Consider the following 54,856-nt stretch of genomic DNA (forward strand, 5'->3'; position numbering starts at 1 on the left):
CGGACAGGACGGCGCGGAGCGTAGGGCCGGGCAAGCATGCCGACGGCGACGGCCTCTATCTCGTCGTCTCGCCTGCCGGCGGCCGGAAATGGGTTCTGCGCTATCAGATGGACGGAAGGCGTCGGGATATGGGCCTCGGTCCCTATCCCGAAACATCGCTTGCCGCGGCGCGGATGGCGGCGCTCTCCGCCCGGACCAAAATCGCGCAGGGCGTTGACCCTCTGGCCGCGCGGGAAGAAGCCCGGAAGGCGTCGCGGCCGATCCCTACCTTTGCCGATATTGCTAAAGATGTGATCGCAGAGGCGCAGGCCAGGACGAGCAACGCCAAGGTCGCCTATCAGTGGGAACGCCACCTCGGGCCGGCCTATTGCGGGCCGCTGCTGGCAAGGCCGGTCAATGAGATTACGACGAGTGACGTGGCGGCGGTCCTCAAGCCGGTCTGGCGCAACAAGCCGGAGGTCGCCCGCAAGCTCTATCCCGCCATCCGGCGCGTTTTCGAAAGCGCCCGCATCGTGCTTCGTGACCAGCACGGCCTTTCGATCGACAATCCGGCCCGGTGGGACGATCTTAAAGCGCTCGGGTTCAGCGCTCCGACGCAGTTATCGCGCGGCCGTCATCCGTCCTTGCCTTATGAGCAAATGGCGGCCTTCACCGCGGCGCTTCGTCAACGAGACGCCATCGCCTCTCGGCTGCTCGAATTTCTGATCCTGACGAATGTGCGGACAGGGACGGCGCTCAGTGCCGAATGGCGCGAGTTCGATTTGGACGCGCGCGTCTGGACGATTCCGCCCTCGAAGCTGAAGGACAAGAAACACCGCAAAGAGCCGTTCCGCATTCCGCTTGCGCCTCGCGCAGTCGAGATACTGAAGGACCTTGAGGCCGTTCGGGTGTCGCGCTTCGTGTTCCCGAGCGCGACCGGCAAGCCGTTGAGCAATATGGCGATGCTGGTCCTGCTCAAGCGGATGAATAGCGGCGAGACAAAATGGATTGATCCCGCGAGCGACGGCAAGGCGATCGTTCCGCACGGTTTCCGGGCAGCCTTTCGGACGTGGTGCGAAGAGGTTGCGCGCTTTCCTCACGCCGTCGTTGAAGAGGCGATGGGCCATGTCGTCGGCACAAGCGTCGAGCGCGCCTATCGCCGGACGGACGTTCTGGAGCAACGGCGCCTATTAATGGAGCAATGGGCTGCGCATTGCGAGCCACGCTCCGCCGACAATGTTCTCAAGTTTCAGAAATCGGGCGGTCCCCCGCCTGATAAAGCGGCCGGGTGAGGTGCTGATCTCGCCTCCCCCGGCCTACCACAACGCGAAGGATAGAGGTTTCGCATCATGGCTAAACAATCTCTTATACCATCGCGGCGGGCCATGCTCGCCGGCCTTGCCGCTGCGCCCGTCGCCGGGCTTCCTGCCATTGCTGGCGTCGTCGCGGAAGCCGACCCGATCTTTGCGGCCTTCACCGAATACGAACGCGCGAAGGTGGCCAAAGACTTGATCATGGAAGCTGCTGATGATTTGCGGGGCGATACCGCGGCAGCGATTAAAGCGGCCGGCCTAGACCCGAGGGAAATTCTCACCGCTCGACGATTGGAAACTTGGCGTGAGATGGGGCTTTGCTCCGATGAGGACTATGAGGCGGGTCTGGCCGAGCTCGAAGGCCCACCAAGCGAATATCAAAAAATGTGGATGCGCCTCGAAGAGGCGGAAGACGCAGACATGGAAGCGAGCCAAGTAGCCGGCGCAACTGAGCGCGCATTCTACGAGACAGCCCCGACGACGCACGCGGGCGCCTTGCGGCTGCTCCGTCACCTCGCTGACTTTCTCGACGAAGATGACGTGGTCAATGACCTTTACCTCGGTGACGTAGTGGGCGACGCCATCCGCAATGCAATCGCGGTGCTGGACCAGGAGGCGCGGTCATGAGCAACATAATCAAGTTTTCGGACGCGCGCGATCGTCGGCGCGGCAAGGTCCCCCGCCATGCTGACGTGCTGTCCTTTATGAAGCGGCGGAAACCAAGGGGAACAGGCATAAACTATTGGGCCGTGAAGCCCTCGGGGAGCTACTCTCGAGACTGCGAAACCGGCCGCGCGCTCGCGGGCGAGTATCTATCCTTCATCGGTCGATATCCCACGAACGGCAACGCCACTCTCCTAAATAGCATCGTGCGCGACATGGCGGGGCGACGCCAAATTGGCGGGCTGGAAATTGGCTTCCTCCGTTGCGTTAACGAGCATGCGATGGTCGCGGCGACGACGCTGGCCTGTCTGGATGCGCGTCGATGACTGACCTCAGCAACGTCAAGGCGCGGCTTCACCGTCTGCCGCTTCGCACCATCATTGCGATAACGTGGCGGATCAAGCTCGCCCGGCTCTTCCTTAGGCTCGCGCGCGTCACGGACACATACGAGGGCGTGGCGACGCGAATGTCTCGCCGCATCGTCGAGAGCGCCGAGCGTTGCGCCTGCAAGTCGGACTATCTGCGGCGAAGGCTGAAACCGTGACCTTTGACCGCGCCGCGATCCTGAGGGACGCTCACAAGCGAGCCCGAGACGGCAAGCGCCTCGGGCTCGGCTGGACATTCGGGCAATGCCTGAAAACGGGCTGGGCTGCGGCGAAGGATCGGCGCAAGGATCATGCTCGAGGATTTGCGGCGTAAGGTGTGACGGATTAAGCTTTCTACACTTCGCCGGTTTTGATCTCCTCTTTGCCGGCGCCAGGACGCCCCGACCGTGGATGTAACGGCGGGGCGTTTTTTTGTTTCGTCGCCGTAGCAAGCAGGTCGCTCTCGGTTACGTTGGACTCCTGCGAGTGGCAATGCTAGCATCCGACTGCGTCTAAATGACGCACGTCCCGCAAAAGCGCATAGAAACAAAGTGCGGCTCCTGGGACGGAGCAGGAGGAACGCCCATGGCAAGAGAACTCGAAGTCACCTCTAGCACGTATTTATTCGCTGGAATCGGCGCCGTAATCATCGGCGGTCTGGCCTATGCAGCTCTCGGCGGTCTTTCGAACACAATCGCTGCTGCGGTGGTGGGCGGTTTGGCGGGCGGTTGCCTAGGGCTTTTCTTCTAATCAGCAATTAGGTCGACGCAGGGTAGGTTTGGCTCTGCGCCGGCCGATCTTTGCTCAGAACATTATCTGACAGCGTTCAGTCTGGATCGTCAGGCCTATGCCGCCAGCCTATGAACATGCACGTCGTGGCCTCCATTGTTCTGCATGGCAGACATGGCGGCGCGTTCGTGTTCTTCGGTCCGGGTTCGCGCCCACAGCAACAGACCGCCGCGCGCTAATTGCGCCTGCACCCAATTGCGCTGACGACGTCGAATGAATGCGCCGACGCCCAGGCCAATCACGCTGGCGGCCATGCCAGCGCCAATGCCCGCAAAGATCGCCTCGGCGAAACTGCCGTAGATGGTCCAAACGGCGATCGCGCCAGCAGTGGCGCCGACATAGAAGAGCAGGCCGATGAGCGCAGCTTTGCCTTCATTAAGCGACTCGGCTTCGATGTAGGAGATGCGAGGAGCTTCATCGCTGTCCTCGATTTCGACCGAGCGTTTCGATCCAATCTTTTCGCGCGTCCTCGCGTCTTCGGTGAGCAGGCTGATTTCGGATCTGTCGAACCCGTGAATCATCAAATAGTCAATGGCGGACTGCAGCTTATCAAGCGAATCGAACAGGCCTACGACTTCGGTAAATTCGCGGTGCTGTTCGAGCGCAGCCGTTTCATTCGATTCCATGGAGTTCCTCCCGAAGCTCGTACTCTTGAATCGAAGCCGGCCTCTGTGTGCGCCCTTGCCCCATCTAAGCGGGCATTCGCCGTGTGGCCGTTGTATCAAATATCAGCATGCCCCCGCTTGAAGCTTTCGACAAGGCCAAGCCGTAACGGAGCCGTGGCGTATTGGAAACTCCAAGCCCCAGCGACGTGCTCAGCGCGAAGATCGGCGATCGTTAGAGGGGCGGGTTGCCTGCATCCGGGGAAGATAGCGGCGGCCCGCGGCGCTCGTCGCTGCTACTATCAGAGCCCCAAGAACCCCAGAAAGCCCTTTTTCTTTTTGAGGCGTTGAACGTCTGCGGCTTCACGGCGAACCGACTCTCGGAGTTCGAGGATTTTTTCGTCGGGGATCGAGAAGTCGATTGCGGACAACGCCAGATTCCGGCGAGCGCCTGCAAGTTGTTCTTGCATGTAGTCGGCTAGGTGCTTTTTCGCCATGTCGTCCGCCTGATTATCCTGCTAATCGTAACGTATCGGGCGGCGACGATTATGACACAAGCGTAGCCACTGAGCCCGCGATAATTTGAGCTGGCGCCCGGCCGCCCTAAAGGCTAACTTTCTGCCGGCGGGGATTTCTGGAGACGCGCGCGATGAAGCGCCTTGTTCTCGTCGACCGAACGAGCAATCGAGTTTCCGGCGACACGTCGGCTCTCGGGCCGCATGCGCGAAATTGGGCCGCGATCGTCGACCAGTTTGACGATGATACCGCGGGCCTGGCCGCCTGCGCGGCGCGCTTTCTGGACCAGAGCTTGGGCAAGACGGCTCGCGACTACATCTTCACGCCATTCGCCGCAGATCGAGACTCAGACGGCTATCTGATTTTTGACTGCAGCGGTTGCGAGGATGGGTCGGCTTCGATCATGTCCGATCAGGTAGATACGGACGAAGCAATCTACGCCATTATGACGAGCTGCTTTTATGTCGGCTACGTTCGACGCGACCATTGACGATCAGGCCTCAGTCTAGCTGACTGCGTGAAGTCTTAGCTTCTAATTCGCCCAACAACAGCTGAAGCTCACCGGGCAACGGCTCGACCGTAATCTTGGCGAGCTTAAATTGAAGCTGCTTGCCGATCTGGAGCGTGGCGTTAGCGGATTGCTCCTGAAACTCACGCGCAAGCACGCCTCGCCATTCATCTGGCCGTAGTTCTTTCATCACGTCCCGCCCCTCGTGTTTTTCGCAGCCCGCCAAAAGCGCTAACCGATGCGCGGCGGTTTCGTTCCACAATTTCATTGAAAAATCGGTCTCGCGCTTTACCCCGGCGCAACCAACGCCGGATCGGCGTCGCAGACGCCAGAGCGGTTTACCTGCGGCGAGACAATCCATTCCTGCAAGGCGTCCTCGGGCGGCGCGCGCAGCAATGAAAAATGCGGATTGTTGCCCGCCATCCAAGCGCCAGCGTCGCGCCAATCTAGGATCACCGGCATTCGAGCGAAAGCGCGGCATCCAATCGCTGGCGCGACCGGCGATGGTCGTCCCCGAGTCGACTATCGCTATTTCCAGTGCACGCAGCGGCGCTGGCCCAAGCCGTGGGTCGAGCTAAAACGCCGAGTCCATTTTATGCACCGCTTGCCCTCAGGTGGGTGGACTGCTGCGCCTGGCCTAATTCTGCCGGCCTTCTGGACGAAAGACGTCGACCCAAAATCTTCCGGCGGGAGCGAGGGACGCATTGGTCCCGCCGAAACTGACGTAGTCGCTGCAACGAAAAACGCTCCGCAAAGAGCCACGAACAAAGCGGTCTTCAAACTCCTGCTCATTTTTTCCTCCCGTAATTTCAAGTCTACGCTGAAAAGGTAGATCGCCGCGGTGCTGCGTCTACTGCCCCCGGACCGAATGCGGGGCGTCCGGTCGACGTCGGGTTGACGCTTGCGGTGCGCCCGATACGGCGGCACAGATGCTGAGTGAAGCGACCGCACATGCCTTCGACTTTCACTCTCGCAGCGCATTGTAGCCGTCTTTGAAGCCATCAAGAGCGAATATGTGGCGAAGCCCCTCACCGGGGTTAAAGTAGATCGTTATTAGCAAGTTTTTGCCGCTGAGCATCTTGCTCATCAGGTCGTTGCCGATAGCGCCTTCAGTAGCACAGGTAATCTGAGTGCATCTGAAGAATGGTAGCTTCGGGAATTCAGTCTCGTCGACTTTGATTCCCACGCCTTCCAACAAGAAAGTTCCCAGCGGCGCGAAAACTTGAATCACTCCATTGGGCATGCCAGCCGCTTTTCGGACAGCAACCATCAATCCGACATTCGGCTGTTCCTCGGACACCGCTTTTTGGACCAACGCGCATACCTTGACGTTATTCGTCGACGGTGAGCACTGCGTTTCCCAAGCGCCGATTTTTGATGTTTCGAGCTGCTGCGCTAGCGCGGCGCCCGCTAAAAAATCAGCGAACAGCAGACAGGCGAGAACACTAAACAATGACCGTCTACTGCATTGCATTGGAGAGCCTTGTTATTCACATGCGCAGCCTGCGCACCCAAGCGTCGCGCTAACAATCGCTTGTCCGATACTACGGTCAATCCGGCAGGACCTGAACCTCCCTAGCGCCGCATTCCGGCAAACGAAACGCCGGGTCTTCGGCAGGTCGATAAAGACGAAGCCCGCGGGCGCTCCCCTGTGGACCGTGCGGTCAAATTCACGGGCTTCGCAACTTTTGCTGGGCGCTTCCCAAATTCTACTTTCGTTAAATGAGCAATGAACGGCGCCCTCAGCAACGGTTCAGCCGCTCTGGGTGACATTGCGGGCGTGGATCGAGACGAGGTCTCGACACGGGCCAAGCCCAGGAGTTCATCCATGACCCGCATTGCTCTTCTTGCCGCTGCTTTGATCGTTTCCGCGGCCGCTCTGGCCGAGACGACGTCCGCAATGAAGCCTGTCGCGCCGAGCGTTGCCCAGGCGCCTATCGCGAAAACGGCAACCGAGTCGCAGCGGCTCGACCTCAATTCCGCCACTCTCGACCAGCTTACGATGGTTAACGGTCTCAACAAGCACCTCGCCGAGGCGATCGTGAAGGGGCGTCCCTTCAAGAGCGTGGACGACCTCGCAACGAAGAAGATTCTTTCCGTGGATGTCTTCAGTGAGGTCAAGGACCATTTTATCGTTCGCTGATCAAATTGCGCAGCATAAGACGCCTCCGAGCCCGGTCAGCGATGGCCGGGCTTTTTCGTGAGATGGTCGATGTCTTCAGCACAAATCGCCGAGCGGTCCTCGCACCGGAGCTGGCCGCCATCCGCGCCGCGCTTGAGGCCGCCGGCGTCAAATTCACGAATGGCGATGCGCCTGGCGTGAGGCTGAAAAAAGCCCGCGGCTCTCACGGCCGTGCGCAAGGTGGCTAACGATGGTCTCTGTGAGAGGCGCCGTCCCGCCAATTATTGCTGCCCGCCGATTTCTTGCCAATAAGGCCGAGCGCTATAATGCTGATGCACGCGCGTCTCCCACTCACGATCCATCCAGCTTTCGTCCGTGTAGTCCGGCGCGCGCTCGACCAAGTCCTGGGTGACATCCGCGAAGTATCCACGACAGTCTCTGTCGTATTTCAGCGATGTCCAAGGCAATGGATGATGGCCGGGATGCAGGCACATGTAGCCGCAAAATTCGACGACCGCGTAAAGAACGCGGCCCGATTCCATATCAATCATGAAATGGTCGATCTTGCCGATTTCCTTGCCACTCTTATCGTAAACGGCCGCGCCATCGATGTGCTGGCTCGATATCAGGTTGATTTTCGGATTTGAGGCTGCAGTCGCCATTGCGCTCTCCTATGCGTAGGACGCCGCCCGCCACCTTCCAGCAACGCTCCTTCTCACGCTCTTTGAGACGGATCGGACGCCTCGCATCAAAGGCAAAGGCCAGCGGCGCCATTCACACCGTAAACGCATGACCCTGTGCAATGTTCCTGGACCGCCTTCGAACGGCCGAGAGCACGATGCTTGCAAAGATGTGCGTAAGAGACCGTTGCCTCGGCACTAAAGCTCCGCATCTTACTTCCTAAAAGGGTGAGCCAAGGAGGCGAAGATGTTCAAAAAGATTCTTGCTGCGATCGATCTCACCGAATCTCAGATGACCATGCAAGCAATCGACAAGGCTGGGGCGCTCGCCAAGGCTTTCAATAGCGAACTCAGGCTGGTCAATGTGCAGACGCTGATTCCCATCGCCTTCCTCGACTACGTCAAGGGAAATTTCGAAAAGGATATTCGGCAAGGCCTTGAGAAGGAGATCGCGGCCCTAGCGGCTAGCATCGATCATCCGACAGGCCGAATCTCGACCGTTGTGCTGTTCGGTCCCGTCTATCAAAAGGTTCTGGCGGAGGCCGAGGAGTGGGGCGCCGAAGTCGTCGTCGTAGGCTCCCACCGGCCAGGAATGGATCGGTTTCTCATTGGCTCCAACGCCGGCGCCATCGTACACCACGCAAAGTGCTCCGTGCTCGTCGTGCGGCAGTAGCAGCTACGGGGTGCAGGATAGCCCAACCGCAACAAAGGGCGAGCATGCCATGACCGATCGACGCCCATACAACGGCGCTAGGTAGCCATAACTGCCATGGATGCCGACAAGACAACAATTGAGCGAGCGTTCGAACTTGCTCGCTCCGGAGATTGCAGAAGGGTCGGCGATATCGTCGCACGCCTTGACCGCGAAGGATACGACGGGCGTCAGATCCAAGGTTCCGTCCTAAAGAAGCAGCTTGCGCGCCTGATCGAAGAGGCGCGGAAAGCTGACGACGGGCGAGGCTCGAAGCCAGCGGATGAACCATAAAAAGCCCGCGGCTCTGAACCGCGGACAAGTAGTTGACAGGAGTCGTTAGAGAGGCGACGCCGGCCAAGTAGCGCCGAGGCAAGCGTGGCAGGCCGAGCGCCGCACGGACCAATACGATGACCGAAGCTGAGAAGCTGATACGAGGAATAGAATCGCTGCGTGAGACTATCCGGCGCGAGTGGTTCAACATCAGGCTGGATACTCTGACGCATGATGACCGAGTCGTCATTCGAGAGCATATCGAACGCTGCCACGCCGATCTGAAAATCCTGCTGGATCGGCTATGGAATTTGGATGACGGAAATTCAAATTAGCCGCCCTATTGTCGGTTCAATTCGGCTCGTAGCGCCTTATTTGACTAAGGCGATCTGCAGTCAGGAAGGAGCCCGTATGCATCAGGATTTGATCGACGAGGCCTTCCGGGCCGCCAATAGAATGGCCGCCGATCGCGGGATAAGCCTCGACGGAACTGCGCTGATGCGGGCTGTGCTTGCTGTCGCCGGGGAAGGCGACGGGCAGAACGAGCCTGAAGAAATTGCCGAGGATGCCATGGAGCTATTGGGCAAGGGCAACGGGGTCTCATCCTCTCGGCGAGGCCGCAGACCATTCTGATTTCCAGCGCTGCGCGCATCGGGGTCAAGGCGTCATTGTTGAAGTAACAGCATCATGCTGTCCGTCGCATCGCCTCAAAGGGTGAAATCAGCTCAAGCGCCGTCGCAATGTAATACTCAGAGTGATACCGTCGCGGGGGTAAATTCAGATTAGCAATAAAATCCAGTAACTTATAGTTACAAGTTGGCGGAAGGGGTGTCCGACGTTCCGCCGTTTTTGCTGTCCATACTGTAGATAAGCTATTGATATTTACGGTATGGACGATATGGTGCGTTTCGCGGTTATGACAACAGGACGCGAAATTGGCCAGGCGGAAGCTGTCCGAAACGGCGATCAAACGCCTCGATAAGCCGGGTATCTATTCCGACGGCGACGGGCTTTTCCTGCGCGTGCGCGACGGCGGCTCCCGGCAATTCGTTTTTATCTATCGGCGCGGCAAGACGCGCACAGAACTTGGCTTGGGCGGCTATGGGCAGGGAACGGCGCCCGTATCGCTGGCGCTGGCGCGCGAAAAGGCCGACGCGATTCGTGACAAGCTGGCGCGCGGCTTCGATCCCACTGCGGAGCGTAAGCCGCCCCGCGTCATAACCTTCAAGCATTGCATGGACGAGCTTCTTGCCGCGAAGGCGGGCGAATGGACCAATGAGAAGCATCGGCAACAATGGGAAATGACCCTGCGCGAATATGCGAAGCCGCTGCATGACCTCGCGGTCGCCGATATCGCTTTGGGCGACGTCAAGGCTTGCATCCTCCCGCACTGGCAGGAACGGCCGGAGACGGCCGACAGGCTTCGCTCGCGCATTCAAGCCGTGATTGATTACGCGATCGCCCACGAATGGCGCGTGGCGGCCAATCCGGCCCGCTGGAAGGGGCTCCTCGACAAGGTGATGCCGGCCCGCCGCAAACTACAGCGCGGTCACCATCCCGCGCTCGCCTATGCCGCAGTCCCGGAAATGATGGCGGCGCTACGCCAGTCGGGCGGCGTTGCGGCGCGCTGCGTCGAATTTCTCGCGCTGACGTGCGCGCGCAGCGGAGAGGCGCGCGGGGCTACGTTCTCAGAAATCGACAGGGAAGCCCGCACGTGGACGGTTCCAGCCGAGAGGATGAAATCTGGCAAGACGCATGTCGTGCCGCTGTCCGACCGCGCGCTGGCAATTGTCGAGGCCATGCGCCAGCGCGCGACGTCCGACCTCATTTTCGGAGGCGGCGTCGACGGTCGACCGATTAGCGACACCGCGATGACGAAGGCGCTTCGCCTCGCGTCGCCCGACAAGGCGGCGACGCTTCACGGGATGCGCTCGGCGTTCCGAGATTGGGCCGGCGACAAGACGACGTTCCCGCGCGAGGTTGCCGAAGCAGCGCTCGCCCACAGCGTCGGCAACGCAGTGGAGCGCGCATACCGCCGGGGCGACGCGCTCGATAAGCGGCGGGCGCTGATGGCCGCATGGGGCGAATTCTGTGCGACGGCGGCATAGCGATGGCTGACATCACGCATAAGATGGTCTTCGAATGTCTGGACGAAGACTTGCGGAATACTGTCAGTCTTCGCGAGAGCAGCATCAATGCGCTGATTTCCGCGCTTCGCGTCGACAGCGCCCCGAAATGGTCGCCCAACAGAGTGCGAGCGCAGCGCGCAATAGACGAGTTGCGGCGCACGCTTCCGAAGATCGCGGACGCTTATCGCAATCCGCCCGAAGGTTACGATCCAGAGGATTTCAGGCCCTGGGCCGATTCGCTCACACAATGGATCGAAGCCGCGCCGACGCTCGTTGATAGACGCGGCTGGTCGCGGGGCAAGCATCCGAAGTGGCATAGACCGGCGTTGGCGGCTTGGAAATTCTATCGGCAAATTGATCTAAACGCCGGCCATTCCAAAGACGGGCCTGTCACACGGTTCATCTCCCGACTTCTTGAAAAGGGGGGCTTCGGAAAAGTCGAGCAAGCCGCTATCGCGAAATTCCTTGGACGCATGAGACGGCGCACCGCGACAAATTCGTGAGGATGGATTTGTCGCGAGACGCGGCGCGCGCCATGAATATCATGCCGAGCCATTCCGTAACGAGGAGTGGCGATGACCGACACCGAAACCCCCATCCTGATTAGCGTGGCCGGAGCCGCGAAGCTCACGAGCCTTAGCCGCACGGCGATTCACAGATACCGCCGCGAAGGGCGTTTCCCCGAACCAGTCCCGCTCGGCGAGCGCCGCATAGCGTTCCGCCGCGCCGATGTTATCGCGTGGATCGAGGCGCGCATCGCCGATGGACGGGCGCGGAGGGTGGCGGAATGAGCGACAGACGCAAAAACGCCGCCCCGACTGGCATCGGAAGCGGCGTTGAAACGGAAATGCTAGACAGCGAACGCGTTTTTAGCATTTCGGCGCAGCGGACCGCAAGCGAATCCGCCATCAAAGAGCCCCTCTTGCCGCGGGTCGAAGCCGCCCGGCTGCGCGACGCAGAGGCGCGCGCACGAATCGCGCGCGGCGAAGATTACCGGCCAACGAGCGACGATTTGCTCGAAGAGCGCGCCTGGCGCGGCAGGGGGCGCCGATGACAGACCTGAAAGGCTTCGTCGACCGGCTTTCGGATGCCGTCGACGCGCTGCTCGAACTGATCGACGCTCTCGACGGCGACGCGGAGGTGGAAGACGACGCCCCGCTGGAAGACGACGATCCCGCCGAGGAAAGCGACCCGCTGGAAGACGACAGCGAAGACGCCGAGCATGACGGCCGAGAGCCGGATGACGGCCATGAAGCATGAGCGCAGGCGCCGCAACTACGAGGGGCGCTTCGTCGCGGTGCCTCTCGCCCTCATAGAGACGGACGCCTGGCGGGGGCTGTCGGGAACGGCCGCCAAAGCCTGGGTGAGCGTCTGCGCTCTTTACGCCGGCTCGAACAACGGTTTCATCGCCGTGTCATCACGGGCACTCGGCGAGAGGATTGGCTGCCATTATACGACTGCCGCCGCCGCTCTTCTCGAACTTGAGAACGCCGGATTCCTTCGTCGCGTGAAGGCGTCATCGTTCTCGCAGCGACGGCTCGCCGCCGAATATCGGCTGACGCATCGTCCCAATGACGTGACCGGCGAGGGGCCGACGCATGAATACAAACGGCCGAAACTGGCGGCCGATAACGTCGTCAGTCTTCCCGCGAAGGGCGCTTGAAGGGCGGCTTCCATAGTAGGGCCTGCCCTACGCATAGGAGGGCCTGCCCTACTATCCAGTAGGGTATACGCTACTATGGATTTTCCATAGTAGGGCCTGCCCTACTGTATTGGGCCATTTCGCCAACCCCATAGTAGGGCACACGCTACACATATAGTATACCAGGTAGGGCGCGAGCTTCGTTTGAGGCCATTCTGAAGGCAAAAATAGCGGGCGGCTCGAAATCGGGTGCGATCGGCCATCCTTGCGGGCAGGCACGCACGGTATTATAATACCACAATGGGATTGCTCGACGGCGGCCTTGCATCGGACATCGCGGCGGCGCTTGGCGACGTGGCGATCGACGTGACGCTGACGCGCGAGGAAGAGATCGGACCCGGCCCGAACCCGTGGGACCCGCCCATAACCGCGCCCGTCGATTACCAGTGTCTCGGCTGGCTCGACGCCTTCGACGCCTCGTGGATCGCGCAAGGGCTCGTGCAAGAGAGTGACGTGCGCGTCATCATCATCGCCACTTCGCTCGCCACGACGCCCGTGCTCGGGGACGCGCTGACCGTTGGCGGCCAAACCTTTCTCATTGCCGGCGTCCGCCACGATCCCGCGCTCGCCACCTGGGATTTGGTGGGGCGCGCATGACGCCAAAGCCAAACCGGAGCCCCCGTAGCGACTTTGGTGGGGGAGTAAACGAGGGGGCGGGGTCTTCCTTCGGCGGCGCGCGTAAGAAGGGCGCTGCAGCTTCGGCGATCGCCTTCATTGAAAAGCTTTTGATCCCGGAAGGGCCCCGGGCTGGCCAGCGGCTGAAGCTGGCGGGCTTCCAGAAGGATTTCATTCGCGGGGCCTTGGCGCCGGGGGTTCAAGTCGGGGTCCTCTCAGTCGGGCGCGGCAATGCGAAGTCGGCACTTTCGGCTTCGATAGCTTTGGCCTCGTTGCTTGGCGAAGCGGGCGATAGACAGCCCCGGCGAGAAATCGTCCTGGCGGCGCGGACACAGGCGCAGGCGGGCATCCTGCATCAATTCGCTATCGGGTTTTGTCGCAGCCTTCCCGAAGAGGTGCAGTCGGAATTGATCTTTCGGCGCTCGCCGCGGATGGAAATCGAATACACAGGCGACGGCGGCGGCCACAAGATCATGGCGATCGCGGCCGAGGGCAGGAACGCGCTGGGTCTGGCGCCGACGCTTTGCGTGATGGATGAGCGCGGCCATTGGCCGGTCCCGCAAGGCGACGATTTGGAACATGCGCTGACTTCGGCTCTCGGCAAGCGCAATGGCCGGGCGCTGATAATCAGCACGTCGGCGGCGAATGACGTGCATCCCTTTTCGAAATGGCTGGACGAAGATCAGTCCGGCGTTTTTAGGCTTGAGTTTCGCGCGCCGGATGGCTGCGCGCTGGACGATATAGAAGCCATCAAAGCGGCTAATCCGGGCGCGCTCGCTGGTATTGGTTCCTCGCTCGAATGGTTGCTTGCACAAGGTAGAAGAGCGCAGGAACGCGGTGGGAGCGAGGCGACGGCCTTCCGCCTCTACAATCTTAATCAGCGTGTTTCAGACGAAAACCGCGACGTTGTTTTGACGGTCGACGAATGGCTTTCATGCGAGGTGACGGACCTCCCCGCGCGCGAGGGTCCGTGCGTCATCGGCGTCGATCTGGGGGGCTCGGCGTCCATGAGCGCCGCGTCCTATTACTGGCCGCAGACGCATCGCCTCGAATGTTGGGCGGCTCTTCCCTCAAAGCCTTCATTGCTCGCGCGTGGCGAAAGCGACGGCGTGAAAGATCGCTATGTCGAGATGCAGAAGCGTGGCGAGCTTGTGACGATGGGCGCGCAAACTGTGCCAGTGAAGCAATGGCTGGCGGAAGTCGCGCGCCATGTCGACGGCGAGAAAGTCGCCTGCATCGTCGCGGACAGGTTCAAGCGTGCGGAACTGGCGGACGCTATCGACGCATCCGGGCTTCGTTGTCCTGTTATCTGGCGAGGTTTTGGATTCCTCGACGGAAACACTGATCTCAGTTTGTTCAAGCGGAAAGTCCTCGACGGCGAGGTGAAAGCGGAACCGTCTTTGCTCTTGCGCAGCGGTTTTAGCGATGCAGTTGTTTTGCGCGATCCGGCCGCGAACATGAAGCTAGCCAAGGGGCGCAGCCTTGGGCGCATTGACGCGGTTGCAGCGACTATTATCGCGGTTGGCGAAGGCGCACGCATGACCTCGCGGCCGGTGAAGCAAGCGAGGCAAGCCTTATGGGTGTAGCTCGCAAGGAGTATCAGCGCCACGGCGCGCGGGTGTTTCGCGATAAGCGCTGGCCTGCGTTGCGCATGGCGGCGAAGCGCCGCGACAGCTTCAAATGCGTCGAATGCAGCGCGCGCGGTGATCTTGAAGTGGATCATGTGAAGCCGGTGCGGACGCATCCCGAATTGGCGTTCGAGTTGAGCAATCTTCAGTGTCTATGCGTCGCCTGCCACGCGAGAAAAACGCGCATCGAGGTAGGTTGGGAAGAAAACATTTCTCCCGCGCGACGTGCTTGGAAAGACTTGGTGCGCGATCTTCAGAAAGGAACGGGTGATGTTGGAATCGGTTAAAATCTCTCGGCGTCAGTCGGAAATTCGACAGGCGCTTGCGGGCCTTGTCGGCAAGAGCGATGCGAGCGAAGACGAAATTCGTTCAATGGAAACGATGGACGCGGAATACCGCACCAACGAGACGCGCTACCGCGCCTCTTTGATCGCCGAAGACAACGAGCGTCGCGAGGCCGGCAAAGACTTGGAGACGCGCGGCGATCGTGAATGCGCCGACTTGGTGAGCAAGTTCGAACTGCGCCAGGTTGCTCTTGCGCTTGACGAAGGCCGCGCGCTTAACGGCCAGACGGCGGAAATCGTGACCGAGATGCGCGCCAAGGGCGGCTATCGAGGAATCCCGGTTCCGTGGGGCGCGCTCGAACGTCGCGCAGGCGAAACTGTCGCCTCGGGCATTTTCGATCCGAAACAGGTTCGCCCTGTAATTGACAGGCTGTTCCCGGATAGCGTCGCCGCTCGCATGGGCGGACAGATGATTGCGATCGACTCCGGCCTTGTCGAAATTCCGCTCACGACTTCAAGTGTGACGGCCGGCTGGGCGGCGAACGAAACCAGCAACGTCGCCGGGCCAACGGTTTTCGCGACGACTGAGCGCACGCTTTCGCCCGAACAAAATCTCGGCATCCAGGTCAAACTGACGCGCCAGTCCATGAAGCAGAGCGGCGACGCGCTTGAACAAGCCGTGCGACGCGATATCAGCGGCACGATGCAGACGGTGCTCGATAGCGCCGTGTTCAATGGCGCGGGCGCTGCCGGCGTTCCGTTGGGCGTCATCGCCGGGCAGGCGACTTACGCATATGGCACAACGGCGGTTAGCGCCGCTGCGAGCGCCGCCGCATTTCGAGCCGTTGCGGCGACGTTCATCGGCGCCAATGCCGCGAATGGTCCGGGCGACGTGCGGGTGTTAATGCATCCTCAAACCTGGTCCTACATGGATGGCCAGTTGGTGACGAATACCGCCGTCAGCCAGTGGGACTTGCACGTCAAGAATTTCTCGGCCGGCAACAATGTCCTGTCGACGCTCGCGACGCTCACGGTGGGAGCTCCTGACACTTCCGTTGCCTTGCTCACGACGAATGCGGGCGGCGTCGCGCCGTTTGTGATCGGCGCTTGGGGCGGCATCGACATGATCCGCGATCCGTATTCGGACGCGCAGGCGGGCATGTTGCGATTGACCGCTTTGGCGACTTTCGACGTGAATATTCTTCGCTCCGCGCAGCTTCACCTGTTGACCGCGCTGACGGTTGAATAAATGCTGTTCGGCGCTTTCGAAGTCGCTGATCTTGAGGTGCGCGCGTCACGCAATGGCGCGCGCACGATCAAGGGGCGCTTCCCGTATAAGCGGAAGGCAACGCTTTCCGCTGGCGGGAAGAACGGCCGGCCGCGCAAAGAACAATTCATGCCTGGCGCGTTCGACTATTCGTTGAACGATCCAAGCGCGCCGGACATTCATTTGCTAAGTGGCCACGACTTCGCGAAGCCGCTGGCGCGCAAAAGCGATGGCTCGCTCGCGTTCAATGACACGCGCGAGGCGCTGACTTTCCGCGCCAACATTCGGCCGGAGATTGCGTCGACAAGTTTTGCACTGGACCTGTTCGCGCTGATCTTGTCCGGCATGGCGACGGGCGTAAGCCCCGGCTTTCGCGTTCCGCCGCCAGACGTTGTTCCGAATGCGGAAGTTGTCGAGGAAGAAGCCCCTTCACTCGGCAATGCGCTAATACGCTCGCTTTTCGCTGTGATCTTGTTCGAGTTGAGCATCGTTGTTCGCCCGGCTTACCCGGAAAGCGAAGCGACAGTAGAAGAGCGCAATTGGTCGCTGACCGAAAGCAATCTTGTTGTTCCCGCGAAGCCGCGCCAATTCAGCGCAACAAGGTGGCGATAATGGCAGAGACGTTGCGAGAAATCGAAGGCGCGCCGGCTTCATATCCAGCGAGCGGCATTTCGCCGGAGCCTTCAAACGCCGCTGTCGTGTGGCAGCGATGCGAAAGCTATATCGCGTATCGCTGGACGCCGCGCACGATTGAATGGGTCGCCGAAGGTCCGGGCCATTGGGTTCCGCCTTTGGCGCCGGCGACAATCTCGACCACGGAATGGTGGAACGGCTCTGCATGGGAGGCAGCCACCATCCCGCCGTCGCCGCTCGGCGGATACGACCTGCCAGGATGCGCGCTGTATCGGTTCACGGGAACTGTCGGCGGCGGGACTGCGCCGGCCATCGTGCTGGAAGCCTTCAAGCGCCTTTCCGCTTACATGCTCGCATCTTCGCCCAAGCCGGGCGTCGCATCTGTGACGGCTGGATCAGTTTCCATCGCCTATCGCGGCGACGCATGGACGGCGAAGGCGATGCAGGATTCGGGCGCGAGTGATCTATTGCGGAAATTTCGGAGGGCTGCTTGATGGCGTGGCGCTGGCCCTGGCAGAAACAGACGATCGAAAAGCGCTCCGCCATGTCGGGTTTCACGGCTGAATTGATGGCCGCGCGCGAGGCATATATCAGCGGGCGAAGCGGCCTCGCTGAACTGACGAGCGCGGCGCAATCCTGCATCAGTCTATGGGAAAACGGATTCGTGCTCGCGAAGGTCGAGGGGACCGATTTGCTCACGCGCTCCAGCATGGGCGTGATCGCGCGCGCTCTTGCGCTTCGTGGCGAGTATGTCGGCTTGCTGCGCGACGATGGCCTTGTGCACGCGAGCGACTGGGACGTTAGGACGGTCGACGGCAAGCCCCGCGCCTATCGCATCAGCATATCGGAAGCCGGCGGCGGGATGCAGGTCACGGCGCTCGCGGCCGAAGTCATTCACGTCCGCATCGGAAGCGACGTGAGCGCGCCATGGGCCGGGCAGGCGCCATTGCGCAGAGCTTCGATAAGCGCTGGATTGCTTCAAGCCGTCGAAAGCGCCATTGCAGAAATCTATGAAACCGCGCCCCTGGGCTCCCAAGTCTGTCCCATGCCGGAGCAAGCCGAAGTCGATTTGACGGCGCTCGGCCGATCCTTCAGCGGGAAGCGCGGCAAAGTGCTCTTGCGAGAATCGGTCGCCGTATCTGCGGCGGGCGGGCCAGTGCCGGCGATCGATTGGCGGCCCGCTGGGCTCACGCCCGATCTTCGCGGCGCCATGACGGTTGAAACGCTCGAAGCCGCGCGCCATGCGATCTACACTGTTTTCGGCGTTTTGCCTGCGGCTTTCGACAAGGCGACGACCGGCCCTTTGGTTCGAGAATTCCAACGGCATCTCGGGCAATGGGTGCTTCAACCAATGTGCGAATTGGTTTCCGAACAAGTTTCCGAAAAGACCGGCGCGAGCGTTCAGATTGATTGCATGACGCCAAGCCAGGCTTTCGACGTTGGCCAGGCCGCGCGCAGCTTCGCGACGCTCGTCGAAGGCATGGCCGCCGCCAAAGAGGCCGGCTTGGACGAAGGGGCCGTCGCCGCCGCGTTCCGGCGGCTCGATTGGGAGTCCTGACGATGAGGCGCAACCATGAAAAAGTTAGCGCGTCATCGGCGGATCACGATCAGGGACAGGCTGGCGGCAATCATGCGGCGTGCGGAGCCGACGCCGTTCGCGGTCGAAGCGCCTTGCCGATACGGCGTGCGCGTCGCGCTTATCCTTCAGGGCTGGCGATGGCCTGAAGCCGACGCCGAAGCCGCGTTGCTCACGCAAGCCGCGCTGCAACTCATCGGCGCGAAGCGGCCCACATGGATGATGGGCCAGCCCGAATATTGCCAGGACGGCGTGATGGCTGTGCAGCGCGAGCGATGCGTGCGCTGCGGAAAATCGGTTCCCGACGATCGGCGGCTCTTTTGCTCGGACCTGTGCGCCAAGGCGACGCATCTCGATCGGCAACGCGAGCGATGGAACGAAGAGAACTATGCGCAATGGAAAAGCCTCAAAGCCGCGTGGATCGAAAGACAGCCTGAGCAAAAATGCCCAGCTTGTGGAATCGCTTTTCGGCCCAAGCGCCTCGGGCAAAAATTCTGTCGCTACGAGTGCTCGAACGTCGATCGACGACATACCGGACGAAGTATGCGCCCGATGCGGGAAGGGCTTTGAGCCGAAGGTTTTTTGGCAGAAGTATTGCTCGCTCAAATGTAAGGAGGCGTCGCACAAGGCGTTCGAACGCCAGTGGCGGCAATCGCTTCGGGACAAGATGCGCTGTCAGTTTTGCGGCGGCGGCATGAACAACCTTCCCCGGCACGCGAAATATTGCAGCGTGTCTTGTCGATGCAAGGCGCAGTGGGTGCGCCAGGCCGGGCCGCTGGCGCCGGTCTGCATAGACTGCGGCGGACCTATCGAGGGCGTCACGCGCCGGGATACGAAGCGGTGCGCGATCTGCAACCGGCTCGAAGCGCGCCGAAGAACCCGGGAATCGGCGAGGGCGCGCCGGAGGGGTGAGGCTCCTGGCCTTCAACCTTAATGGGGGCGCTCGCGGTCAAGATGCATTCCTTCGAGCAAATATTTTGAGACGTAACTTAGCTCCGCCTCTGTAGCACCAGCAAGAATAGAAGCTTCAGTGCCGATCACTGCGATTTGAGAAATGAAACTTAATAGATCGTCCTTTGTGAGATCGTTCTTCGCTTCGCCCGCCGTATGGCAGATGAGTGTGATTTTACACAAGCTTTCAATGAGCCCCGTATAGGGAATATCTTCAATCAGGCGGCCTCTAAGGTCTTTGATTTCCATTTTCGCTCGACTCCAAATGAATGACCTCGGGCACAATGCGGCTGCGCGCTGAGTTATGGCAAGCCCTATGACACGTCCAAATTTTGATTCTAAGTGTTTGATTTAATTAGAGGTGTGGCGGAAGGGGTGGGATTCGAACCCACGGTGGAGTCGCCCCCACGCCGGTTTTCAAGACCGGTGCCTTAAACCACTCGGCCACCCTTCCGCGTCGGTCGTGATATAGCACGCGTCGTGTTTTTCGCGACCCGGATTTGCGCGTGCCGCTCTACTTCGCCTATGGCTCCAACATGGACGCCGCCGCCATGGCGGGTCGCTGTCCACGGTCCCGGCTGCTCGGGCGGGGACGGCTTGCCGGCTTCAGGACGATTCTCATGCCTTCAGGCTTTATCAGCGTCGCGACGGACCGCCGCATGAGCGTTCACGGCGTGCTGTGGGACGTCGCGGTCGGCGACGTCGCCGCGCTCGATCGCTACGAAGACGTCGCCCATGGCCTTTACGCCAAGAACAATTTGCCGATTCTGCGCGAACCGGTCGGTTCGGTCCGCGCGCTGACCTATGTCGGCGCGCGGCCAGATCTTGGCGCGGCGCCCCGCGGTTATTTCGAGGGGGTCATCGCCGCGGCGCGGGCGCAAGCGCTGCCCGGCCCGTATGTCGACTATCTCTCGAGCCTGCTTGCCGCTCAGCAATCAGGGCGACGATCATGAATGCAAAAACGCCTATCGTCGGCGCCGTCGACGAACTGCGCCGCTATGTGCGCGCGCGCCGCGCCGCCGGCGAGCGCATCGGCCTTGTGCCGACCATGGGCGCGCTCCACGCCGGCCATCTGTCGCTTGTGGAGGCGGCGTGTCAGGCGGCGGACCGCGTCATCGTCACGATTTTTGTCAATCCGGCGCAGTTCGGCCCGAAGGAAGATTTCGCCCGTTATCCGCGCACGCTTGCGGCGGATGTCGAGAAGCTTTGCAGCGTCGCCGCGGATCTCGTCTTCGCGCCTGCCGTCGACGAGATCTATCCCCCGGGCTTTTCGACGAAAGTCGTGCTCGAGGGGCCGGCGACCGCCGACCTCGAAGACCGATTTCGGCCGACGCATTTTTCCGGCGTGGCGACGGTGGTGACGAAGCTGCTCAATCAGGCGCAGGCCGACGTCGCGGTCTTCGGCGAGAAGGATTACCAGCAGCTCTTGGTGATCAAGCGTCTCGCGCGCGATCTCGACATCGCCACCGAAATTGTCGGCGCGCCGACTCTGCGCGAGGCCGACGGCCTCGCCATGTCGTCGCGCAACGTCTATCTCTCCCGCGAGGACCGCCAGCGCGCAAAAGATTTACACGGCGCGCTGAGCGAAGCGGCTCGGCGCATCTTGAAGGGCGAGAACATCGGCGCCGCGACGGGCGCGGCGCGGGACGCGCTGACCGCTGGCGGATTCGAGGTCGACTATCTCGAAGCGCGTGATGCCGAGACGCTCGCCCCAGTCTCCTCTCTCGCGGATGGTCCCATTCGTCTGCTCGTCGCGGCGAAGCTCGGCGCGACGCGGCTCATCGACAATATCGCGGTTCAATCATGAGCGATCGGGAGACCATACGCCTTTTCGTCGAAGGCCGGGTGCAGGGCGTCGGCTATCGCGCGTTTCTCGTGCGTGAGGCGCTCGCGCTCGATCTCACCGGCTGGGCGCGCAACAGGCGCGACGGCGCGGTCGAGTCGGTCGTCTCTGGGCCGCGCCCGGCGCTCGAGGAGCTTATCGCTGCGGCGCGCCGGGGCCCACGGCTCGCGCGAGTCGACGCGCTGCGCGAGGAGCCGGCGGATGAAGCCGCGCTCGTCGCGTTTTGCGGCGCGGGATTTTCCGTCGCCCCTGACGCGTGAGCTGGAGACGAGAATATGACGAACGGCCATCGCTTTATTCTCGCCGGAGTCATGGGCTGGCCGATCGCGCATTCGCGCTCGCCGAAAATCCATAATCACTGGTTCGCGCAATATGTGATCGAGGGCTGCTACGCGCCGCTGCCGGTCGAGCCCGGCCGGCTGGAGGCGGCGTTGCGCGCCATGCCGGCGCTCGGCTTCGCCGGCTGCAATCTCACGATTCCGCATAAGGAGACGGCGCTCCAGTTTCTCGATCATGTCGATGACTCGGCGGCGCGAATCGGCGCCGTCAACTGCATTGTCGTCGAAAAGAACGGCGCTTTGACCGGCCGCAATTACGACGGCTATGGGTTCATCGCGTCGCTTTATGAGGCGGCGCCCCTTTGGCGCGCCGAGAGCGCGCCCTGCGTCATCATCGGCGCCGGCGGCGGAGCGCGCGCGATCGTCCACGGCTTGCTTGAGGCGGGCGCGCGCGAGATTCGTCTGTTCAACCGCACACTGGCGCGCGCGGAAATTCTCGCGGCCGACTTTGGCCCGCGCGTGTCGGCCCTGCGCTGGGAAGAACGCGAGGCGGGGCTCGCCGGAGCGGGACTTCTCGTCAATGCGACGAGCCAGGGCATGGTCGGCCAACCGCCGCTGGATCTGTCGCTCGCGGCATTGCCGAAATCGGCGCTCGTCGCCGATATTGTTTATGCGCCGCTGGAGACGCGATTATTGGCGGCTGCCCGCAAACATGGCGCGACTCCCGTCGATGGGCTCGGCATGCTGTTGCATCAGGCGCGCCCGGCGTTCCGCGACTGGACCGGCGTGATGCCGGACGTGACGCCGGCGCTGCGCGCCAAGATCGTCGCAACGCTGTAAAAGATCGTCGCAACGCTATAAAAGAAAAAGCGCCGCGACATCGCCCGCGGCGCTCTTCTTACATCAACTCACTTTTCGCGTTACGCCGCGCGCGCGCCGTAGATCGGCGCGATGGAAAAGTTCAGCAGACGTTGCGCGAGCGTCATCAATTCGGTCGACTGCCGCAGCAGCGCGTCAATCCGTTCGCTCACGAAACGCGACTGAAGAGTCGTCGCCTCGTCGATCGTCTTGGCGTTGGCGAGCCGCTCGGCGAAGTCGAGGAACGCTGTGGCGTTTTCCGCCCAGAGATCGATGGACTTCTGCTGCCAGAGGGCAGGGTCGAATCCTTCGGCCTCGCTTTCGGCGGGCTTTGGCGGTTCGGAGATCGCGAGGGCTGTAGACGGAGCCGCAACGACCACCGGCGTCTGCGTTTCAACAGGGGCGGGCGCCGGCTCTGCGCTGACAGCTTCGCTCACCGTCGGAGCCGTCTCGGTCTCCGGAACGCTGGGGGCCGGACGTTTCGTTTCGGGGGCCTTTGATTTGGGGGAAACGTTCTGCGGATTGGCCATTGAGCTTCTCCCCGTTAGGACTTCGTCGTCGTGCGCTGAAGGCTCGCGCCAAGCTCCGTGGTCTGCTCCTGGATCGCTCGCAGCTGCGCCTGCACGAACTCCGACTGAAGCTTGAAAACTTCCTGCGGGTCCTTGGCGTGGACGAGCTTCTGGGCCAGATCAAAGGCCGCGTTGACATTGGCCTCCGCAAAAGACAGGGCCTTGGCGCTAACGTCCTTGGCGCTCGGCAGGCCGAACGGCAGGTCCGCCGAAGTGTCCAGCGCCTTCTGCGCGGCTCCGGCGAAACCTTCAAAGGCCTTGCGCGCCTGTTCGACGCTCTTCTCCGCAAAATCGCGGACTTCAGTGGGAATTTGATAGACAGCTTCGACCATGGCGCACCTCCGTGCGGTGAAAATCAAACAAGCCCCGCGGCAAACCATATGTAACCCGCGCCGCGCCCGGCCCCAACGACGATCCGGCGCTCAGTCATACTGCCCGATTTGATGTTGCAATGCAACAAATTTGTGCGCCGCAGCAGATCGAGGGCGGAAGCGCCGATCGGGGGCGGAAGTGCTGGAAGCGTAGAAATACTAAGAAAAACGCGCGACAATCATAGACCTTGCGCGCGGCGGCGACTAATTTGCTTTTATCCGTTAGCGTCGAGCCGACGAGACGCCTGGGAAGCGCGCGGCGAGCGAGACCGTCGGTTGAGGCGGTAGGCAATGGGCGGTTCGCAGCAGGACCTCGAGGAAGACGCGCGAGCAGCCGCTTGCGTGGCGGCGGATCCTGTTTTTTCCGCGCTCGACGCCTCCGGCGCGCCGATTATCGCGGCGAGCGGCGATCCTCTGCGCATTGCGTTTCTGAACGATCCGGCGCGCGCCGTCTTTGGCGAAGACGCCGGCGGGCTCGCCGACCGGCTGTTTCGCGGCGACGATCCAGGGCCACGACGTCTGGCCGAGCTTGTCGGCGAACTGCGCCGCCGCCCAGGTCTTCGTCTTGAGCGGCTAAGCTTTCGTGCTTTCGCGCAGGCGCAAACGGTCACCTTTCTCTGCCGCGGCCTCACCGCGGAAGGCGGCGACTGTTTCGTTATCGCGGCGCTTGGCGTGCGCGCTGATTCGCCGGCTCAGGACCGGCGCGCGGCCGACGCTTCGGCTGAAGCGCGGGTCAGCGGCGCGACGGCGGCCCTCCGCCGCCGCCTTGCGGCGCGACACGGCGCTCGTTCGCCGCGCTTTTTATGGAAGACCGACGCGGCAGGACGGTTCACCGACGTGACCCACACGCTCGCCGACGTGGTGGGCGAAAAGGCCGCCGACATCCTCGGCCGCTCAGTGCAGGATGCGACGCAGGCCCTGACGCTCGACGCCGCATTTGCCCGCGCCGCCGCCTCACGCCGCGCGTGGAGCGGCGTCGAGGTCGAGTGGCCCTTGGAAGGAGACGCCGGATGTGTGCCGACGACGCTCGGCGCTCTGCAGATGACGGATTCCGCGGGGCGGTTTCTCGGCTATCAGGGCTATGGCGTGTTGCACATTGATCGCGGGCGAGTCGCCGAACCCGTTGCGGCGACCGCTTCCGGTTCGAGTTCTGAAGAGAAATCCTTCGAGCCGTCGCTCGACAATGTCGTGATGCTGCGCGCGCCGGCTTCGGCGCGCGTCGATGTGAGAGAGGCGCTCAGTTCGAGCGAACGCCTAGCGTTTGACGAAATCGCGCGGGCGCTCACGGAAGGCGATCTCGTCATCCCCACGGCGGAGGCCGCCGCGCCGTCGGAGCCCGTGCCTGACGAGCAAGCGCCGCCGACGCGTCGCAATCTCGAGCTCATCGCGCCGGGCCCGGAGCAAAGCGCCCTGGCGCTCGCTCGCACGCTCGAAGAAAAGCTTGCGCGGGCGAAGTCCGAGAGCGCGCTGCTTGGCGCGGCTTTCGACCTCTCGCGCGCGCCGCTTGCGATCGTGGCGGCGGACGGGAAGATCGTGAGAGCCAACGCGCCATTTGCGGCTTGCTTGGCGACGGAGGCGACTGCGCTTGAGAGCCGCGACCTGACATCTTTTTTCACCCCAACCGACGCGCAAATCCTCAGTCAGCTTTTTTCCGACGTCCAGCCGCACGCCCACGCGCGCGTATCGCTGGCCACAGCGCCGCTGCGCGGGAGCGTCCCCGTCGATCTCATCCTGCGCCGGGTCTTCGTCGAAGGAAGGCCGATGATGTTGGTTTCCGCCGAGCCTTTGGAGGCCGCATCTGCGGATGACCGCGCGCTGGAAGCGGCGCGTCTTGCCGCCGAAAGCGCCAATGCGGCGAAGTCCGATTTCCTGACCCGCGTATCGCATGAGATTCGCACTCCGCTGAACGCCATCATGGGCTTTGCGGAAGTGATGATGGAGGAGCGTCTCGGGCCGATCGGCTCTCCCCGCTACAAGGAATATTTGAAAGACATCCGCGCTTCCGGCGCGCATGTCTTATCCCTCGTCAACGATCTTTTGGATCTCTCCAAGATCGAAGCTGGCAAGATGGAGCTTTCGTTCTCGCGCGTCGACGCCAATGCAACCATCGCCGAATGCGCGTCGATCATGCAGGCCCAGGCCAACCAGGGGCGCGTCGTCATGCGTCTCGCGCTTGCGGCGGGCCTTCCGCCGCTGAGGGCTGATGCGCGCTCGCTCAAGCAGATTCTTCTCAATCTTCTGTCGAATGCGGTGAAGTTCAACGAGCCGGGCGGTCAGGTCATCGTGTCGAGCGCGCTGAACGACGCCGGCTCTGTCGTCATCCGGGTCAAGGACACTGGGATCGGCATGTCGGAGGCGGATGTCGCGACCGCCTTGGAGCCGTTCCGGCAGGTTGGCGCATCGCGCAGGGCGAGCGGGACGGGGCTTGGGCTGCCGCTGACAAAGGCTTTGATCGAGGCGAATCACGCCTCATTCAGCATTAAGAGCCGTCACAATGAAGGCACGCTAATCGAAATCGCGTTTCCGCCGCCGCAAGCTCTCGCGGCGGAGTAGTCCGAACAACGATGGAAGAGGGGCCGGTGGGAAACGAGAGCTGAACCGGAGCAGCTCAGTCCGTTGGCGCAACAACGCCGACGCTTAGGCCAAGCTGGTGCTCGCCAACGGACCGGTATGGGACGTAAAGGCCCTAGTTTTCTTGACCTTAGCGGCCAATCTTCATCGCGACGAGAGCGCCGCCGATGACGATAGCGAGCATGAGTCCCGGGATAAGATACTGCATATTTTTTCCTCCCACGTTGAGCCAGCCAGTGGCTCTTTTTTCCGGCTTCGCCGCGATATAGCTTCACCAAAGGGCACTGTCTTTGTCAAGCGCCACCTTGCCCTATTTGTGCGGGTTTGTGCCGATCTTCGCTGCATCGGATCGCCCTGTCACAGGCCGACAATCGCGGCGCTGAAGCCATCGGCCCATAGAAGTTGCGGCGCGCGGACTGACCGCGCGTCGCGCAATTGCCGCCGTGGCGCGGTTGCGCCAATCTCGCGGCCCCTCTTCAAAGGCGACTCGCATTCTCATGGCTTCCGCCGCTCGCGTCATCGATCTTAACGCCGACCTCGGGGAAGGTTTCGGCCATTGGCGCATGGGCGACGACGACGCCATGCTCGACATCGTGACGAGCGCCAATGTCGCTTGCGGCTTCCACGCCGGCGACCCCGACATCATGGCGACGACATTCTCGCGCGCTAAAGAAAAGGGAGTCGCCGTCGGCGCCCATGTCGCCTTTCCGGACCTCGCAGGCTTCGGGCGGCGCAGTTTGCCGATGAGCGCGCGGGAAATCGAGCGCGCGGTCGCCTATCAGCTCGGCGCGGCGCAGGCGCTCGCGGCTTTGAGCGGACATCGGATCACCCATGTGAAGGCGCATGGCGCGCTCGCCAATATCGCCGAGCGCGACGCCGACGTCGCGAACGCCATCGCCCGCGCGGTCCGCGGCGTCGATTCGTCGCTCGCGCTGCTCGCGATTGCGCTCTCCGAGCAAACGCTCGCCGGCGCGCGCGCGGGGCTGCGCGTGGTGAACGAAATTTTCGCCGACCGCACCTATATGGACGACGGACGGCTGCAGCCGAGATCACAAGAAGGCGCGGTGATCGAGGATATCGAGATAGCCAGCGCCCGCGTGCGCGACATGCTCGCCAGCGGCGGTCTCAAGACCAACAGCGGCGGACTCTTGCCGACGCAGATCGACTCGGTCTGCGTCCACGGCGATTCGCCGCTCGCGGTTGAAATGGCCCGGAGCCTGCGCGCCGCGCTCGAAGGCGACGGCTGGAAGCTGCGCGCCTTCGCAGGAGCGTGATCGCGATGGACGATGAGACACCGCGCTTTCTCGACTGCGGCGAGGCGGCGCTTTCAGTGGAATTCGGCGACAGCGTCGATCCCGCCGTCAATGCGCGCGTGCTGGCGCTCGACGAACGTCTTCGCGCCGCGCCGCCGGCCGGCCTGCGCGAAACGACGCCCACCTACCGCGCGCTGTTCCTGCGCTACGAGCCGCTCGAAATTTCGCGCGCCGCGCTCATTGCGGCGATCGAAGCTCTGATCGGGACTGGGGGCGTTGAGGCGTCGCAGCCAGCTGCGCGCTGGACCATTCCCTGCTGCTATGATCCCGAATTCGCTGAGGACATTGGCGAAGCCGCCGCGCTGCTCGGGCAGACGGCGCAATCCATCGCGCAGCTGCACGCCGGCGCCGACTATCGCGCCTATATGTATGGTTTCGCGCCGGGGTGGTGCTATCTCGGCGGACTGCCTCAGGCGCTCGCGATCCCGCGGCGCGTCAGCCCGCGCGGTCCGACGCCGCAGGGCGCGGCGCTGATCGGCGGCGCGCTCTCTTTGATCGCCGCCAATCCGATGCCGACCGGCTGGTATGTCATCGGGCGCACGCCTGAGCGCATGTTCGCGCTGAACCGCGACCCGCCTTTTCTTGTCGCGCCGGGCGACGCCGTGCGCTTCGAGCCGATCGACGCCAAGACATTTCTATCGCTCGATGCGCGCGCCTTGGCCGGCGAGACGGTGGCGCGCCGGGAGACGCTGCTTTGAGCGCACGGCTCCTCGTCGACGCCGCCGGACCCGGCGTCACCATTCAGGACGAGGGGCGCTTCGGGCTGTCGCGCTACGGCGTCACGCCGGCGGGGCCGATGGATCTTGGCGCTTATCTCGCCGCGACGCGCGCCGCCGGCGCCGACAGCGCAATCGAAGTTTCGCTCGGGGGCGTGACGCTTCGGGCGGAAGGCGCGACGCTTTGCGTCGCCGTGGCGGGCGGAGATTTCGACATCCGGCTCGACGGGCGGCCAATGCCGCCGGCGTGCCTGCTGCCGCTTGCCGAAGGCGCACGGCTCGCGCTGCGCGCGGGCGCGTTAGGGGCCTGGTGCTATGTCGCCGTCGGCGGAACGCTCGCTTTCGCGCCCACGCTGGGTTCGCGCGCCACGCACGCCCGGTCCGGCCTCGGTCCAAAGCCGCTCGCCGCCGGCGACGCCTTGACGCTCGCCGAGACGGCGGCGCCGCCGCTCGAGCCGCTGGCCTTGGCGGGGCCTTGGCTGACGTCGAGCGACGCGCCGATCCGCCTGGTTCTCGGGCCTCAGGCGGATTATTTCGCGCCGCAGGAGATCGAGGCCTTTCTGAACGCACGCTGGCGCATCGGCGCCCGCAGCGATCGCATGGCCTATCGGCTCGAGGGGCCGGCGATCCGGCATCGGCGCGGACATGACATCGTCTCCGACGGCGTCGCCATGGGCGCGATCCAGATCCCCGGCGACGGCGCGCCGCTCGCGCTGATGGCGGACCGACAGCCGACCGGCGGCTATCCGAAAATCGCGACGATCATCGGGGCGGATCTCGGCCGGCTGGCGCAATTGCGTCCCGGCGAAGACCTGTCCTTCCGCGCCGTGGACTGGGACGAGGCGGTCGCCGCCCGCCGCGCCTATTTTGCGGCCATCGAGGCCGGCGCGACGCGCGAGCCTCTCGGCGCCGAGATGACCACCGAGTCGCTGCTGGCGGAAAATCTCGTCGGCGGCGTCGTCAACGCGCGAGACTGATCACTCCGCGGGCTCTTTGACCTCGGTGAGGAGAGCGACGGGCGCGGCCGGCTGCGGCGCCGTCGCGGCGAGCGCCGCCTTTGCAGCCGCTTTCCGCCGCTTCCACCATTTGATCAGCATCATCCACCACGGGTCGCCGACATGCAGGTGATAACGCAGCGGCGTCTTGATGATGGCGAGCACGAGCCCGATCGAGAACAGGCACCAGACCGCCGGCCATTCATTGATGTTGCTGGTCGTCAGGCCGGCGAGAAACGGTCCGGCAAGCCAGGAGAACAGGATGAAGCGCCAGCTGCCGAAGAGTGACGGGATATAGAAGGCCATCAGCGGATATTCGATATAGCCGCGTCCGAGATAGGGATTGTTGACCATGGAATTGCCAATGCCATTCGTCGGCAGCAGCCAGGCGATGTGCCATTCGCCGCGGACCGTGCAGAGCATGTCGCCGCACAGCGGGCGTCCAGCGGCGCAGTGGCCAGCCCAGTCGAAGGGATAGAGCTGCAGCAGCATGGCGATGGCCGCGACGAAGCAGCCGAAATAGGCCCAGGGCGCGATGATGCGGGCGCTGTCCTTGGGCATGAAATAGAGCGCGACGGCGTTAATGAAGAAGGGCTGGAATGTGATGTGGAGATAACCAAACATGGTCATCAATTGGTTGAGTGGCGAGTCGCACTGATTCAAGACCGAGTAGGCGACCGCCTGAAGCGACTCCATGCTGGCGAAGTAGAGAAGGCAGACCCAGAGGGCGAGCGGTTCGGGGTCCTTTTTGAGCGCCGAATAGGCCGCGCCGGCGATCCCCGCCGTCGCCAACACCGCTGACGCCTCTCCACTCCAACACATTCGGACATTTCCTCATTTTTATTGTCTGCGACCCGATACACTATCCGCCGGGTCGGTCAAAGCCCCCGATGGGCTGAAAAGCCCTTGAGTTCAGGCTGGAACGTCGGGGGAGAAGTCCGCCGGCGCCAGCTCGAAGCCGGCGAATTCGAAGCCCGGCGCGACCGTACAGCCGACGAGGGTCCATTCGTCAGGCCCCTGGCCGAGGCTTTTCGCCGACTGCCAAACGCCTACGGGGACCACGGCTTGCGGCTGCTCGCCCGCTGCGAGTTCCGCGCCAAGGCGCAAGACTTCGGTCGGGGCGCCGGGCGACGCGATCTTAAGCTCCAGCGCCGCGCCGGCGTAGAAGTGCCAGACTTCGGCGGCGTCGACCCGATGCCAGTGGGATATCCCGCCGCCAGGGAGCAGATAGTAGATCGCCGTCGAGGCGGCGCGGCCTCCCGGCCCGGCCGAGCAGGGATCGCGAAAGGTCTGCCGATAAAAACCGCCCTCGGGATGTGGCGCGAGATCGAGAAGCCGGACGACCTCCTGCGTCGAAAGCCCGGTGGTCATGCGGCGAAGCTGTTCTTGCGTTCGCGCATCGCCGCGAAGACGGCGAAGGGATCGGCGCCCTTCATGCCCATCGCGGCCTTCACGCTCGGGTCCTCGACCCGCAGAAACGGGTTGGTGGCGTTTTCGAGCGCGATGGTCGTCGGCAGGGTGAATTTCCGCTCCTTGCGCAGATCCGCGACGGTCTGCGCCCGCTCGCGCAACACTGAGTTCTCTGGATCGACAGTGAGCGCGAATTTGGCGTTAGCCTGCGTATATTCGTGTCCGCAATACACCTGTGTTTCGCCGGGCAGATTGGCGAGCGTTTCGAGCGTGAGGCGCATCATGTCCATGGTGCCCTCGAAAACGCGGCCGCAGCCGAGCGAGAACAGCGTGTCGCCAACAAACAAAATTTCATCGTCGCCGAAATAATAGGCGATGTGTCCAAGCGTATGGCCGGGCGTTTCAATGACGCGCGCGCGCGCCTCGCCGACTTCCACGATATCGCCTTCCGAAACCGCGCGATCGAGCGGCGGCAGTCGATGCGCGTCCTTGGCGGCGCCGATCACCTTCATGTGCGGAAAGCGCGCCTTGAGCGTCTGCGTTCCCTGAACGTGATCGGCGTGGTGATGGGTCAGAAGCAAATGCGTCAGCGGCCAGCCGCGTCGCTCGGCCTCATTGGCGATCGCTTCGCCGTCGGGCGCATCGACGCTCGCGGTCGCGCCGAGTTCCGGCTCATGAACGAGCAGGCCGAAATTATCGTTCAGGCAGATGAACTGCGCGACTTCCAATGCCATCGGGCTTGTCTCCTCGGGCGGTCCCTATCATAAACGCGCTTCGTCAAAAAACGCGACTGCGGCGTGCGAACGATCTCAGCGTCTTGCGCCATTGCTCGATTGCGCCGATGATCCGCGCCATGCTCGACGTTGTCGAATTGCGCGCGTTTTACGATACGGCGCTGGGCGGGGTCGCCCGACGCCTTGTGTCGCGGCTGGTGCGCGCGCGCTGGCAGGACCACGCCGGCCTGCGCGTGCTCGGCCTTGGCTACGCGACCCCCTATCTCGACGGTTTTCTCGAAAAAGCGCAGCGGGTTCTTGCCTTTATGCCGGCCACCCAGGGCGTCGTCCATTGGCCGCCCGACGGGCGCTCCGCCTCCGCTCTGGTGGAGCCGTCGATGACGCCGTTGCCCGACGCCAGTATGGATCGCATCCTGATCGTGCATGCGCTCGAAACGGACGAACACCCGCATGATCTCCTTGAGGAGATCTGGCGCATTCTTGCGCCGGGCGGCCGGGTGCTGATCGTCGCGCCGAGTCGCACGGGGCTTTGGGCGCGCGTCGACACGACGCCCTTTGGACAGGGCCACCCCTATTCGCGCGGCCAGCTGCAGCAATTGTTGCAGGCGGCGCAGTTTCTGCCGCTCTATTGGGACGAGGCGCTTTACGTGCCGCCGTTCCAGCGTGCTTCGCTGCTGCGCTCCGCGCCGGCCTTCGAGCGAATCGCCGGCCGCTTTTCGCTGCCCGGCGGCGGCGTGCATATCGTGGAGGCGACGAAGCAGCTCTATCGCCCGGTTATGCGCCGCGCCGTGCGTCGCCTGCCGATCGAACTTGAGCCGGCGATGGAGCCCGCCGGCGCCGAGGCGGGGCTGGAAGGAATAAGTTAGAGCGTTGCACCAAAACGCCGAGCCATCGCGCGCGACGATGCGATGGGCGACAATTGCGATCGGCGGCAATATCGTCTTCACGCGCCGATGGCGCCCGCCCCATAACTTCGTGCGTCAGCGTCGGCGAAGTTCGACGGCGACGCCGAACGACTGCGCCAGGAACAGGGCGCCATGGATCAATCCGGTTTCGTCGATTCCATGGCCAAGCCGCGCCGAGAGGTGCCATTGGGTCGGCACGCCGGAGTCGGCAAGCGCATTGGCGGACATGAGCAGCGCCTCGACCGGGATCATTTCGTCTTCTTCGCCGTGCGCCAAAAGGACGGCCGGCGGTTTCTCATAGGCCAGCGGCGCTTCGTCCGCCTGCGCCGGCCCGAGCACATAGACTCCTGAATAGCCGAGAATCGCGCGCGGCGCGCGCTTGCGGCGCAGTCCCGTATGCAGCGCCATCATCGTGCCCTGGCTGAATCCGACCAGCGCCAGCGCGCGATCGTCGAACCCGCGCTTGGCGAGTTCGTCGTCCAGAAAGGCGTCGAGCGTCGGACGCGCCGCGACGCAGCCGCGCCAGCGCTCTTCGGGATCGCGCATGGTGAGCGGAAACCATTGTCGTCCGGTCGGCGATGCGGCGCATCGCTCAGGCGCATGCGGCGCGACGAAATCGGCGTCGGGAAGGAAGGCGCGCCATTGGCGGCCGATCTCGATGAGATCGGCGCCGTCGGCGCCGTAGCCGTGAAGAAAAACGACGAGCTGCTTTGGCTTGCCGGAACGCGCCTGCACTCTCGGACCATCAATCGCCGCCATGAACCTGCGCCCTTCCGTCGCATAGATGCGTGGCGAGGTTTATGCGCGAAGCGCGGCGCCGACGCAACGGCGCGCGAAACTATAATGTCTTGACGAAAAACGAGACGATCTTGAACGCATAGATGCAAGCGGCGGCCAGCGTGCTGTGCTTGACCATGGTCATGGCGAGATAAATGTGATCAGGCCTCATGAAAACCCTCATAGTCGCACGCAAACGCTGCGCGCCGGCGATCGCATCAGGAGCGACCCATTGGAGTGAGACAGTTGCTTTGCGAAGCGTCGCGCGGCCCGCGTCTCGAACCGGCTCCCGCAAGAGCCGCGCCATGCGCCGTCGGTTCGATTGCGTCGGTTCGCCGCAGGCGATGTAATGACGTCGAACCCTTCGTCGGCACCTATACTTTGACGACGCGCCTGGTCAAGCGAAGCGCGCTGAGATTCCTAGCTTTGCGACAATGTGTCACCTGAAAACGCAATGGTGAACAATGCGCCGGCCCTGCTGGCGATTTCGTCGAAATGCGCGAAATAGCAATAGGAAAGTCATCGATCAGGAACGCGATGAAAGGCTGACCCTGTGGCCAAGTTTCTCATCATTGCGGGGCTCGTCATGGTCGGCCTCGGCCTTCTGTGGATGGTCGGCGAGAGATTTGGCCTCGGGCGCCTGCCAGGCGATATCGTCGTCGAGCGTGGCAATTTTAAATTCTATTTTCCACTCGCCACGTCGCTCATTTTGAGCGTCGTCATCAGTCTGCTCTTGTGGCTGTTCAATCGCTGAGCTTTTGACAATTCGACGCAGGCGTCTGCTAATGCCGCCGAAGAAGGAGGCGCCGGTGCCGCAGTCGTTTACAAGTTTGTCCGTCCCGCAAATGGCCGCTCTGTTCTGCGTCGGCTCGGTCGCCGTGACTTGGCTCGGCGTTTTGCTTTTCAATCGGCTCGCGCATGGGTGGATACATGGGCGTCGCAACGCTAATGAAATGATCGGCCTGACGCTGGCCGCCTATTCGACGCTTTACGGAATTTTGCTGGGATTGCTCGCGGTCGAAGCCTATCAGGATTTTTCTTCCGTTCAGGACATCATCTCTAAGGAGGCGTTGACGATCGCCACCCTTCATCGAGATTTCGACGGCTTTCCGCAGCCGACGCGGGGCGAGCTTCAGGACAATCTGCGCAACTATGCGCGCGAGGCGATCGACGCTGTCCATCCGCCGCCCAATGTTCCTCAGGACCCCCATTCACGTTCGCCTGGATTGACGGCGCTCTTCGCGCAGGTGATGAGTTTTCAAGCCAAACTGAAAAGCGAGGAAATCGTTCAGACCGAGACGTTCAGTCGCCTGAACACGCTTGTCGAGCATCGCCGCTATCTCATCGCCGCCGGCGCGAATGGCATTCCAAAGGAGCTGTGGCTGGTGGTCTGTCTCGGCGGTTTTTTATTGCTTGGGCTGATATGCATCTTTGACATGGAGTTCCATGTCCATCTGATCCTGAGCGGCGCAATGGCGCTGTTTCTCGGCTCGGTGATCTTTCTGATCGCCGCGATGGACAATCCATTTAACGGCGGCATGACGGTCGATTCAGGGCCGCTTGAAGCGGTGCTGGCGACCTTCCCGGAGGCGCGCTGAGGCGTTTCTGGCGGTCCCGAAGGGATTCGAACCCCTGACCTTCGGTTTAGGAAACCGCTGCTCTATCCTGCTGAGCTACGGGACCGCGTCGCCCCTCTCTAGCATAGCGTGCGTCGGAGAAAAAAGACGCCATGCGCCCTCCGGCCAGCGCCAGAGGACTCATTTCCTCCTCAGGAAGTATTCCGCGCCACTTCCTCGAGCTGCGTAATGCATGCGCCCCAGCCATCGTAGAAGCCCAATTCTTCATGGCGGCGGCGTTCGGCGGCGTCCTTGTGCATGACGCGCGCAACGTAGCGCGTGCCGGGGCCCTCGTCGGCCATGGTCAGAATCGCCGTAAATGCGAGCCAGGGCGAGGCGGGACGCCAGCCGCCGATTAGCATGGAGGTGAAGACGATGCGCTCCTGTGGCGTGACGTCGAGGAAGCAGCCGGGATTGTCGCTTTCTCCGCCATCTGGCCCGCTCATGAACGTGTGGAAGCCGCCGCCGGGACGAAAGTCGAAGGCACGAACCTCGGTTTTCCAGGGCCGCGGGCACCACCATTCCTTGAGGAGGGCCGGGTCGGTCCAAGCCTTCCAGACGCGCGCGCGAGGGGCGGCCACGAAGCGGGAAATTTCAAGATCCAGTTTTTGATCGCCCATCCTTAATCCTCGCTTTTCTCCAGGAACGCGTCCAAACGATCGAAGCGCGCCTCCCAATGCGCGCGTTGCCGCGCGAGCCACGCCTGCGCGGCGTCGAATCTTTTTGGCTGGATGCGGCAGGTGCGCACGCGCCCTGTCTTTCGGCTCGTCACAAGCCCGCTCCGCTCCAGAGTCTGCAGATGCTGCATGACCGCTGGAAGCGACATGTTGAGCGGCCCGGCCAATTCGCTGACATTCGCCGGCCCGCGCGCAAGGCGCTCGACCATGGCGCGTCGCGTCGGATCGGCGAGCGCCGAGAACATGCGATCGAGGCTCTCAGAACGCTTAGGCATGTGCTTAAGTATCATTGCGCGGCGTCAGCGGCAACAGAAACTTCACAAACTGCTTAAGTGTTGGACGGACGTATTTCTGCGCTGTATCAGCCGCCGCGCGCCATGAGGCGCTTTTCCCACTCCAGAGCCTGACGAACGATCTCGTCGAGATCGTCATGCTGCGGCGTCCAACCGAGCGTCCGGCGGATTCTTTCATTCGCCGCGACGATCGCGGCAGGGTCGCCTGGACGGCGCGGCGAAATTTCGACGTCGAAATCAACGCCCGAAACCCGTTTCACCGATTCGATCACCTCGAGAACGGAAAAGCCGCGCTCATAGCCGCAATTGGCCGTCAGGTTCGCGCCCCCGTCGCGCAGATAGCGCAAGGCGTCGAGATGGGCGCGCGCGAGATCGGTGACCTGGATATAGTCGCGCACGCATGTCCCGTCGGGCGTCGGGTAATCGTCGCCGAAGACCTGCAGTTTTGGGCGCAGGCCGAGCGCCGTCTGCACGGCGACCTTGATGAGATGCGTAGCGTTCGGCGTCGACTGCCCCGAACGGCCCTTGGGATCCGCGCCGGCGACGTTGAAATAGCGCAAGGCGACATAGGCGAGGCCGTGCGCGCGCGCCGTATCCTCCAGCATCCATTCGACCATGAGCTTCGATCGCCCATAGGGCGAAACCGGCTTTAGCGGCTCGTCCTCGGTCACCGGATTATGCAGAGGATCGCCGTAGACGGCGGCGGTCGAAGAAAAGATGAAGCGTTTGACGCGACGCGCCACCGACGTCGCGAGCAGGGTGCGCGCTTTCGCCGTATTGTTGAGATAATAGCCGAGAGGATCGGCGACGGAATCGGGAACGACGATCTTTGCGGCGAAATGGATGATCTCATTAATGGCATGGCGCTCGATCAAATCCGCGACGAGATCCGCGTCGCCAAAATCGCCGACCACGAGCGGCGTCCCCTCGGGAACCGACCAGCGGAAGCCGGTCGAGAGATCGTCGAGCACGACGGGCGGAGGTTCGCCGGCGTCGAGCAGTTCGAGAACCGTATGACTGCCGATATAGCCGGCGCCGCCCGTAACCAGAACCGTCATGCCACAACCTTCCTCTCGTATCTTCGGCTGACGTTAACGCCGCATGGCCTGAACGTCTCATGTGTTTTGCGCCATTCGCGTCGCGAACTCTACGATCCAGCCAAATCGTGCTAAGCGGCCCGTTTTCAAGCCGCCTTCCGTCGACCCTGCGGCGAGTCGCCTCCGGAGCGATTCGCCGCTATCACCCCTTCGCCGTCTCACCTCTCAATGGGCCTCTCCATGAGCAAACGCATTCGCAAGGCTGTTTTCCCCGTCGCCGGCCTCGGCACGCGCTTTCTGCCCGCCACCAAGGCCGTGCCGAAGGAGATGCTAACCGTCGTCGACCGCCCGGTCGTGCAGCATGTCGTGGACGAAGCCCGAGAAGCCGGAATAGAGCATTTCATTTTCGTCACCGGGCGCGGCAAGGGGGCCATCGAAGATCACTTCGACATGGCCTATGAGCTTGAGGATACGCTGCGCCGCCGCAACAAGACCAAGGAATATGAAGCGCTGATGTCGGACCTGCCAGCTGCGGGCGCGACAAGCTTCACCCGCCAGCAGGCGCCGCTTGGCCTCGGCCACGCCGTGTGGTGCGCGCGCGACATTATCGGCGACGAGCCCTTCGCGGTGCTGCTGCCCGACATGATCACGCTTCCGGCGCGAGGCAAAAGCGCGCGCTGTCTCGCAGAAGCGGTCGCGGCTTACGAAACCCATGGCGGCAATATCATCGCGGTCGAGGAAGTGAAGCCGGAAGAGACGCATCAATACGGCATCGTCGCGCGTGGCAAGGATTACGGGGCGACGTTCGAAATCACAGGGATGGTCGAAAAGCCGCCGCAGGGGACGGCGCCCAGCAATTTCATCATTTCCGGTCGATATATTCTGGAGCCGGAAATTTTCACGCTGCTTGAAAAGCATGAAAAAGGCGCCGGCGGCGAAATTCAGCTCACCGACGCCATGATCCATCTTGCGAAGACGCGGCCCTTCCACGCCGTACGCTTCGACGGGCGGACCTATGACACGGGCTCAAAGCTTGGATTTCTCGTGGCCAATGTCGCCTTCGGCCTAGCGCGGCCGGACGTCGCGGAGGGCCTGCGCGCCGAGCTGAAGAAGATGCTCGATTAGGGTGTATATCCAAAAAAGACAGTGGCTTATGCGCGTCTTGGGCGAACGGCGGCTCTTGTGCCGCCGCGGTCCTCCGTTTGACGCCGGCGCGCGCCTCATTAAACCTTCAAACGATTCTTAAGATCGGCGCGAGGCCGCGCGCGGTTGAAATCAAGCAAAGGATTGAACACTGATGCCGCAACAAGGCGCCGCGCGCAGAATCGTTATTACCGGAATGGGCGCGGTGTCGGCCGCCGGCGTTGGCGCGAGGCCGCTGTGGCGCGCGGCGCGCGACGGCGTGTCTTGCGTGCGCCCGCTGAGATCGGAGCGCCCCTATGTTGGGCGAATCAAGATCGCCGCGCAGGTCCCGGATTTCACTCCGGCGGCGCATATCGAAGCCGAACTGCTTCCCTACTGCGATCCCTTCACGCAATTTTCCATCGTCGCGGCCGACGAGGCGCTGGCGCAGGCGGGGTTCGAGCGCAAGCAAGTCGGCGGGCCGCGCACCGCGGTCATCATCGGCACCGGCATTGGCGGCGCCACGACCATCGATAATAACGCCTATCTCGAATATAAGCTCGACGGCCGTCCGGATACGTTGACCGTGCCGCGCCTGATACCGAGCGCCGCGCCGACGACTCTCGGCATGCGCTACGGCGCCAAGGGACCGACCTTCGCGCTCGCCTCCGCCTGTTCCTCGGCGGCGCAGGCCATCGGCGAAGCCTTCGAAATGCTGCGCGCCGGCCGCGCCGACCGGGCCATCGCCGGCGGCGCCGAAGCCTGCGTGATCAATGGTTCGATTCGCTCCTGGGAGTCGCTGCGCGTTCTCACGCCGGATCTCTGCCGCCCGTTCTCGCAAAAGCGCAACGGCATGACGCTTGGCGAAGGCGCCGCTGTCTTCATCCTGGAGACGCTGGAAGGCGCACTGGCGCGCGGCGCGACGCCGCTCTGCGAACTCGCCGGCTATGGCACGACGAGCGACGCTTTCGATCCGCTGCGCGCCGATGTCGAAGGCCCGTCGCGCTGCATGCGGCTTGCGCTCGACAGCGCCGGATTGGAGCCCGGCGATGTCGACTATCTTAACGCCCATGGCACCGCGACCTACGCCAATGACATCACCGAGTCGCAGGCGATGCGCGCCGTTTTCGGCGACACGCCGCCGCCGGTTTCGTCAACGAAACCCGTGCACGGCCATGCGCTGGGCGCAAGCGGCGGGCTGGAGCTCGTCGTGACGATTTCCGCGCTGCGCGATCAGATCGCGCCGCCGACGATCAATTTTCTTGAGCCTGACCCCAAATGCGAGGTCGACGCCATTCCCAATGTCGCGCGCGAGATGCCGATTCGCGTCGCGCTCTCGAATTCTTTCGCCTTTGGCGGCATCAACGCCACGCTCGCCGTGCGGGCGATGACTTGATCGGGTAGGGCCCTAGAATCGCAGTAGTTTCGCAAGAGGGGCGGTCGACCGCGATGACAGGGAACGACGAGGAGGGCAGGGGCGGCGCCCCAAAAGGGGCGGATTTTAGCCCGAAGTCTAACAGCGAGCCGAAGAAGAAGGCGGCGCTTGCCGCCGCCTTGCGCGCCAATCTTGCTCGTCGCAAGGCGCGCGAGCGCGCGCTGCGGGACCAGGCGTCAGCGAAAAACGGCGGGAACTCGAAAACCGACAGCGAGGGGTGATGGATAAGATCAAGATCGTCGGCGGGACCAGGCTCAATGGCGTGATCCCGATCTCCGGCGCGAAGAACGCCGCCTTGCCGCTGATGATCGCATCGCTCCTGACGCGCGAAACCGTGACGCTCGCCAATATGCCGCTCCTCGCGGACGTGATGCTTCTCGAGCGCATCCTCGGCAATCATGGCGTGGATTACGCCATTGCCGGCAAGCGCACCGGCGAGTCCGTCGACGCCGGCCGCACCGTTCATCTCACCGCGCGCGAAATCGTCGACACCACCGCGCCCTATGATCTCGTCTCGCGCATGCGCGCCAGCTTCTGGGTGCTCGCGCCGCTCGTCGCGCGTTGCGGCGAGGCGCGCGTGTCGCTGCCGGGCGGCTGCGCCATCGGCACGCGGCCGGTCGATCTGCTGCTCATGGCGCTGGAAAAGCTCGGCGCCAAACTCGACATCGAAAATGGTTACGTCGTCGCCTCGGCGAAGAACGGGCTCACCGGCGCCGAGATCGACTTTCCCAAAGTCACGGTCGGCGGCACGCATACGGCGCTGATGGCGGCGTCGCTCGCGCGCGGAACCACCGTGCTGCGTAACGCCGCGCGCGAACCCGAAGTCGTCGATCTTGCCGACTGCCTCATAAAAATGGGCGCGCGCATCAAGGGCGCCGGCCAGTCGACGATCGAGATCGAGGGCGTGGGTTCGCTTTTCGGGGCCAGACATGCGGTCATGCCTGATCGCATTGAGGCCGGCACCTACGCCATGGCGGTGGCGATGACGGGGGGCGACGTTCTGCTCGCCGGCGCGCGCGCCGATCTTCTGCAGGCGGGGCTCGACTCCCTCGTGCAGGCAGGCGCCAGCATCACCGAGACGAATGAAGGACTGCGGGTGACGCGTAACGGCGCCGGCATTTCGCCGGTCGATGTCACGACGGCGCCGTTCCCGGCCTTCCCGACCGATCTGCAGGCGCAATTCATGGCGCTGATGACGCGCGCCAAGGGCGTTTCGCGCATCACCGAGACGATTTTCGAGAACCGCTTCATGCATGTGCAGGAGCTCGCGCGGCTTGGCGCCCGCATCAAGCTCGAAGGCGACACCGCGATCGTGACGGGGGCGGATCACCTCGATGGCGCGCCGGTGATGGCGACAGATCTGCGCGCCTCCGTCTCGCTCGTCATTGCGGCGCTCGCCGCGCGCGGCGAGACGACGATCAATCGCGTCTATCATCTCGATCGCGGTTTCGAACGCCTGGAGAAGAAGCTGCGCGGCTGCGGCGCGGAAATCGAGAGAATCACCGCGGCGGGGTGAGCGAGGCGTAGCAATTCGTTCGGGGCCTTCGAACTCAATCGATTCTCTTGAATCGAGGTTGCTCAGTCCGGCAGCGATCGGGTTCGCGATGTTCCAGAGAACATCGTGGCGATCCACTGAGTTGACGGAAACTGCGCGCAGAGCGTGAGAAAAGCGATCGCCAGCGGGACCCCGATGAAGGCTCCGGGAAGGCCCCACAGAAAAGTCCAGAGAACGACGGCAAATGTCACGACGGATGGTGAAATCGCCAAAGCCGAACCCGAAATCAGCGGCTCGAGATAGCTGCCAATGACAAATTGAATCACAGCGAGGGTAACGAACACGAACATCGCGCTTTGCCAGGAATCGAATTGAACAAGAGCAAAGAATGCCGGAAGAACCGTAACGATCAACGCCCCGATATACGGGAGATAGTTCAGCGCGAAGGCTAAGATTCCCCAGGCGGCCGCAAGCTCAAGTCCCATCAGCAGAGCAAAACCGGCGACCGCGACGCCCGTAACGATGCTCGCAATTGTGCGCACAATCATATATTTGCGGAATTTCCGCGCAATCGACTGGCTCGCCATCAACAAACGACGACTTGTTTCTTGGTCTTTCAACGTCGCGATATGATTTTGAAAATCTTCTGTTTCGACAAGGCCCATGATCAAGAAGATGAAGACCAGAAGAGAGAAGCCAACAAGAACGTTGATCCTTGTCGCGACTGCTCTCAGAAAGCCGATCAACCAGGCGGCATCGAAATTTTCCGTCACATGCGACATCACGAATATGTCGTGATCTTCCAGCCACTTCGTGGAGTTGCGGAATGTCGTTCCAATCTTCACGAGATTGTGACGAATCCAGTCCGCGATTTCGCCGGCGCCCCAGACGATCATCGACGTCAGCGCGACAACGACGGCAAGCGTCAAGACAATCGTGATCAGGAGCGCCAAAGCTTTTGGCGTTCTGGACGCGAGGGCTTTCTGCAGCGGCCATATCAGCGCGATGATGAATATCGCAAAGATCACCGGCTCGAACACAACCTGAGCCATGGAAGACGCTGCAAGCACAACGAACGCTATGATGAGCCCGGCCATAATGCTCACGACTTTGTTGTCCATGGCGCACCGGTCAATGTTCAATCGCTAATTGGCGATCAATCTAGCGCTGCAACCGAGAATCATCTACTTCGATTCACGCATTTGGCGATTTTGCGCCTGCATGGGTTGAGTGACGAAAGTCGAGCCGCCTTCCCCCGCAGAGGCGGCCACTGGGATGTGTCATTCCCGACGCGCGAAGCGCGATCGGGAATCCAGCAACCGCCAATGATGACGTTGCCGTGGATTCCCGATCAGGCCTTTGGCCTGTCGGGAATGACAAACCCAGCCGTCCACTCACTCGATCACAACCTTCACCGTGCGCGATGCGACCGGCACAAGCGCAAGCCGCGCCTGAATGCGATGTCTGCCGGGCGTCATCGGCCAGAACACGGTTTCGTCCGCCTGCGCCGTGGCGAAGGGTTCCCCGTCGATCGTCCAGACGATCTGCGCATCTGCGCCTGTTGGCGCGAGCTTCAATGCGAGTCGGTTGAAGCGCTCGGGCTGCTCCGGGTTTCGCCAGATATGTGTGTTGTGTTCCGGCGTCGCGATGACGAGCGGCGCGACGCTCATTGCTTGAGGGTTGCACGTATGATCCGCTTCCTCACCCTGCGGAGCGCCTGAAAGGCGCGTCTCGAAGGTTGGCGGCGCGCAGAGCGCTGTTTCTGGAACATCCTTCGAGACGCCGCTTCGCGGCTCCTCAGGATGAGGACGCGGATGTTGCGTTTGGCTCCAACGGGCGTCTTCCGGCTTCACCCATTCACGCAGCGTCTGCGCGCAGTCGGCGCCGCCATCGGCGCGACAGAGATCGATGGCGACGCGTCCCGGCGGCGGCGCAAAAGTTTCCGGCGCGATGTCTCCGGGCTTGGCGTCATGCAGCTTCGCCAGCACGGCGTGGGCAATCCGCGCCGCCGATGAAACGCCCGTCATCGCGCGCATCGCGCCGGCGTCGCCGCGCCCGAGCCACACGCCGACGATGAATCTATGCGAAAAGGCGATCGTCCAGGCGTCGCGATAGGCTTGCGACGTGCCGGTCTTCACGGCGACGGCGAACGGATATTCGAGCGGCCCGTAGCGCGGAAAGGAAGGAAGGCGCGCCTGCGGGTCGGAGAGCATCGAGGCGATCAGCCGCGCGCTGTCGACCGACAATACGCGCCGCGCCGGACGTCGCGATTCGTCGCGCGTGAACGCAAGGTCGCGCATGATCCCGTCGTCGGCGAGCGCGGCATAGGCGCGCATCACGTCTTCAAGCCGCGCCGGCAAGGCGCCGATCGCCATCGAAATTCCGAAACTCTCCGCCGGCGTTTCGAGATCGTGCAGGCCGAGGTCGCGAAGAAAGTTGAAATTCGGCTCAAGCCCGACGCGTCTCAGCAGATTTGTCGCTGGCACATTGCGGGAATTGGCGAGCGCCTGACGGGGCGTCAGCGGTCCAAGATAGAGCCCGTCGGCGTTCGACACGCCCGACGCGCCTTCGGGAATGTCGTTCAAAAGATCCGTGGTCTTGAGCACGCCGCGCTCGAACGCCAGCGCAAAGATGAAGGGCTTCAATGTCGAGCCGGGAGAACGCCGCACGCGGGTGAAATCGAATGCCCCGGCCTGCGGGTCGTTATAGTCGGAGGAGCCGACGTCGGCGATGACGGCGTTCGTTCCTCGCTCAACGACCATCACCGCGACCTGCCGCGCGCCGCGGCGGCGGAAATTTGAAAGATAGCGGCGGGCGAGCCGCAGAACGTCCTGTTCGACCGCCAAATCGATCGTCGCATTGATGCGCCGGTCATTGTCCGCGACGGTGCGCACCAGGCCCTCGCGCGCCAGCGCTTCGTAACGCAGCGCCAGATGCAGCGTTTCGGGGCGGCGCTTGGCGTCGAGCGGCCGCATATGATCGAGCTCGGCGCACGCCAGCGCCGCCTGCGCGGCGTCGAGCGCGCCTTCTTCTTCGAGCCGCGCGATAGCGTGACGCGCGCGCGCTGTCGCCAGTGTCAGACCGCTCTCGCGTGTGATGTTCATCCGTCCTGGCGATTGTGGAATGGCGGCGAGCAGCGCCGACTGCGCCCAGGAGAGGTCTTCGACCGGCTTGTCGAAATAAAAGCGCGCGGCATGGGCGACGCCATGGCCGTTCAATCCGTAAGGCGCGAGGCGCAGATAATGCGCCAGCGTCGCTTCATGGCCGTTGCGCGCGACGATGGCGAGCGCCGTCGCCGCCTGCATCAGCTTTTCGGCGAATGAGCGCGGCCTCTCGCCTTGCATGCGTGCGACCTGCATGGCGATCGTCGAGGCGCCTTCGCGTCTGCCGCGCGTCGTCAGATTGCGCCATGCGGCGCGCAGCAGCGCGCGGCCGTCAACGCCGGGATGATCGTAAAAGCGGCGGTCTTCGAGAGCGAGCGTCGCGCGCGCCATGCGCTGCGGAATGGCGGCGAGCGGCCAATAGCCGTAATCGACGCGCGGGGTTTTGGTCGTAGGATCGCGCGTCTTGTCGCCGATCTGCGTGAGAAAGGCGCCGTTGCGATCGTAGACGATGGCGCTGGCGCGGGGCGCGACGAGTTCGGCGCGCGACAGCGCCGCGTGCGAGAGCCAGGCGGCGCCTGCCATGATCGCTGCAGTGAGAGCGAGAGTGATGCCACGCACAAAGCCGTTTGCCATGTGCCTATTTCCCAATCTCCACTTTCGCGCCGGCGCTCGTCGCCCGAAGACCTTTCTTGTACATCGCCTCGACAAGCGCCGGCGGCTGCGTATAGGCGCCCGCCGTTTGCGCGCGGAGGCGAAAGGCGAAGCGATAGGTTCCTTTGGGAAGAGAATCGTAGGCGTAGAACACCCGGTCGTCGCCAAACGCGACCCAACTAGGCTGCAGCGTCGGCGCAATCGAGGGCTGCGCTTCAGCGGGCGCCGTGGCGAGATTGGGATTGAGCGGCTCGAAGCCCGCCGCGAGCGGGATCGAGAGCGCGATATGCGTGCGATCCTCGGGATTGACCACTTCCGCCGTCTCTTCGATGAGATCGCCCTGCTTCACCTGCAGAACGCCATCGCGGACGTCGATCTTTTCCGGGGCCTTGCCGCTTTCGATGCGCCATCCCTGACGCGTGATCGTAAAGCCGTCGCTCGTCGCTTGAGCCTTGGCGCCCGGCTCCGCCGGCATATAACGGGTCTCGATCATCGCGACGAGCGGCGCGTTGGAGCCGTTGGCGATCTTCAGCGGCGCGTCGCTGCTGGAGACATGGCGCACGACCGGCGTATTGGCGTCGAGCGTCAGCGCGCGATCCTGTCCGCCATCATTGAAGGTCACGCCGATCGACGCGGTCGGCCGCCGCCACCCCTCGGCCAGCGCTTCGATCGCGGCGGCGTCGGCGTTGGTCGTTCCCCAACCGTCGCCTTCGCCAAGCCGCAACAGCGCGTCGCGCAGCGCGTTGGCGCGAGGATCCCCGGAGGCCGTCAGCGCCGCGGCGCGCACCATTTCAGCGAGGCTGCGAGTCTCGGAAGGCAGAATAATCGGCGAGGCGCTTTCAGTCGCCTGTCCCGCATAGACCTGCACGCCATTGCGGCTCGCGAATTTCACGCGGCTCCACATCGTATCGATCAGCGCCGCGAGCGCGCGCTGATCGACATTGGGGAGAAGCGCGGCGGCGGAGGCCATCTGCGCGACGCTGGTATTGGGCAGGAAGTCGGCGCGCCGCGAAAATTCCGCGACATAGGAGTCGTCGAGCTTGCCGCCTTCGGCGAGCGCTGCGAGGGCTTCAACGCGCTCGCGCAATTCATCGCCCGACAGCAGTCGCGGATAATCGGAGCGTAGCGACAATTTCAGGATATTGGCGAGACGATCCAGAAGCGTCTTGTCGATCGGCTCGCCGGCGCGCTCCGCCCGCGCAAGGAAGTCATAAGACCAGGCGGTCAGCGAGACATTGCCGCGCGCCCGCGGCCAGAAGGCGACGAGACCGTCCGCGTCGATCGACTGGTCGATGATTTGCGCCGTCGATTTCACATTGGCGGAGACGCGATCCTCGAGCCCCGCCGCCGCGAGAATTGGCCCGAAGCTCTTCAGCGCCAGCCCGCCGCGCGCGAGCGACAGCCGTTGCTCGGTGCAGCCGTAAGGATATTCGACGAGCGCATTCAATCCGGCGACGAGCCTTACGAGCGAGGGGTCGGCGGCGACGATCGCTTCGCGCGAGAAGCTCCCCGGCCGCGCCTGCTCGCCAGTGGGAGCAAGCGTCTTGGTTTGGCCGGGCGCGATCTCGACCAATTCGAAGCGGTGCGTCGCCTCGCGATCCTGCTTCACCGGCAGAGCGATTTCGACCGCGTCTTTCGCGCGGTCGGCGTCGCGCTCAATGCGGAAGCCGAGCGTCACGTCGCCGGCGAGTTGGGCCGGCGCTGCGGCGCGCAGATCGATGCGCACTGGTCTATTCTGCGCCCATTCGATTTTGCGGCTGGTCTCGCCCGAGAGCGTCAGCGCGGGCGCGGAGATCGACGCCTTGCCGGCGCCGCCCGGTCCTTCGACGATGCGCGCGACGAGGCCGATGTCGAATGAATCGCCCGGCCGAATGAAGCGCGGCAGCGCCGGCTGCGCGACGAGCGCCTGTCGGATCAGAATTTCGCCGCCCGCGGCGCCGAAGCGATCCGGCCCGCTGACCGCCTTGGCGCGCAGCTTGAACACGGTCAGCGTATCGGGAAGCTGCACTTTGATTTTGGCGACGCCGTCGGGGCCGATCTTCACGCTCGGCAGATAGATCGGCACGGGCGTGAAATTCTTGCGCACGGAAATATTGTTCTCAGCGCCCCATTCCTGCAGTTCGTCGCCGTCGCCGCCGGCGATCTCTTCGAGCGGAATGACGCCGAAGGCCATGTTGCGCGTGTCCCGCGCCGCCATTTTGGTTTCGCGCTCGACGATGAAGTCGGGCAACGGATCGAGCGGGCGTTCCTTTGCAAGCGACAGCACCGCCTGATCGACCATCCAGAAGGTCGCTTCGCCGGCGAGTGGCTTGCCGGCGTCGTCGGAAAGCCGTAGCGCGACCTCGATCGCGTCGCCCGGGCGCGCCTTGGCCGGATGTTCGATCTTCACATTGACAATGTTTTTGACCGGCGTGACGTCGATCCATTTCGTCGCTGCGATGGTGACGGGCTTGCCTTGGTCGAAACTCGCCGTCGGCTGCGGCGGCGCATCCTTCAGCCGCCCCCGCATGATCAGAAAATGCACGGCGAGCTTTGGCGTCTGCTCTTTTCTGACCGGCAGAGCATAGCGGCCGAAGCCATTGGCGATGTCGACGAACTCATAATCATAGACGCCGCTCGGCTGTTCGACGATGGCGAGCGCGCGCGCATTCTGGAACGGCGACTGGATAATCAGCGTCGCCGTTTCGCCCGGCGCATATTTGTCCTTGTCGGTCGTGATTGTCGCGGATTCGGCTGGCGGCCGCGCGAAAGTGACGGGCGTATCGCCGCCGACGAAGAAGTCGACGCTCACCTGCTGACGGCGCTTGAGCCTGTCATAGGCCTCCAGCTGCACGACATAGACGCCGGCGTCGCGCGTCGCCAATTCGACCTTCTGCGCCTCCTTGGCGCTCGTCACCTTGCGTTCGATCAGAACGTCGTCCTGCGTCTGCGTGACATATTTCGCCGCGCCCTGGGCGAAGTCGGACGCCTGCAGCGTTGAAATCCAGTTGCGCTTGATGAGCCGCAGCGTCATCTCGAGACCGACGACCGGCTCGCCCTTGCCGTCAATGGCGATGAGCTCCGGCGTCACGGCGCCGGGACGCTCGACATAGCGGGGCGTTTTCACGCCGAGCACGAAAGGCGGCAGCGCGATGACATTCTGCACATTGCGCACTTCTATGCCGTCGTCGCCCGTCACCGTCGCTTCGATGGAGTAGCGGCGCGGCTGCGCCGTCGGCTCGATCGCGGTGTCGAAGGTCATGCGCGCGGCGCCGCCGGCGTCGGTGCGCTGATCGCGCTCGAGCACGGCGGTCGATTTAAACTTGCCGTCGCCGGAGAAGCGCGCGTCGGTCGAAAAGAGAAAGCCTTCGCGCCCCGGCGGCGTGAAGACATGCGGAAATTGCGCGGCCCGCCATTTGACGGGGCGCTCCGCCGCAAGTCCGCCAGCGAAATAGCGGGCGAGGAGATCGACGTCGAAGGTCCCGTCGAGCGCAACGGTCTGCGGCGCATTGAGCACGACCTCAAACGTCGGTAATCGATAGGCTTCTTTCTTGAACGCGAACTGGCCGCAGGAAATGTCCTGAGCGGGCTCGGCCGCTTCGCTCTCTCCCTCAGCTGGTTCTTCCGTTTCGCTCTTCTGCGCTTCCGGCTTCTTCGCCTTTTTCCGCGCATCCGGTTCGAACCGCGCCGAATAGTCGCCGGTCGCCTGGGTTTGCGCGTCGAATTTGTGATAGAAGCCGCCGCTCGCGTCGAGCTTCACCGGAATGCGCCATTCCTGATTGGCGGGCCCTGTCACGACAAGCGTTCCGCCCGTCTTGGTGAGGCTCAGCGCGCCGCCGCGGTAGCTGCGCACGAAGCCTTTGATGTGCGCGAATTCTTCCGGCCGATAAATGGGCCGCTCCGAGAAGAGATGGCAGAGCGTGCGCGGCTTTTCAGCGCGCGGCTGGTCAGCCTCGCTCGTCCAGGCGAGCCATTCCGACTCCGGCTTCGACCAGATTTCCCGCGAATATTCCGAAGGCGCGCTGTTGGGATCGATGACAAGCGTATCGAGCCCCTTGTTCGCTACGATGCGGCGCGCTTCGCCGGCGCCGCGCTTGTCGGGGGTCCAGGAAAAGAAGCCCGAAGCGTCGGTGGTTCCGCTCGCGAGCGTGACGAATTTTTCGTCCTTGATCCCTTCGACGCGGATTTGCACGCCGCTCACGGGCTGCGTCGTCGACAGCGAAGTGACCGCGAAACGCACACGCGTCGGCTCTTCGATGGCGGACAGCGAGAGATCGGTGATCTGCACGCGCAGCCAGCGGCGCTTATCGTCATCGACCGCGCGCAGGCCGACGAGATAGGTCCCCGGTTGGTCGCGGCCGCTGACTTTGGCGAAATCCTCCTTGAGATCGACGCCGAACTTCGCGTCCGGGCCATTGCGGCGGATCGGCAGATCGACGAGCCGCGACACTGCGGGCGATCCTAGCGACTTGATGCGCTGCTTGATCGCCTCCGCCTCGATGTTGGCGGTCTCGCTCCACGACTTCGGCTCGTTGCCGGGCAGGGGCGGCGCGTCGGAATCGCTCGTCTCGACGCCATGCGCCGGGAAGGGGAAGAAGTCGCGCGACAGCGGATCGATGGCGTGGATGCGGATGTCGGCGCGATCATAGCCGCGGCCGCGCAGCGGCAGAAGTTGCGGGCCGAAGCGCTCGGCGACGCCATAGCCCGCGTCCCATTGCAGCGCCGGCGCGTCGCGGGTGAAGGCGAAGCGCTGCGAGAACGCGCTCGCCAGCGCGCGTCCCTGCGAGTCTTTCAGCGCGCCTTCCGTGATGGAGAGTTCGTAGACCTGGTCCGACAGGAATTTCGCGACAAGACGCAGTCGCCTGCCGTCGGTTTCGACGGCAAGATCGTCGACGGGCGGCGTGATGCGCAGCGCTTCGCGCGCGCGCAGAATGTCGATCGTCTCGGGCGTCGCATTAAAGGAGAGCGTGAGCTGCCGCTTGCTCGCCGGCGCATAGGGGATGGCGGCGGCGTCGCCTTCTTCGTCGCCGCTCTCGGGCGTCGTAAGATAGGATGCGCAGCGCAACACGTTTTCGGCGCGGTCGTCGCTCCAGCCGTGGCCGCAGCTCGCCTCCGTCGCCGCGAAGGGCGGCGCGGTGCGCAGCCGCAATTCATAGGTCTGGTCGTCGAGTCCGGCTTCGTCGGAAAGCCGCAGCCGCAGGATGGCGACGCGGCCATCGGCGATCCGTTCACGGAAGCGGACGACGTAGGTCTGCTCCTCGGCGCGCTCGCCCCGCTCCAGCGCGCGGATTTCATAGGCGGAAGCGCTGAGCATTTGTCCGCCTTGCGGCGAAACGCCAGGCGAGGGACGCACTTCGATCGTGAGCAGCCGCGTCAGCGCGGCGACGTCGACCGGCTCGGCGAAGGTGAGGGCGATCTGCGTCAGTTCGAGCTGCGGATCGGCGCCCTCGGCGGGATTGGTGGAACGCGGCGTCGGCAGCAGCGCGACGAGTCTGGTCTCCGCCGCGCCGAGCTTCACGTCGACGCGCGACAGTGGCTTCCAGGCGTCGGCAGGCCGAAATTGCAGCGCGCGCGGACCGAGCCAGCGCCATTCGCCGGCGGGCTGCGGGGTCATCGCCACATATTTTTGCGGCGTGTCTTCCGCTCCGCCGGCCTTCGGCCCCGTGTCGCTAGAGAAGAAGACCGTCACCGGATCATAGGCGCGCAAAAATCGATCGGGCGCGACGCGCGCGCCGTCGGCGCGTTGCGCGCGGTCGAAGACAGGCGGGGTTTCCGCGCGCAGCGGCGCCGCGGCGCCAAGAAACACGCCAAGAAATGCGCAAAGAGAGAGAAGCAGAAGTTTTTTCATCGCCGCGCCTTTCGAAATCATTGCGCCTTGCTTTTCTTCATGCCGGCCTTGTCGAGCAGCTCGGCGACGAACTCCGCCGGCGGCGCGTTCACTGGCGGCGACAGCCCGACGATCGCGACGCGGATCGTCGTCGCCGGCGCGTCGGCGGGCGTGCGCGCCTCGATAAAATAGCGGCCGGGCGAAAGCGTCATCGTTTGCGCGACGCCTTCGCCGAGCGTCTTGCCTTGCGCATCCATGAGCCGCGCGCTGACTCGGTCGGGCTCCGCGCGCACGCCGAGGCCGATGTTGCGCGCGTCCTTCACCTCGAAGCTGAAGAGCGCGCTTGCGCCAGGCGAAATCGCCACCGCGTCGTTCACGCCTTCATGCGCCTCAGTAACGGGCTGCGTCGAAATATCGAGCATGCCGGACAGCGCGCCGTCATAAGGCGCGTAAATGTCGAGCGTCGCTTCGCCCGGCGTCATGTAGCGATGGAGATCGACGCCATTCGCGAAAGCGAGCGTCTCCCGCCTGCCATTTTGCGTGAAACCGACGATCGCCGGCGCGCCGCCCGTCGCTCTCAACAGCGCGGGCCTATCGCTCTTGATCGAAAAGCGCATCGCGGCGCCCTCGAGCGCCATGCGCTGCGGCGGATTGAGCGCGCGCGCCGAGGCCGCGGGCCAGGGCGATGCACCGGCGCGCTCGATCCAGAAGGCGACGAGCCCGGGGCCGTGCTCGATGATCGCTTCGCCCGCGCCGTCGAGCGCGATATTGTCGCCGCGCGTGATCCGGCCGCTGTTCGATATCACCGTCGCCTGCGCGCCGCTGACAATGAGCCTGTCGTTTTGCTGCGCGTCGAGCGGCAGCGAGATTTGTCCTGCATTGGCGAAGAACCGCGTGAATGCGCGCGTTGCGTCGAGCCGTCTGTTCTCGCCAGTCTCGCGCGCGATGCGCGCCGGCAGCGCCGCCTGCGTCATATTGACGAGAAGCACGCGCGATTTGACGCCGTGCAGAATGCGCGAGGTGGCAGCGCCATCGCTGAAGACGACGCGCGGCTGCGCAAAAGCGGCGAGCCCGCCGGCGAGGTCGAGCGCGAGCGGCCCGGCGGCGTCGTCCATATCGACGGGCTGCGCGCTCATCGGCGCGATGATCCCCGAAAACAGCGCGCCGCCTTTCACCGCCGGCCGCGTCTCGACGTCGATCGCGCTCAGCGCGACGCGCATCGCCGCGCTTCCTTCACCGTTCCAGAGCGCAAGCGGCGTATCGCCAGCGAGCGCCAGCGCCGCGCCCTTTGCCACGCCGACGCCGTGTCCGCCGTCGAGCGCCGGCTGCGCGAAGGCGGACCGGGCGAGCCACAGCCGCAACTTGCCGGCGGCTGGCGCGAGCGGAACGAGATGGGCGCGTTCGCTTTCGCCGATGTCGAGCGAAATCTCGGCGCCCTTCCAGTCGAAAGCGGCGACGCCGGTCCGGGAGGCGCAGTCGCCGCGCCCCATCAGCCACAATTCCTGTGCTTGCGGCGCGAGCGGTCCGGAGCGCGCCGCGCGCAATAATGTCCCCGCAACAGAGCCGGCGGCGATATTCTCTTGCGTCGCCAGCGTCACGAGGGCCGCGTCGGGTGTTGCAACCTTGGCGACGCAGACCCCGGCGACGCCGTCGACCGGATCAAGGGCGACTTCGCCAAGCCTGCGCGCGCGCCGTTCGACCGCGCGCGCGGCGAGCGAAATCGGCGCGTTTTCGCCGCCGATCGTCCAGACGACCGCGCGCATTTCGCCTTCGCCGGCCGCAGGCCAGGCCGCGACGGGCGCGCGCCCGCGCTCGACGCCGATGGCGCGCCATGGGCCGCCAGCGTCGCGCCGCTCGATGGAGATGGCGACATCGGCTTCGGAGCGCGCCGCAATCAGCGCGAGACTCGCCGGGGGCGCAGGCGGCAGAGAAAGGATATGCGCGCCTGCGCCGCTCAGCGTCTTCTCGCCAGAGAACGTCAGCGCGCCGTCATTCTTCTCAATGGGCAGCGCCAGGCGAAGCTCGACGCCGCTGAGAGGCGCGTCCTCGCTTTCCACGGCTTCTCCTTCATTGGAAACTTCTTCGGTTTCCTCGCTGGGCGCTTCTTCAACCTCCGCAGGGGCGCGCGGCTCAGCGCCAAGCTTTTCGAGTTCGAGCCGGTAATTTCCGGCAGGCAGCCGTCGCGACAATGCAACGTTCCAATCGTCGGCGCGCGGCTGCAGGCGCTCGATCACATCGCCCCCGCCGTCTTTCAGCACGCCGATTGCTTCGATGTCTCCGAAGCTCGAAAGGTCGACGACGCTGTCCTTCGCCAGCGAAAAATCGACGCGAGTCGGAGGTTCGACGACGCGCCGCGCATCGGGCTGCAATTCTTTCGAGTCGAGCGAAACTTCGTAGTCGAGACGGTCGTCATGGGCGAGGCTTCGCGCCTCGATCCGATAATCTCCTGCCGATAGTTTCGACTTGAATGGCCTCCCTGCGACAACTTTGCCGATGCTTTCCTTCTCGCCCCTAAAAATCTCGCCAACCATGCCTTCGCCGATCGAAAGATCGATCTTTGCGTCGCCATAGAGCGCGAAGCGCCAGACATCGGGCGTGCGCGGCGCATCGCGCGCCTGCGGCTCGCGCCATTGCAGTTTTTGCTCCTTACCGAAGGGCAGGGGATGCGGACCATGGCCTTCGAGCGTCTTCGCGGCGACGATTGGCGTCAGTCGCGCCGCCATGCGCGCCTCGACGTCTCTCGGCAGGACGACCAGCCGATAGACGCCTTTCTCGAACCGCCGCGTGACTCGCTGCATTTCGCCTGGCGCCGCGAGCGGCCAGCCGTCGGCGTCCTCCAATCTTGCGCGCCATTTCTGTTTCAGGCCGAGAAGCTCGATGCGATATTCGCCGTCGCGGGTGATCTCGATCGGCACGATCGCGCCCTTGCCGGAATCGAGCGTCGCGCGCGCGATTCCCGCATCGACAAGTTTCGCCGTCGGCGCGAGAGTCGCAGGCGAAACGGCAAGGCCCAAATGGCCGGAAGAGTCCTTCGCGGTGACGGCCGCGCGATAGGCGCCGGCGCGCAGAAATGCCGTCACCAGCGCATTGTCGCCGGGTCCATTCGCGTCGCCTTCGCCAAGCCGCGGCGAAACAGTCGCGCCGACGCGCAGCGCGGTCTTCATGCGCCCCAGCGTTTCGACCCGGTAAAGGCCACCTTGGGGCACGTCGAAGCGCATGCGTTTCGTTTCGTCGCGGCCAAGATCAAAAAAAGCCGGACGCGCGACTGAGGCTGAAAGCGGGGTGGACGCGGGCTTGCCTGCTTCATCCACCTTTGCCGGCGTCGGTTCGGGAACGAAGATGAGGCCCAGCGCGCGCGGTTTTTCCGACGCCGCGATCTTTATTGTCGCGAGACGCTGCGCGTTCTCTTCCTTTTGATCGCCGAAGGTCAGCGCGACATCGGCGCCATGCCAATCGCGCGCAATCGCCTTGCCGGTCTTGGGAAGCCGTACCGGCAGCGCGACGTCCTTGCCTGCGTCCTGCCAGAGCGCCAATGGCGCCTTGTCGAGTTCAACGGGAAGCGCGACGACGCGCGGCCCGGTTAGGAGTTGCGGCGCGACATTCGTCAGGATGAGATAGGAGCCGTCCCTTTCGAGAGCCGGCGTCCCGAAGGAAAGTGTGGAGCGCGAAGGCGCGGTTGCAGGCGCTGATACGGCGAGGCCAGGAGGCCCGAGCGTCACGTCGATCACGCCGCCGGAATCGCCCTTCGGCTCGAGCTTGAGAAAATAATAGCCCGCCTGGAGATCGTAGCGCGCCGTATTCTTTCCATCTGCGCGGGGCGCCAGCGCGCCAAGCGCCGGTTCGATCGAAGCGTCGACCTTGACGCCTTTCGCATCGATCGCGACGAGCCCGTCGCGCGTCGCCTCGAAGAGAATCGACGTTGGCCCGAACAGATTGAACTTTCCCCGCCACGCTTTTCCGGCGCCGATGCGCGGCGCGTCCGAGGCGATCACCCGCGTCCTACCGTCCTTCTCTAGGCGCGCGAAGAGCGCCGTGGCAGGGGCTTCGTCGCCGCCGTCGCCAGCAAGATCGACGCTGACAAGATGCGGTCCGGACGCTTCGAATGTTTCGCGATCCGACTGACGTAGCCCACGCAGCGAGAACGCCTGACCCTCGTAGCCGGAGACTTCAAGACGCGCGTTTGTCTTGCCGTCGGACGCGAGCCTTACGTTTGCGGACGGCGTGCGGCTGTTCTTCGAAATCGTCGCGATCTCTTTCGCGTCGTTGCGCCGCGCTTCAAGCCGCGCCGGCGTCGTCTGCGCGAGGTCGAGACGAAAGGCGTCATAGCTTGCCGGCGCGTCAAAGCGCGCGGCGCCGAAGGGGCCGATCACGCCCTCGGCGACGCCCGCCGCAAGCAGCGCCGGCTCTTCGAGCCGCAGCAAGAAGGGCTGCGCCGCATCGCCTTGCGCCCAGACGAGCTTCTCGCCGCCATAGGCGGTGACGACATAGCGCCCGGGCTCCAGCGCGCCTTCAACACGCAGCCGATTCATTGCGCGGCCCGGCTTTGTTTCGACCGTCTCCTGTTCGAAGGCGAGATCGACGAGTTCGCCTTCGCTACGCCAGACGCGCAGGTCGCTGAGCGCCCGGCCGATCGCTTCAAGGCGCACGCGACCCTCGGCGCCGACGTCGAAGGAATAGGAGCGTTGCTGCAGATCGCCGAGTTCACCGCTTTGGATGCGCCCTGGCGCGAGCGTCGGCTTCGAGGGGCTGGCTTCGACGAACGCCTGCGCGGAGAGCGCGGCCTTGCCGCTCGCGCCTTTCACGCCGAAAACCCGTAGCTTGTAGACGCCCTTATCGAGCAACGCGTCGATGCGTCCGTCGCGCAGGCCGGGCGCGCCGCTTGAGTCAAGCGGGCCGGCGATCATGTCGACGAGTTCGATGCGCGCGCCGGAGGGACTTTTTGCGCGAATCGAATAGCGGCCTGGCGCCGGCACGGCGATGAGACTCGCGCCGTC

The 54,856-nt window shown here is 63.5% G+C and carries 59 protein-coding genes and 2 tRNA genes (1 of these 61 cut by a window edge); 38 read left to right on the top strand and 23 right to left on the bottom strand.

What is annotated here, in order from left to right; all coding sequences use genetic code 11:
- From IYW40_RS11510 to IYW40_RS11530, 5 genes are all read left to right on the top strand, one after another.
- Window positions 1-1,271 (top strand): site-specific integrase (locus IYW40_RS11510; RefSeq protein ID WP_196400549.1); only part of this gene is annotated, 1,271 nt, incomplete at its 5' end.
- Window positions 1,272-1,364: 93 nt separating this feature from the next.
- Window positions 1,365-1,919 carry a hypothetical protein gene (locus IYW40_RS11515; RefSeq protein ID WP_196400550.1) on the top strand — a complete coding sequence of 185 codons (555 nt, stop codon included), beginning with the start codon at window positions 1,365-1,367 and terminating at the stop codon, window positions 1,917-1,919.
- A complete protein-coding gene (locus tag IYW40_RS11520; protein ID WP_196400551.1) occupies window positions 1,916-2,281 on the top strand; it encodes a hypothetical protein in 366 nt (121 codons plus the stop codon). Before IYW40_RS11515 ends, IYW40_RS11520 begins: the two co-directional genes overlap by 4 nt.
- Window positions 2,278-2,499: a hypothetical protein gene (locus IYW40_RS11525; protein ID WP_196400552.1), complete on the top strand. Its 222-nt coding sequence runs from the start codon at window positions 2,278-2,280 to the stop codon at window positions 2,497-2,499. Before IYW40_RS11520 ends, IYW40_RS11525 begins: the two co-directional genes overlap by 4 nt.
- A 406-nt stretch (window positions 2,500-2,905) precedes the next feature.
- Complete coding sequence (locus IYW40_RS11530; RefSeq protein ID WP_196392331.1) at window positions 2,906-3,070, top strand: hypothetical protein; 165 nt, start codon at window positions 2,906-2,908, stop codon at window positions 3,068-3,070.
- A gap of 95 nt (window positions 3,071-3,165) precedes the next feature.
- Here the strand turns inward: IYW40_RS11530 and IYW40_RS11535 are convergent, their stop codons facing one another.
- Together IYW40_RS11535 and IYW40_RS11540 are read right to left on the bottom strand one after the other, a co-directional pair.
- Window positions 3,166-3,735, bottom strand: a complete 570-nt coding sequence (locus IYW40_RS11535) for a hypothetical protein (RefSeq protein WP_196400553.1) — start codon at window positions 3,733-3,735, stop codon at window positions 3,166-3,168.
- A gap of 278 nt (window positions 3,736-4,013) precedes the next feature.
- Window positions 4,014-4,208, bottom strand: coding sequence for a hypothetical protein (locus tag IYW40_RS11540; protein ID WP_196400554.1), 195 nt, complete (start codon window positions 4,206-4,208; stop codon window positions 4,014-4,016).
- 152 nt (window positions 4,209-4,360) lie between these two features.
- Between IYW40_RS11540 and IYW40_RS11545 the strand changes: the two genes are divergently transcribed.
- On the top strand, window positions 4,361-4,717 hold the full coding sequence (locus IYW40_RS11545) for a hypothetical protein (protein WP_196400555.1): 357 nt from the start codon (window positions 4,361-4,363) through the stop codon (window positions 4,715-4,717).
- A gap of 10 nt (window positions 4,718-4,727) precedes the next feature.
- Here IYW40_RS11545 and IYW40_RS11550 read toward each other — a convergent pair whose 3' ends face one another.
- The 3 genes from IYW40_RS11550 to IYW40_RS11555 form a co-directional block, all read right to left on the bottom strand.
- The gene (locus tag IYW40_RS11550; RefSeq protein ID WP_196400556.1) at window positions 4,728-5,003 is read right to left on the bottom strand and encodes a hypothetical protein; all 276 of its coding nucleotides are present in this window, start codon (window positions 5,001-5,003) and stop codon (window positions 4,728-4,730) included.
- A gap of 20 nt (window positions 5,004-5,023) precedes the next feature.
- Window positions 5,024-5,158 (bottom strand): hypothetical protein, encoded by a 135-nt coding sequence (locus IYW40_RS22110; RefSeq protein ID WP_281432877.1) that lies wholly within the window; start codon window positions 5,156-5,158, stop codon window positions 5,024-5,026.
- Window positions 5,159-5,699: 541 nt separating this feature from the next.
- Window positions 5,700-6,188, bottom strand: a complete 489-nt coding sequence (locus tag IYW40_RS11555; protein ID WP_196400557.1) for an invasion associated locus B family protein — start codon at window positions 6,186-6,188, stop codon at window positions 5,700-5,702.
- 276 nt (window positions 6,189-6,464) lie between these two features.
- Between IYW40_RS11555 and IYW40_RS11560 the strand changes: the two genes are divergently transcribed.
- Complete coding sequence (locus tag IYW40_RS11560; protein ID WP_196400558.1) at window positions 6,465-6,878, top strand: helix-hairpin-helix domain-containing protein; 414 nt, start codon at window positions 6,465-6,467, stop codon at window positions 6,876-6,878.
- A 35-nt stretch (window positions 6,879-6,913) separates the two neighbouring features.
- On the opposite strand, the gene IYW40_RS11565 is transcribed toward IYW40_RS11560, so the two are convergent.
- Entirely contained in the window at window positions 6,914-7,084 is a 171-nt protein-coding gene (locus tag IYW40_RS11565; RefSeq protein ID WP_196400559.1) for a hypothetical protein, read from the bottom strand.
- A gap of 54 nt (window positions 7,085-7,138) precedes the next feature.
- Complete coding sequence (locus IYW40_RS11570) at window positions 7,139-7,519, bottom strand: PRC-barrel domain-containing protein (protein WP_196400560.1); 381 nt, start codon at window positions 7,517-7,519, stop codon at window positions 7,139-7,141.
- Window positions 7,520-7,784: 265 nt separating this feature from the next.
- Between IYW40_RS11570 and IYW40_RS11575 the strand changes: the two genes are divergently transcribed.
- The 17 genes from IYW40_RS11575 to IYW40_RS11655 all read left to right on the top strand — a co-directional run bounded on the left by IYW40_RS11575 (window position 7,785) and on the right by IYW40_RS11655 (window position 18,905).
- On the top strand, window positions 7,785-8,210 hold the full coding sequence (locus tag IYW40_RS11575) for a universal stress protein (protein WP_196400561.1): 426 nt from the start codon (window positions 7,785-7,787) through the stop codon (window positions 8,208-8,210).
- A gap of 428 nt (window positions 8,211-8,638) precedes the next feature.
- Complete coding sequence (locus IYW40_RS11580) at window positions 8,639-8,836, top strand: hypothetical protein (protein WP_175092920.1); 198 nt, start codon at window positions 8,639-8,641, stop codon at window positions 8,834-8,836.
- Window positions 8,837-8,912: 76 nt separating this feature from the next.
- A complete protein-coding gene (locus tag IYW40_RS11585; RefSeq protein WP_196400562.1) occupies window positions 8,913-9,134 on the top strand; it encodes a hypothetical protein in 222 nt (73 codons plus the stop codon).
- Between the two features lie 302 nt (window positions 9,135-9,436).
- Entirely contained in the window at window positions 9,437-10,609 is a 1,173-nt protein-coding gene (locus IYW40_RS11590) for an integrase arm-type DNA-binding domain-containing protein (RefSeq protein WP_196400563.1), read from the top strand.
- A gap of 2 nt (window positions 10,610-10,611) precedes the next feature.
- Window positions 10,612-11,133 carry a hypothetical protein gene (locus IYW40_RS11595; RefSeq protein ID WP_196400564.1) on the top strand — a complete coding sequence of 174 codons (522 nt, stop codon included), beginning with the start codon at window positions 10,612-10,614 and terminating at the stop codon, window positions 11,131-11,133.
- Window positions 11,134-11,205: 72 nt separating this feature from the next.
- Complete coding sequence (locus IYW40_RS11600) at window positions 11,206-11,421, top strand: AlpA family phage regulatory protein (protein WP_196400565.1); 216 nt, start codon at window positions 11,206-11,208, stop codon at window positions 11,419-11,421.
- Window positions 11,418-11,684: a hypothetical protein gene (locus tag IYW40_RS11605; RefSeq protein ID WP_196400566.1), complete on the top strand. Its 267-nt coding sequence runs from the start codon at window positions 11,418-11,420 to the stop codon at window positions 11,682-11,684. The genes IYW40_RS11600 and IYW40_RS11605 overlap by 4 nt, the downstream gene beginning before the upstream one ends.
- Window positions 11,681-11,890: a hypothetical protein gene (locus IYW40_RS11610; RefSeq protein ID WP_196400567.1), complete on the top strand. Its 210-nt coding sequence runs from the start codon at window positions 11,681-11,683 to the stop codon at window positions 11,888-11,890. The genes IYW40_RS11605 and IYW40_RS11610 overlap by 4 nt, the downstream gene beginning before the upstream one ends.
- The gene (locus tag IYW40_RS11615; protein WP_196400568.1) at window positions 11,871-12,293 is read left to right on the top strand and encodes a hypothetical protein; all 423 of its coding nucleotides are present in this window, start codon (window positions 11,871-11,873) and stop codon (window positions 12,291-12,293) included. Before IYW40_RS11610 ends, IYW40_RS11615 begins: the two co-directional genes overlap by 20 nt.
- A 279-nt stretch (window positions 12,294-12,572) precedes the next feature.
- On the top strand, window positions 12,573-12,929 hold the full coding sequence (locus IYW40_RS11620) for a hypothetical protein (RefSeq protein WP_196400569.1): 357 nt from the start codon (window positions 12,573-12,575) through the stop codon (window positions 12,927-12,929).
- Window positions 12,926-14,533, top strand: a complete 1,608-nt coding sequence (locus IYW40_RS11625) for a terminase TerL endonuclease subunit (RefSeq protein WP_196400570.1) — start codon at window positions 12,926-12,928, stop codon at window positions 14,531-14,533. Before IYW40_RS11620 ends, IYW40_RS11625 begins: the two co-directional genes overlap by 4 nt.
- 32 nt (window positions 14,534-14,565) lie before the next feature.
- A complete protein-coding gene (locus IYW40_RS11630; protein ID WP_210327258.1) occupies window positions 14,566-14,862 on the top strand; it encodes an HNH endonuclease in 297 nt (98 codons plus the stop codon).
- Window positions 14,846-16,108: a phage major capsid protein gene (locus tag IYW40_RS11635; protein WP_196400572.1), complete on the top strand. Its 1,263-nt coding sequence runs from the start codon at window positions 14,846-14,848 to the stop codon at window positions 16,106-16,108. Before IYW40_RS11630 ends, IYW40_RS11635 begins: the two co-directional genes overlap by 17 nt.
- Complete coding sequence (locus IYW40_RS11640; protein WP_196400573.1) at window positions 16,109-16,738, top strand: HK97 family phage prohead protease; 630 nt, start codon at window positions 16,109-16,111, stop codon at window positions 16,736-16,738.
- Entirely contained in the window at window positions 16,738-17,253 is a 516-nt protein-coding gene (locus IYW40_RS11645) for a hypothetical protein (protein ID WP_196400574.1), read from the top strand. The genes IYW40_RS11640 and IYW40_RS11645 overlap by 1 nt, the downstream gene beginning before the upstream one ends.
- Window positions 17,253-18,317 (top strand): hypothetical protein, encoded by a 1,065-nt coding sequence (locus tag IYW40_RS11650; protein ID WP_196400575.1) that lies wholly within the window; start codon window positions 17,253-17,255, stop codon window positions 18,315-18,317. The genes IYW40_RS11645 and IYW40_RS11650 overlap by 1 nt, the downstream gene beginning before the upstream one ends.
- Window positions 18,318-18,332: 15 nt before the next feature.
- On the top strand, window positions 18,333-18,905 hold the full coding sequence (locus tag IYW40_RS11655) for a hypothetical protein (RefSeq protein WP_196400576.1): 573 nt from the start codon (window positions 18,333-18,335) through the stop codon (window positions 18,903-18,905).
- 360 nt (window positions 18,906-19,265) lie between these two features.
- Here the strand turns inward: IYW40_RS11655 and IYW40_RS11660 are convergent, their stop codons facing one another.
- On the bottom strand, window positions 19,266-19,535 hold the full coding sequence (locus IYW40_RS11660) for a hypothetical protein (RefSeq protein ID WP_196400577.1): 270 nt from the start codon (window positions 19,533-19,535) through the stop codon (window positions 19,266-19,268).
- Window positions 19,536-19,650: 115 nt separating this feature from the next.
- Window positions 19,651-19,740, bottom strand: a tRNA-Ser gene (locus IYW40_RS11665).
- Window positions 19,741-19,792: 52 nt separating this feature from the next.
- Between IYW40_RS11665 and IYW40_RS11670 the strand changes: the two genes are divergently transcribed.
- From IYW40_RS11670 to IYW40_RS11685, 4 genes are read left to right on the top strand one after another with little or no spacing between them, the layout of a single operon-like run.
- On the top strand, window positions 19,793-20,239 hold the full coding sequence (locus tag IYW40_RS11670; protein WP_196400578.1) for a gamma-glutamylcyclotransferase family protein: 447 nt from the start codon (window positions 19,793-19,795) through the stop codon (window positions 20,237-20,239).
- Window positions 20,236-21,093, top strand: coding sequence for a pantoate--beta-alanine ligase (gene panC / locus IYW40_RS11675; RefSeq protein ID WP_196400579.1), 858 nt, complete (start codon window positions 20,236-20,238; stop codon window positions 21,091-21,093). The genes IYW40_RS11670 and panC overlap by 4 nt, the downstream gene beginning before the upstream one ends.
- On the top strand, window positions 21,090-21,389 hold the full coding sequence (locus IYW40_RS11680) for an acylphosphatase (RefSeq protein ID WP_196400580.1): 300 nt from the start codon (window positions 21,090-21,092) through the stop codon (window positions 21,387-21,389). The genes panC and IYW40_RS11680 overlap by 4 nt, the downstream gene beginning before the upstream one ends.
- 15 nt (window positions 21,390-21,404) lie before the next feature.
- On the top strand, window positions 21,405-22,247 hold the full coding sequence (locus IYW40_RS11685; RefSeq protein WP_196400581.1) for a shikimate dehydrogenase: 843 nt from the start codon (window positions 21,405-21,407) through the stop codon (window positions 22,245-22,247).
- Window positions 22,248-22,327: 80 nt separating this feature from the next.
- Here IYW40_RS11685 and IYW40_RS11690 read toward each other — a convergent pair whose 3' ends face one another.
- Complete coding sequence (locus IYW40_RS11690; protein ID WP_196400582.1) at window positions 22,328-22,795, bottom strand: phasin family protein; 468 nt, start codon at window positions 22,793-22,795, stop codon at window positions 22,328-22,330.
- A gap of 14 nt (window positions 22,796-22,809) precedes the next feature.
- Window positions 22,810-23,166, bottom strand: coding sequence for a phasin (locus tag IYW40_RS11695; RefSeq protein ID WP_196400583.1), 357 nt, complete (start codon window positions 23,164-23,166; stop codon window positions 22,810-22,812).
- A 330-nt stretch (window positions 23,167-23,496) separates the two neighbouring features.
- On the opposite strand from IYW40_RS11695, the gene IYW40_RS11700 reads away from it, so the two are divergent.
- The 4 genes from IYW40_RS11700 (at window position 23,497) to IYW40_RS11715 (ending at window position 28,782) form a co-directional block, all read left to right on the top strand.
- A complete protein-coding gene (locus tag IYW40_RS11700) occupies window positions 23,497-25,758 on the top strand; it encodes a HAMP domain-containing sensor histidine kinase (RefSeq protein ID WP_196400584.1) in 2,262 nt (753 codons plus the stop codon).
- Between the two features lie 515 nt (window positions 25,759-26,273).
- Window positions 26,274-27,050: a 5-oxoprolinase subunit PxpA gene (locus IYW40_RS11705; protein WP_196400585.1), complete on the top strand. Its 777-nt coding sequence runs from the start codon at window positions 26,274-26,276 to the stop codon at window positions 27,048-27,050.
- A gap of 5 nt (window positions 27,051-27,055) precedes the next feature.
- A complete protein-coding gene (locus tag IYW40_RS11710) occupies window positions 27,056-27,787 on the top strand; it encodes an allophanate hydrolase subunit 1 (protein WP_196400586.1) in 732 nt (243 codons plus the stop codon).
- Window positions 27,784-28,782, top strand: coding sequence for a biotin-dependent carboxyltransferase family protein (locus tag IYW40_RS11715; RefSeq protein ID WP_196400587.1), 999 nt, complete (start codon window positions 27,784-27,786; stop codon window positions 28,780-28,782). The genes IYW40_RS11710 and IYW40_RS11715 overlap by 4 nt, the downstream gene beginning before the upstream one ends.
- Here the strand turns inward: IYW40_RS11715 and IYW40_RS11720 are convergent, their stop codons facing one another.
- The 3 genes from IYW40_RS11720 to gloB form a co-directional block, all read right to left on the bottom strand.
- Entirely contained in the window at window positions 28,783-29,622 is an 840-nt protein-coding gene (locus tag IYW40_RS11720; RefSeq protein WP_196400588.1) for a DUF5765 domain-containing protein, read from the bottom strand. It lies immediately after the preceding gene.
- A 90-nt stretch (window positions 29,623-29,712) separates the two neighbouring features.
- The gene (locus tag IYW40_RS11725) at window positions 29,713-30,171 is read right to left on the bottom strand and encodes a cupin domain-containing protein (RefSeq protein ID WP_196400589.1); all 459 of its coding nucleotides are present in this window, start codon (window positions 30,169-30,171) and stop codon (window positions 29,713-29,715) included.
- Complete coding sequence (gene gloB, locus IYW40_RS11730) at window positions 30,168-30,944, bottom strand: hydroxyacylglutathione hydrolase (protein ID WP_196400590.1); 777 nt, start codon at window positions 30,942-30,944, stop codon at window positions 30,168-30,170. Before gloB ends, IYW40_RS11725 begins: the two co-directional genes overlap by 4 nt.
- A 107-nt stretch (window positions 30,945-31,051) precedes the next feature.
- Between gloB and IYW40_RS11735 the strand changes: the two genes are divergently transcribed.
- The gene (locus IYW40_RS11735) at window positions 31,052-31,810 is read left to right on the top strand and encodes a methyltransferase domain-containing protein (protein ID WP_196400591.1); all 759 of its coding nucleotides are present in this window, start codon (window positions 31,052-31,054) and stop codon (window positions 31,808-31,810) included.
- A 114-nt stretch (window positions 31,811-31,924) separates the two neighbouring features.
- Here IYW40_RS11735 and IYW40_RS11740 read toward each other — a convergent pair whose 3' ends face one another.
- Window positions 31,925-32,608 carry a phospholipase gene (locus IYW40_RS11740; RefSeq protein ID WP_175092935.1) on the bottom strand — a complete coding sequence of 228 codons (684 nt, stop codon included), beginning with the start codon at window positions 32,606-32,608 and terminating at the stop codon, window positions 31,925-31,927.
- A 571-nt stretch (window positions 32,609-33,179) separates the two neighbouring features.
- Between IYW40_RS11740 and IYW40_RS11745 the strand changes: the two genes are divergently transcribed.
- A complete protein-coding gene (locus IYW40_RS11745; RefSeq protein WP_123176748.1) occupies window positions 33,180-33,380 on the top strand; it encodes a DUF2905 domain-containing protein in 201 nt (66 codons plus the stop codon).
- Window positions 33,381-33,411: 31 nt separating this feature from the next.
- Window positions 33,412-34,224 (top strand): DUF4239 domain-containing protein, encoded by an 813-nt coding sequence (locus IYW40_RS11750; protein ID WP_196400592.1) that lies wholly within the window; start codon window positions 33,412-33,414, stop codon window positions 34,222-34,224.
- 8 nt (window positions 34,225-34,232) lie between these two features.
- On the opposite strand, the gene IYW40_RS11755 is transcribed toward IYW40_RS11750, so the two are convergent.
- The 4 genes from IYW40_RS11755 to galE all read right to left on the bottom strand — a co-directional run bounded on the left by IYW40_RS11755 (window position 34,233) and on the right by galE (window position 36,270).
- Window positions 34,233-34,309, bottom strand: a tRNA-Arg gene (locus IYW40_RS11755).
- An 85-nt stretch (window positions 34,310-34,394) separates the two neighbouring features.
- Complete coding sequence (locus IYW40_RS11760; RefSeq protein WP_196400593.1) at window positions 34,395-34,862, bottom strand: SRPBCC family protein; 468 nt, start codon at window positions 34,860-34,862, stop codon at window positions 34,395-34,397.
- Between the two features lie 2 nt (window positions 34,863-34,864).
- A complete protein-coding gene (locus IYW40_RS11765; protein ID WP_175092940.1) occupies window positions 34,865-35,194 on the bottom strand; it encodes a metalloregulator ArsR/SmtB family transcription factor in 330 nt (109 codons plus the stop codon).
- Window positions 35,195-35,280: 86 nt separating this feature from the next.
- On the bottom strand, window positions 35,281-36,270 hold the full coding sequence (galE, locus tag IYW40_RS11770) for a UDP-glucose 4-epimerase GalE (RefSeq protein WP_196400594.1): 990 nt from the start codon (window positions 36,268-36,270) through the stop codon (window positions 35,281-35,283).
- 219 nt (window positions 36,271-36,489) lie between these two features.
- Here galE and galU point away from each other — a divergent pair, with 219 nt between their 5' ends.
- From galU to murA, 3 genes are all read left to right on the top strand, one after another.
- On the top strand, window positions 36,490-37,374 hold the full coding sequence (galU, locus tag IYW40_RS11775) for a UTP--glucose-1-phosphate uridylyltransferase GalU (RefSeq protein ID WP_196400595.1): 885 nt from the start codon (window positions 36,490-36,492) through the stop codon (window positions 37,372-37,374).
- Window positions 37,375-37,546: 172 nt separating this feature from the next.
- Complete coding sequence (locus IYW40_RS11780; protein WP_196400596.1) at window positions 37,547-38,767, top strand: beta-ketoacyl-[acyl-carrier-protein] synthase family protein; 1,221 nt, start codon at window positions 37,547-37,549, stop codon at window positions 38,765-38,767.
- A gap of 259 nt (window positions 38,768-39,026) precedes the next feature.
- Window positions 39,027-40,322 carry a UDP-N-acetylglucosamine 1-carboxyvinyltransferase gene (murA, locus tag IYW40_RS11785; RefSeq protein WP_196400597.1) on the top strand — a complete coding sequence of 432 codons (1,296 nt, stop codon included), beginning with the start codon at window positions 39,027-39,029 and terminating at the stop codon, window positions 40,320-40,322.
- 62 nt (window positions 40,323-40,384) lie between these two features.
- Here the strand turns inward: murA and IYW40_RS11790 are convergent, their stop codons facing one another.
- From IYW40_RS11790 to IYW40_RS11805, 4 genes are all read right to left on the bottom strand, one after another.
- A complete protein-coding gene (locus IYW40_RS11790; RefSeq protein WP_196400598.1) occupies window positions 40,385-41,422 on the bottom strand; it encodes an AI-2E family transporter in 1,038 nt (345 codons plus the stop codon).
- A gap of 273 nt (window positions 41,423-41,695) precedes the next feature.
- Window positions 41,696-44,038: a transglycosylase domain-containing protein gene (locus IYW40_RS11795; RefSeq protein WP_246720757.1), complete on the bottom strand. Its 2,343-nt coding sequence runs from the start codon at window positions 44,036-44,038 to the stop codon at window positions 41,696-41,698.
- A 4-nt stretch (window positions 44,039-44,042) separates the two neighbouring features.
- Window positions 44,043-49,883 (bottom strand): MG2 domain-containing protein, encoded by a 5,841-nt coding sequence (locus IYW40_RS11800; protein ID WP_246720758.1) that lies wholly within the window; start codon window positions 49,881-49,883, stop codon window positions 44,043-44,045.
- 17 nt (window positions 49,884-49,900) lie between these two features.
- Window positions 49,901-54,856, bottom strand: partial view of a hypothetical protein gene (locus IYW40_RS11805; RefSeq protein ID WP_246720759.1) — the 3' portion only. The gene runs 210 nt beyond the window's last position; 4,956 of the gene's 5,166 nt are visible here — the last part of the coding sequence; its start codon lies off the right edge, out of view — the gene reads right to left on this strand; it ends in the stop codon at window positions 49,901-49,903.

The organism is Methylocystis sp. H4A, from assembly GCF_015709545.1.
GTDB lineage: Bacteria > Pseudomonadota > Alphaproteobacteria > Rhizobiales > Beijerinckiaceae > Methylocystis > Methylocystis silviterrae.

Excerpts from the sequence above, each read along its gene's own strand:
- IYW40_RS11660 (WP_196400577.1), bottom strand. The coding sequence starts at position 19,535 with ATGGAAATCAAAGACCTTAGAGGCCGCCTGATTGAAGATATTCCCTAT.
- panC (WP_196400579.1), top strand. The coding sequence starts at position 20,236 with ATGAATGCAAAAACGCCTATCGTCGGCGCCGTCGACGAACTGCGCCGC.
- IYW40_RS11615 (WP_196400568.1), top strand. The coding sequence starts at position 11,871 with ATGACGGCCATGAAGCATGAGCGCAGGCGCCGCAACTACGAGGGGCGC.
- IYW40_RS11680 (WP_196400580.1), top strand. The coding sequence starts at position 21,090 with ATGAGCGATCGGGAGACCATACGCCTTTTCGTCGAAGGCCGGGTGCAG.
- IYW40_RS11790 (WP_196400598.1), bottom strand. The coding sequence starts at position 41,422 with ATGGACAACAAAGTCGTGAGCATTATGGCCGGGCTCATCATAGCGTTC.
- IYW40_RS11605 (WP_196400566.1), top strand. The coding sequence starts at position 11,418 with ATGAGCGACAGACGCAAAAACGCCGCCCCGACTGGCATCGGAAGCGGC.
- IYW40_RS11575 (WP_196400561.1), top strand. The coding sequence starts at position 7,785 with ATGTTCAAAAAGATTCTTGCTGCGATCGATCTCACCGAATCTCAGATG.
- IYW40_RS11525 (WP_196400552.1), top strand. The coding sequence starts at position 2,278 with ATGACTGACCTCAGCAACGTCAAGGCGCGGCTTCACCGTCTGCCGCTT.
- IYW40_RS11570 (WP_196400560.1), bottom strand. The coding sequence starts at position 7,519 with ATGGCGACTGCAGCCTCAAATCCGAAAATCAACCTGATATCGAGCCAG.
- murA (WP_196400597.1), top strand. The coding sequence starts at position 39,027 with ATGGATAAGATCAAGATCGTCGGCGGGACCAGGCTCAATGGCGTGATC.
- IYW40_RS11700 (WP_196400584.1), top strand. The coding sequence starts at position 23,497 with ATGGGCGGTTCGCAGCAGGACCTCGAGGAAGACGCGCGAGCAGCCGCT.
- IYW40_RS11595 (WP_196400564.1), top strand. The coding sequence starts at position 10,612 with ATGGCTGACATCACGCATAAGATGGTCTTCGAATGTCTGGACGAAGAC.
- IYW40_RS11740 (WP_175092935.1), bottom strand. The coding sequence starts at position 32,608 with ATGGCGGCGATTGATGGTCCGAGAGTGCAGGCGCGTTCCGGCAAGCCA.
- IYW40_RS11635 (WP_196400572.1), top strand. The coding sequence starts at position 14,846 with ATGTTGGAATCGGTTAAAATCTCTCGGCGTCAGTCGGAAATTCGACAG.
- IYW40_RS11585 (WP_196400562.1), top strand. The coding sequence starts at position 8,913 with ATGCATCAGGATTTGATCGACGAGGCCTTCCGGGCCGCCAATAGAATG.
- IYW40_RS11515 (WP_196400550.1), top strand. The coding sequence starts at position 1,365 with ATGCTCGCCGGCCTTGCCGCTGCGCCCGTCGCCGGGCTTCCTGCCATT.
- IYW40_RS11650 (WP_196400575.1), top strand. The coding sequence starts at position 17,253 with ATGGCGTGGCGCTGGCCCTGGCAGAAACAGACGATCGAAAAGCGCTCC.
- IYW40_RS11645 (WP_196400574.1), top strand. The coding sequence starts at position 16,738 with ATGGCAGAGACGTTGCGAGAAATCGAAGGCGCGCCGGCTTCATATCCA.
- IYW40_RS11560 (WP_196400558.1), top strand. The coding sequence starts at position 6,465 with ATGAACGGCGCCCTCAGCAACGGTTCAGCCGCTCTGGGTGACATTGCG.
- IYW40_RS11800 (WP_246720758.1), bottom strand. The coding sequence starts at position 49,883 with ATGAAAAAACTTCTGCTTCTCTCTCTTTGCGCATTTCTTGGCGTGTTT.
- IYW40_RS11690 (WP_196400582.1), bottom strand. The coding sequence starts at position 22,795 with ATGGCCAATCCGCAGAACGTTTCCCCCAAATCAAAGGCCCCCGAAACG.
- IYW40_RS11780 (WP_196400596.1), top strand. The coding sequence starts at position 37,547 with ATGCCGCAACAAGGCGCCGCGCGCAGAATCGTTATTACCGGAATGGGC.
- IYW40_RS11655 (WP_196400576.1), top strand. The coding sequence starts at position 18,333 with ATGAAAAAGTTAGCGCGTCATCGGCGGATCACGATCAGGGACAGGCTG.
- IYW40_RS11725 (WP_196400589.1), bottom strand. The coding sequence starts at position 30,171 with ATGACCACCGGGCTTTCGACGCAGGAGGTCGTCCGGCTTCTCGATCTC.
- IYW40_RS11760 (WP_196400593.1), bottom strand. The coding sequence starts at position 34,862 with ATGGGCGATCAAAAACTGGATCTTGAAATTTCCCGCTTCGTGGCCGCC.
- IYW40_RS11720 (WP_196400588.1), bottom strand. The coding sequence starts at position 29,622 with ATGTGTTGGAGTGGAGAGGCGTCAGCGGTGTTGGCGACGGCGGGGATC.
- IYW40_RS11540 (WP_196400554.1), bottom strand. The coding sequence starts at position 4,208 with ATGGCGAAAAAGCACCTAGCCGACTACATGCAAGAACAACTTGCAGGC.
- IYW40_RS11545 (WP_196400555.1), top strand. The coding sequence starts at position 4,361 with ATGAAGCGCCTTGTTCTCGTCGACCGAACGAGCAATCGAGTTTCCGGC.
- IYW40_RS11620 (WP_196400569.1), top strand. The coding sequence starts at position 12,573 with ATGGGATTGCTCGACGGCGGCCTTGCATCGGACATCGCGGCGGCGCTT.
- IYW40_RS11710 (WP_196400586.1), top strand. The coding sequence starts at position 27,056 with ATGGACGATGAGACACCGCGCTTTCTCGACTGCGGCGAGGCGGCGCTT.
- IYW40_RS11735 (WP_196400591.1), top strand. The coding sequence starts at position 31,052 with ATGATCCGCGCCATGCTCGACGTTGTCGAATTGCGCGCGTTTTACGAT.
- IYW40_RS11625 (WP_196400570.1), top strand. The coding sequence starts at position 12,926 with ATGACGCCAAAGCCAAACCGGAGCCCCCGTAGCGACTTTGGTGGGGGA.
- IYW40_RS11695 (WP_196400583.1), bottom strand. The coding sequence starts at position 23,166 with ATGGTCGAAGCTGTCTATCAAATTCCCACTGAAGTCCGCGATTTTGCG.
- galU (WP_196400595.1), top strand. The coding sequence starts at position 36,490 with ATGAGCAAACGCATTCGCAAGGCTGTTTTCCCCGTCGCCGGCCTCGGC.
- IYW40_RS11520 (WP_196400551.1), top strand. The coding sequence starts at position 1,916 with ATGAGCAACATAATCAAGTTTTCGGACGCGCGCGATCGTCGGCGCGGC.
- IYW40_RS22110 (WP_281432877.1), bottom strand. The coding sequence starts at position 5,158 with ATGGCGGGCAACAATCCGCATTTTTCATTGCTGCGCGCGCCGCCCGAG.
- IYW40_RS11580 (WP_175092920.1), top strand. The coding sequence starts at position 8,639 with ATGACCGAAGCTGAGAAGCTGATACGAGGAATAGAATCGCTGCGTGAG.
- IYW40_RS11550 (WP_196400556.1), bottom strand. The coding sequence starts at position 5,003 with ATGAAATTGTGGAACGAAACCGCCGCGCATCGGTTAGCGCTTTTGGCG.
- gloB (WP_196400590.1), bottom strand. The coding sequence starts at position 30,944 with ATGGCATTGGAAGTCGCGCAGTTCATCTGCCTGAACGATAATTTCGGC.
- IYW40_RS11795 (WP_246720757.1), bottom strand. The coding sequence starts at position 44,038 with ATGGCAAACGGCTTTGTGCGTGGCATCACTCTCGCTCTCACTGCAGCG.
- IYW40_RS11610 (WP_196400567.1), top strand. The coding sequence starts at position 11,681 with ATGACAGACCTGAAAGGCTTCGTCGACCGGCTTTCGGATGCCGTCGAC.
- IYW40_RS11685 (WP_196400581.1), top strand. The coding sequence starts at position 21,405 with ATGACGAACGGCCATCGCTTTATTCTCGCCGGAGTCATGGGCTGGCCG.
- galE (WP_196400594.1), bottom strand. The coding sequence starts at position 36,270 with ATGACGGTTCTGGTTACGGGCGGCGCCGGCTATATCGGCAGTCATACG.
- IYW40_RS11765 (WP_175092940.1), bottom strand. The coding sequence starts at position 35,194 with ATGCCTAAGCGTTCTGAGAGCCTCGATCGCATGTTCTCGGCGCTCGCC.
- IYW40_RS11600 (WP_196400565.1), top strand. The coding sequence starts at position 11,206 with ATGACCGACACCGAAACCCCCATCCTGATTAGCGTGGCCGGAGCCGCG.
- IYW40_RS11535 (WP_196400553.1), bottom strand. The coding sequence starts at position 3,735 with ATGGAATCGAATGAAACGGCTGCGCTCGAACAGCACCGCGAATTTACC.
- IYW40_RS11640 (WP_196400573.1), top strand. The coding sequence starts at position 16,109 with ATGCTGTTCGGCGCTTTCGAAGTCGCTGATCTTGAGGTGCGCGCGTCA.
- IYW40_RS11705 (WP_196400585.1), top strand. The coding sequence starts at position 26,274 with ATGGCTTCCGCCGCTCGCGTCATCGATCTTAACGCCGACCTCGGGGAA.
- IYW40_RS11750 (WP_196400592.1), top strand. The coding sequence starts at position 33,412 with ATGCCGCCGAAGAAGGAGGCGCCGGTGCCGCAGTCGTTTACAAGTTTG.
- IYW40_RS11530 (WP_196392331.1), top strand. The coding sequence starts at position 2,906 with ATGGCAAGAGAACTCGAAGTCACCTCTAGCACGTATTTATTCGCTGGA.